We start from the raw sequence: 55944 nt of genomic DNA on the forward strand, positions 1-55944 counted from the left end.
AGGGAGAGTCCGTGCGACCCGGGCCTGGCGCTCTATTCCGGACGGGGTCCGGTGCCTTTCGGGGTGCCGGGCCTTTTCCGTTTTTCCGGGGTGGATCGGGCGGCTTGGGCGTTCCGGTGTTCGGGTGTTAGTGTTCTTCTCGTTGCGAGGGAGATGATTCCTCGTCAGGCGTCAGTGGTGCTACCAGAGCACGTCCTACTTTCAGTAGGGAGAGTCCGTGCGACCCGGGCCTGGCGCTCTATTCCGGACGGGGTCCGGTGCCTTTCGGGGTGCCGGGCCTTTTCCGTTTTTCCGGGGTGGATCAGGACGGCTGGCGGTCGGAGCCGAGTTCGCGGGAGATCCGCAGGCCGGCCTGGGCGACGACCGGGCCGAGTGCGCGGACCCGGGCGGCCGTCATGCGGGAGGTCAGGCCGGAGACGGACAGGGCCGCGGTCACCTCGCCGGTGTGGTCGAAGATCGGTGCGGCCACGCAGCGGACCTCGGGTTCGTTCTCGCGGTCGTCGATGGAGTAGCCGCGGGCGCGGATCCGGGCGAGGTCGGCCCGTAGGCGGGGCTCGTCGGAGATGGTCCAGGCCGTGACGGGGCGCAGCCCGGCGGCGACGACCTCGGTGACGGCCTCGTCGGGGAGCCAGGCGAGGATGGCCTTTCCGGTGGCGGTGCAGTAGGCGGGGGCCCGGCTGCCGACGCGCGAGGCCATCCGGACGTTGGTCTCGTCCTCGACCTTGTCGAGGTAGACGATCCCCGGGGCCTGCCAGACGGTCAGGTGGACGGTCTCCCCGGCCTCGCGCTGGAGCCGGCGCAGGTGTTCGGCGGCGACGCTGCGCAGGTCGAGGGTGGACAGGTAGGCCTGGCCGAGGCGCAGTGAGCCGTGGCCGAGGCGGAACCAGCCGGTCTCGCGGTCGCGGTCGAGGAGGTGTTCGTCGAGCAGCGGGCCGGCGAGCCGGAGCACGGTGCTCTTGTTGAGGTCGAGGGCCTCGGCGAGCTGGGCGAGCGGGACGCCGCGGCCGTCGCCGTGGTCGCGGACGTGGCCGAGGACGGCGAGTGCCCGGCGCAGCGAGGACGACTGGTTGCGCTCGGTCGTGGCCTTCCGGCCGGCACCGGCACCAGTGCCCGCGGGCTGGTCGGTCGCGGCCCCGGGGCCCGTCTCCGTCATGGGTCCGTCCCTCGTCTCGTGCTGCCGGTGGTCCCGCGCCCTGCGGCGGCGGTGGTCAGAACGTACCCGTTCGAGTCGGCTCCGCCGCTTCTTCGACACAACGTTGTGCAGTGCAAAACTTCCCGAACCGCCTCTTGTTGGCGCCGATCGCCCGCGCCTAACGTCCCTGCCATCGAGCAGGCGGGCCGTCCCACCCGAACGGTCCGCCGTGCCGCACCCTCACACCGGCCTGCCCGGGACGCCGTCGCGTGCGTCCGGGCCGTCCACCACCCACACCCACCATCGGCCCCGGTCAGGGCCCGCTTCGACGTACCCGTCCCCAACGGCGCGCGTCTCGGCGGCAACTGTCGGGAGGGGAGGTCCTCACCCATGCGACTCATCGGACGGAGTGCCGCGGCCGTCGTCCTCGCCGCCGGCTGCCTCGCCGCGACGGCCTGTGCTCCGGGCACCGCGGCACCGGCCGCGGACCGGGCCGGCGACGACCGGACGGGCACCCTCCAGGTCTGGCTGTACAACGAGGCCGGCAACGCGGCCAAGGAGGCGGTGATCGCCAAGGCGGTCGGCGAGTTCCAGGCCTCCCACCAGGGCGTCACCGTCCGGGTCGGCTACATCGACACCGACGCCTCGGCCCGCGCGGCCAAGATGAAGGGCGCCTTCAACGACCCCAACAGCGCCCCCGACCTGGTGGAGTTCGGCAACACCGACCTCCCCGGCTACGTCGCCGCGGGCGGCCTCGCCGACATCGGCGCCGACCTGGACGCCTGGCCGGACAAGGGCGACCTGGACCCGGCGATCGCCAGGACCGCCGTCGTGGACGGCAGGACCTACGGGCTGCCCTGGTGGGTCGGTGTCCGCGCCCTCTACTACCGCAGCGACCTGTTCACCGAGGCCGGGCTCGCCCCGCCGGCCTCGTACGCCGACCTCGTCGCGGCCACCCGGAGCATCCACGCGGCGCACCCCGACACCTTCGGCATCGCCGTCGGCGGCAAGTACACCTTCGGCGCGCTGCCGTTCGTCTGGGACGCGGGCGGCGACATCGCGGCCAAGGACGGCACGGCCTACAAGGCGGCCATCGACTCGCCGGCCTCGCAGGCCGGGATCAAGCGCTACACCGACCTCTTCGGTGCCGACGGCTGCCCCGCCCAGCAGTGCGCCGACCTCACCGGCGGCAAGACCGTGGACCTGTTCGCGGCCGGCAAGTCGGCGATGGCGATCCTGCCCAACTCCAGCCGCAGCAAGGTCGACGCGGGCGCGGTGAAGGGGAAGTACGGTGTGGTGCCGCTGCCGGGGGAGAAGGCCGGTTCGATCGCGCCGGCCTTCGCGGGCGGCAACAACCTCGGCGTGATGAAGGCGGCCAAGCACCGGACCCTCGCGGTGGAGTTCGCCCGGCTGCTGGCCGGCCCCGCGTACCAGGAGCAGATGTACGACGCGATGGGCAACCTGCCGACGCTCAGGTCCGTCAGTGCCAGGGTCGCGGCCAAGGACGCCTTCCTGAAGCCGTTCACCGACACCATCGCGGCGGGCACCAGGTTCGTGCCGCTGGACCAGGCCTGGGCGCAGATCGACGCCCAGTCGGTGATCCCGACCATGCTGCAACAGGTCGTCACCGGCAAGGCGGACGTGGCCAAGGCGTCCGGTGACGCGGCGGGCCAGATCACCTCCGCCTTCGCCGCGCACTGACCCCGCCCCGGCCCGTGGAAGAGAGCAGGTCCCGCACGTGTCCGTCCCCACCACGACCGCCCCGGCGGCGCCGCCCTCCCCGGGCGGTCGCCGCGGGGGTCCGGCGCCGGCCGCACCCCCGGGCGGCCGGCGCCGCCGAACCCCGCTGCTGCTGCTCCTGCCGGCCGCGGTCGTCCTGGTCCCGCTGGTCGCCTATCCGATCTACCAGTTGGGCCTGTTGTCCGTGCTGGACTTCGGGCAGGCGCAGGCCTCCGGCGGGGCCCCGACGTCCTTCGTCGGCCTCGGCAACTACACGAGGATCCTCCAGGACGGCCAGTTCTGGTCGGTGCTGCTGCAGACGGTCGGCTTCGCCGCGTTCTGCGTGCTCGCCACCCTGGCCGTCGGCGCCGCGCTGGCCGTGCTGCTGACCAGGGTCGGCCGCTGGCCCCGGCTGGTGCTGACCACCGCCGCGACGGCGGCCTGGGCGGCGCCGGCGATGACGGGGTCGACGGTCTGGAGCTTCCTGTTCGACACCAACCTCGGCCTGGTCAACCACACGCTGGTGCGACTCGGGCTGACCGGCTTCCACGAGTTCAACTGGTTCTACGACAAGTGGACGGCGTTCCTGATCGTCGGCGCCGTCGTGGTGTGGCACTCCTTCCCCTTCGTGATGGTCACCCTCTACGCGGGGATCCGCGCGATCCCGGAGGAGATCCTCGAGGCCGCCGCGCTGGACGGCGCCAACACCTGGACGACCTTCCGGCGGATCACGGCACCGATGCTGCGGCCGATCCTGACGATCGTGGTGATCCAGTCGGTGATCTGGGACTTCAAGGTCTTCACCCAGATCTACGTGATGACCGAGGGCGGGGGCATCGCCGGCCAGAACCTCGTGCTGAACGTGTACGCGTACCAGAAGGCGTTCGCCTCCTCGCAGTACGGGCTGGGCGCGGCGATCGGCGTGATCATGCTGCTGGTCCTGGTGATCCCTACGGTCCTCTACATCCGCACCCTCCGACGGACGGGGAACGACCTGTGAACTCCCGCAGCCGGTGGCGCCTCGCCGCCGACACCAGTGCGCTCGTGCTGGCGGCGGCCACCGCCTTCCCGGTCTTCTGGATGGTGCTCTCCGCCTTCAAGCCCAAGGGCGAGGTGCAGTCGCTGGACCCGAAGCCGTGGACGGCCCACCCCACGCTGGAGAGCTTCCGCCAGGTGCTCAGCGTGGACGGCTTCGGCCGGTACTTCGTGAACAGCCTGGTCGTCGCGCTGTCGGTGGTGGTGCTCTCGGCGGTCGTGGTGTTCCTCGCCGCGGTGGCCGTGACCAGGTTCAGGTTCCGGTTCCGCACCACCGTGATGGTGATGTTCCTGATCGCCCAGATGATCCCGGTCGAGGCGCTGACCATCCCGCTGTTCTTCATGTTCCGCGACGCCGGGCGGTTCGCCCCGGGGGTCGGGCTGAACACCCTGGCCTCGCTGGTCCTGGTGCAGTTGGCGTTCTCGCTGCCGTTCGGCATCTGGATGATGCGCGGATTCGTCGCCGCGGTGCCGGTGTCCATCGAGGAGGCCGCGCAGATCGACGGAGCCAGCCGCACCCGCATCCTGTGGCGGATCCTGCTGCCCCTGGTGGCGCCGGGCCTCGCGGCGACCAGCGTGTTCTCCTTCATCGCGGCGTGGAACGACTTCGTGTTCGCGAAGACCTTCATCATCAGTGCCACCGAGAACCAGACCCTGCCGTCCGCCCTGCTGGTCTTCTTCAAGCCGGACGAGAACGACTGGGGCGGCATCATGGCGGCGTCCACCCTGATGACCGTCCCGGTGCTGGTGTTCTTCGTCGCCGTCCAGCGCAAGCTGGTCTCCGGGCTCGCGGGCGCGGTGAAGGACTGACCGCGGCCGCCCCTCCGGCGGCGCCGGCGGGCCCGGGCCCCCTCCTTCGGACCCAGCCGGCTCAGGCGGCCGCCGCGGACTCGCCGGGCGGGACGCCGATCAGTGTGAACAGGGCGCCGGCGTCGTCCCGGACCAGGGCCGCGCGGCCGAACGGCGTCGGCCCGGGGCCGGTCAGCACGGTGCCGCCCAGGGCCCGGACCAGGGCGGCCGCGCGGTCGGCGTCGGCCGTCGCGAAGTGGGTCAGCCAGGCGGGGGCGCCCGTCCCGGCGGGGCCGATGCCGCCGGCCGGGCGGCCGTCCACGCGGAAGACGGTGGAGCCGGCGGCCGGCCGGTCGTAGCCGTAGCCGAACACACGGTGGTAGAAGTCCCGGGCGGTGTCCGGCGCGGGGGACCGGTGCTCGTTCCAGGCGAACGCGCCGGGCTCGTCGACCAGGCCCGCGCCGTCGATCGCGCCGGCCCGCCAGAGGCCGAAGACCGCTCCGAGCGGGTCGACGGCGAGGGCGGCGTGCCCCTGGTCGGGGACCTCGTACGGCTCGCGGACGAACCGGCCGCCCGCGGCCCGGACCAGGGCGGCCGTGTGCGGGAGGTCGGCGCAGGCGAGGTAGGTCGTCCACGCGGCGTCCGGCGCACCGGACGCCGCGGCGGCTTCCGGCTCCCCCGCCCCCTCCGGTGCCCCGGCCGCCGTGGGTGCCGCGATCGCGGCGACCTGCGCGCCGTACCGGGTGGCGACGGCCTCTGCGGGGCCGGTCGGCACGAACCCCCAGTCGAACAGCGCGCCGTAGAACCGCTGTGCCCGCGGCAGGTCCGGCGTCGTCAGCACGACCCAGCACGGGACGCCCTCGTGGTACCTGCCGGCCTTCGGCATGAGGCCTCCTCCGTGCCGGGCGCCCCACTGGCCAGCGTCCGCGTCCGGCCGGGCGGCGGCAACCGGTGGGTTCCGGCGGCTGCCACGGAGCCGACCGCGCCCCGCGGCCGGAACCCGGGCGCGGTCCGCGCCGCCGGTCCGGGGAAGGGTCCGTGCCTTCGTGCCCGCGGGTCGGGTCCGCGGGAAGTGTCAGGGGTCGGGTCCGCAGGTCGGGTCCGCGGGTCAGGCCACCCCGTGCGGCCGGAACTGGACGCTGATCCGCGGGCCCACCGGCCGGGCCGTCTTCGGGACAGCGTGTTCCCAGGTCCGCTGGCAGGAGCCGCCCATCACCACCAGGTCCCCGTGGCCGAGCGGGCGCCGGACCACCGGACCGCCCCCGCCCCGGGGCCGCAGCAGCAGCGCGCGCGGCTCGCCGACGGAGAGGATCGCCACCATGGTGTCCTCGCGGGCGCCGCGCCCGATCCGGTCGCCGTGCCAGGCCACGCTGTCCCGGCCGTCCCGGTAGTAGCAGAGGCCGAGGGTGCGGAAGGGCTCGCCGAGCTCCTGCGCGTAGTGCCGGCTCAGCGCCGTCCGGGCCCGGCCGAGCACGGGGTGCGGGGGTTCGGCGTCCGCCGGGTAGGAGGCGAGCAGCCGGGGGACGTCGACCGTCCGCTCGTACATCTCGCGCCGTTCGGCCCGCCACGGCACGGTCGCGGCCAGGTGTTCGAACAGCAGGTCGGCGCCGTGCAGCCATCCGGGCAGCACGTCCAGCCAGGCCCCGTCGCCGAGCGCGGTGCGGCGCAGCCCGGTGAGCGCCCCGAGGCGGACCTCGCCGTCGTCGCCGGCGTCGTCGAACAGCGAGGGCTGGAGGTGGACGGTGCTGTGCATGGGGCCAGCGTACGCCCGGATTCGAACGAGTGCGCGAATAGTGGTCTGCGCGACGTGCGCCCGCGCCCGCCGGTTAGGCTTCGGAGGTGCCGGGCCGGTCGCCGTCCACGGGCTCCCGGGAGGCGTCGGCGACCACCGCGACGACGGCCCGCCCCCTCGCAGCCCCGCCCCACGGATGGAGAGACGATGAGCAAGCCCAGGAGGACGGCGGCGCAGCCGTCCGCCGCGTACGGCGCCGACGGCCACGACATGATCCGCGTGCACGGGGCCCGGGTGAACAACCTCAAGGACGTCAGCGTCGAGATCCCCAAGCGCCGGCTGACGGTGTTCACCGGCGTGTCCGGCTCGGGCAAGAGCTCCCTGGCCTTCGACACCATCGCCGCCGAGTCCCAGCGGCTGATCAACGAGACCTACAGCGCCTTCGTCCAGGGCTTCATGCCGACGCTGGCCCGCCCCGAGGTGGACGTCCTGGAGGGCTTGACCACCGCGATCATCGTCGACCAGCAGCGGATGGGGGCGGACCCGCGCTCCACCGTCGGCACCGCCACCGACGCCAACGCCATGCTGCGGATCCTGTTCAGCCGGCTCGGCGAGCCGCACATCGGCTCGCCCCAGGCGTTCTCCTTCAACGTCCCCTCGGTCAGCGGCGCCGGCGCGATCACCGTGGAACGCTCCGGGCAGACCGTCAGGGAGAAGCGCAGCTTCAGCATCACCGGCGGCATGTGCCCGCGCTGCGAGGGCCGCGGCCGGATCTCCGACATCGACCTCACCCAGCTCTTCGACGACACCAAGTCGATCTCCGAGGGCGCCATCACGATCCCCGGCTGGAAGACGGACAGCTGGTGGACGGTCGGCGTCTACGCCAACTCCGGCTTCCTCGACCCGGACAAGCCGATCCGCCGGTACACCAAGAAGGAGATGCACGACTTCCTCCACCGCGAGCCCACCAAGGTCAAGGTCAACGGCGTCAACCTCACCTACGAGGGCCTGATCCCCAAGCTCCAGAAGTCGATGCTCTCCAAGGACCGCGAGGCCCTGCAGCCGCACATCCGCGCCTTCGTCGACCGTGCCGTCACCTTCACCGCCTGCCCCGACTGCGACGGCACCCGGCTCAGCGCGGCCGCCCGCTCCTCCAAGGTCGGCGGGATCAGCATCGCCGACGCCTGCGCGATGCAGATCAGCGACCTCGCCGACTGGGTCCGCGACCTCGCGGAGCCGTCGGTCGCGCCGCTGCTCGGCACCCTGCGGCACACCCTCGACTCCTTCGTGGAGATCGGACTCGGCTACCTCTCGCTCGACCGGCCCTCCGGCACGCTCTCCGGCGGCGAGGCGCAGCGCGTCAAGATGATCCGCCACCTCGGCTCCGCGCTCACGGACGTCACGTACGTCTTCGACGAGCCCACCACCGGCCTGCACCCGCACGACATCCAGCGGATGAACGAACTCCTGCTGCGCCTGCGGGAGAAGGGCAACACGGTGCTCGTCGTCGAGCACAAGCCGGAGACCATCGCGATCGCCGACCACGTCGTCGACCTGGGCCCCGGAGCCGGCACGGCGGGCGGCGACGTCTGCTTCGAGGGCACCGTCGACGGGCTGCGGGCCAGCGGCACCGTCACCGGCCGGCACTTCGACGACCGGGCGGCCGTCAAGCCGACGGTGCGCACGCCGACCGGCGCCCTGGAGATCCGCGGCGCGACGGCGAACAACCTGCGGGACGTCGACGTGGACGTCCCGCTCGGCGTGCTGTGCGTGGTCACCGGCGTGGCCGGCTCCGGCAAGAGCTCGCTGATCCACGGCTCGGTCTCGCGCGGGGAGGGCGTGGTGGCCGTCGACCAGTCGCCGATCAAGGGCTCGCGGCGCAGCAACCCGGCCACCTACACCGGGCTGCTCGACCCGATCCGCAAGGCCTTCGCCAAGGCCAACGGCGTCAAGCCGGCTCTGTTCAGCGCCAATTCCGAGGGCGCCTGCCCCACCTGCAACGGCGCCGGCGTGACCTACACCGACCTGGCGATGATGGCCGGCATCGCCAGCACCTGCGTCGAGTGCGAGGGCAAGCGGTTCCAGGCCTCGGTGCTGGAGTACCGCTTCGGCGGCCGCGACATCAGCGAGGTGCTCGCGATGCCGGTGTCCGAGGCCGAGGCGTTCTTCGGGGAGGGCGAGGCGCGCACCCCGGCCGCCCACCGCATCCTCGGCCACCTCGCCGACGTCGGACTCGGCTACGTCAGCCTCGGGCAGCCGCTCACCACGCTCTCCGGCGGCGAGCGGCAGCGGCTCAAGCTGGCCACCCACATGGCCGAGAAGGGCGGCGTCTACGTCCTCGACGAGCCGACCACCGGGCTGCACCTCGCCGACGTCGAGCAGCTGCTCGGCCTGCTGGACCGGTTGGTGGACTCCGGCAAGTCGGTGATCGTCATCGAGCACCACCAGGCCGTGATGGCGCACGCCGACTGGATCATCGACCTCGGACCCGGCGCCGGTCACGAGGGCGGCCGGGTCGTCTTCGAGGGCACCCCGGCCGACCTGGTCGCCGCCCGTTCCACGCTCACCGGCGAGCACCTCGCCGCCTACGTCGGCGGCTGACGGCCCGACGGCCCGACGGCCCGACGGCCCGACGGCCCGACGGCCCGTCCGGTGGGTCCGGTGGGTCCGTACGCCCGGCAGGACCCGCCGGACCTGCGGGACAGGCCCTAGCCTGCTGCCATGGCGATCCACGGTTTCGGGCCCACCGAGTTCCAGCTCGTGCTGCTGCGGCGGATGGCCGACTTCAACCCCGACCTGGTCGAGGCGGCCGTGCGGCGGCTGGGGGCGAGCAGGCCGGCGATGCGGGAGGCGAACAAGCGCTGGCAGGCGATGCTCCGCTCGCCCCGGTCCCCGCGCGGTGCCGACCGCTGCGCCGCCGTGCTCGGCCCGCCGGAGGCGACGGTACCGCGCCGGATCGGGGACCTCGCCTGCACCGCGCGGCAGTGGCCGCTGCTGCTCTGGCCCGACCTGCGCTTCGAGAGCCTGGTCGGGCCGGCGGACGCGGGCCGGCCGCTGCTGAACGAGTGGCTGGTCCGGGCCCCGGGTGCCCCGGCACCGCGGCCGGCGACGCTCGCCGACCTGACCCCGTGGAGCTGCGTGGTGGCCGACCTGGGCGCGGCGTTCCCGCCCGCCCGGCCGCGGGAGGGCAGTGCGCCGACCCGCTTCCGGCTCGACTTCACGGCGCCGGACGCGGACGGCCGGGCCCGCTCCTGCACCGCCGACTTCACCTGGGGCCTGCTCCAGGAGGTGCGTCCCGCCGGACCGTAGGGTCCCGCCGGACAGACCCTATGCGCTCCCGGCCCCGTGCACCGTGCGGCCGCCGATCACGGTGCGGTCGGGCCGGAGCTCGCGCAGCTCGTCGACCGGGCAGCTCAGCGGATCGACCGGCCAGAGCGTCAGGTCGGCGAGCGCGCCCGGGCGCAGGCTGCCGCGGTCGGCGCTCTCGCCGACCAGACGGGCCGCGTGGACGGTGTGCAGCGCGACGGCCTCGGCCCGGTCGATGGCGTGCTCGGGACCGACCACCCCCGCCGTGGTCCGGCGGGTGGTCATGCCCCACACCGAGATCATCGCGCCGTACGGGCCGACCGGGAAGTCCGAGCCGGCGGCGAGCAGCGCGCCCTCGTCGAGCCACTCGCGCAACGGGAAGATCCCGGCGGTCCGTTCCTCGCCCCAGGCCCGCTGCTGGGCGAGCGCGCCGTCGTGCAGCAGCGGGTGCTGGACGGTCACCGGGACGCCGAGCGCGATCGCCCGGGCCCGCTGGTCGGCCCGGGCCAGTCCGCCGTGCTCGACCACCAGGGTGCCGGGCGGCAGGCCGGGGCGGTGCTTCAGCACCTCCTCGAAGACGTCCAGCAGGGTGCGCAGGCCGCGGTCGCCCCAGGCGTGCACACCGACCCGCCAGCCGCGCCCGACCACCCGGTCGACGGCCGCGACCAGCTCGGCCGGTTCCCAGAGCAGCCGGCCGTGGTAGCAGGGCTGCCCCTGGTAGGGCTCCTCCAGGGCGCCGGCCTCGAAACCGCCGTCGATGCCGAACTTGACGCCCCACAGCCGGAGCAGGTCGTCGTCCCGGCCCTCGGCGCGCCAGGCGTCCATCCGGTCCAGCAGGCCGTCGACCTGCTCCGGGGTGCGGGTGGCGAAGCCGGAGACGAGGGCGCGGACGCGGACGGCGAGCGCGTCGGCCGCGCGGGCGGCGTCCAGCACCGGGAGGTCCTCGACGGGGACGAGGCAGTCCCGGACGGTGCCGATGCCGGTGGCGGCGTAGTCGGCGGAGGCGGCGCGCAGGCCGTCGATCCGTTCGGCGAGCGCGGGCCGCGGCAGGATGCGCTCGACCAGCTCGACGGCCTTGTTGACCAGGCGTCCGGTCAGCCGTCCGTGCGCGTCGCGTTCGATCACCCCGCCGGGCGGGGCGGGGGTGGCGGCGGTGATCCCGGCCAGCCGCAGTGCGGCCGAGTTGAGCACCATGTTGTAGGCGCCGCGGCGGACCAGGACGGGGTGGTCGGCGGCGGCTCCGTCGAGCTCCTCGGTGGTGGGCATCCGCTGCTCGGCCAACTGCACCTCCTGCCAGTTGACGGTGGTGTGGATCCACTGCCCGGCGGGGGTGCGGGCGGCCCGTTCGCGGATCAGGCCGAGGAACCCGGCGAGGTCCCGGGCCTGGTGGACGGGGACGCCGTGGACGCTGTGACCGGCCAGGACGAGGTGGGTGTGGGTGTCGTCGAAGGCGGGCAGCACGGTGGCGCCGGGGGCGTCGAGGACCCGGGTGGCCGGTCCGACCAGGGCGTCCAGGCCGTGCGGCTCGGGGGACAGCGCGGTGATCCGGGTGCCGGTGACGGCGAGTGCGCGCTGCGGCGCTTCGCCGGGGACGAGGGTGTGCACGGTGGCGGCGCGGACCAGGAGGTCGGCGGGTTCGGGGGCGGGCATCACGGCTCCTGGTGGGGTGGGGTGCCGGTGGGCAGGCCGGTGACCTTCTCGACGTGGCGCAGCGCGGGCCCGGCGAGCTGGGCGTGCAGCTCGGTGAAGACGGCCCTGGCGGCCACCGCGTTCCAGTCGTCGGGCAGCAGCGGTTCGGGCAGGCCGGGGTCGAGGTAGGGCAGCCGGCGCCACTGCGTGAGCATCGGCACGTAGGCGCGGAACGCCTCGACCGGGTCGGTCCGGGGCCGGGGCCGCAGCTCGGCGGCGACCGGGCGCCACGCGTCGTCGAAGGCCGCGTACTGCGCCTCGATGGCGGGGAAGTCCCACCAGCCGGCCACCGCGGTGCGCAGGTCGGCGAAGCCGGCGTACTCGGCGGAGAGGAACAGGTGGACGTAGGGGGTCAGACCGAGGCGTTCGAGCAGGCGCCGGGCGTCCGGCAGCAGCCGGGCGGGGGCGAGCCAGACGCCGGGGGCGGCGTTGCCGAAGCCGAGCCAGCTCAGCCGGGAGCGCAGCTGGTGGCGGTGGGCCCGTTCGGACTCCGGGACGGAGAAGACGGCCACCACCCAGCCGTCGGCGAGTTCGGCGGGCTCCAGGCTGTGGAAGATCCGGCGGTCGCCCTCCTCGAACACCGGGGCCATCGCCGGGGCGAGCCGGTAGCCGGTGCCGCCGCGGCGTTCCTGGAGCAGGGTGCCGGCCTTCTTGAGCCGGGAGATCGCCGAGCGGACGGCGGGGCCGTCGACGTCGAGCTCGGCCATCAGCGCGATCAGGTCGGCGATCGATATCCAGCCGTCGAGGCGGCGGACGAACTCGCCGTAGACGGTGTGGATCAGCGAGCTGGGCCGGGACGTGCTCTCCGCCATGGTGGGCCTCCTCCCCGGCAGCTCGTGTGATCATAGCGGCGGCCGACGGCGGTCAGGCCTGCGCGTGGGCGCCGGAGAGCAGCTGCCCGGCGCCCGGGGCGAAGGCCGGCAGGCCGAGGGCGCGGAGCAGCTGGTGGACGGTGCAGATCGCCGCCGAGACGACCGGCTTGCCGAGCTGCTGCTCGGCCTCCTCGACGGCGGCCAGCGAGGGCATCTGCACGCAGGCGGAGAGGACCACCGCGTCGGCCCCGGCGTGGTCGAGCCGTTTGGCGATGCCGGGCAGCCGCGCCGGGTCGTGGGCGGCCACGTCGAGGTTGTCGGGGATCTCCAGGGCCGCGTGGTCGAGCACCTCGACGCCCTCGTGCCCCAGGTAGTCGACCACGGTCCGGGCCAGCGGCTTCAGGTACGGGGTGACCAGGACGACCCTGCGGGCTCCGAGCACGCGCAGCCCGGAGACCAGGGCGCCGGCGCTGGTGACCACCGGGGCGGGGGCGCCGTTGTCGGCGGTGCGTCGGTGCAGCCGCTGCTCGGCCTCGCGGTGGTAGCCGGGCCCGGCGGCCATCACGGCGACCAGGCAGGCGTAGCCGAGCACGTCGACCCGGGCGTCGGAGAGCTCGGTGGCGCAGCGGTCCGACTCGGCGTCCATGGCGCGCAGCTGCTCGGGGGTGACCCTGGTCATCCGCATCCGGCTGGAGTGGAAGGTGAACCGCTCGGGCGCGACCGCCTCGCGGGCCCGCAGCAGGGCGGGGACCTCGGTCTCCATGGTGACGTTGGAGCTGGGGACGATCTGGCCGATCCGGTAGGTGGTCACGGGGGTGCTCCTCTCGGCGTGCGTCGGAGAGTGCGGTGCGCGGTGCGCGGTGCGCGGTGCGCGGTGCGCGGTGCGCGTGCGCGGAATGCGACGGGCGACGGGCGACGGGCGACGGGCGACGGGCGGCAAACGGCCCGGGGCGGGTGTGCGTCGCCCGGGGCCGGTGCGGGCGGGCCGGTCCTCAGCGGGCGTCGACCACCGGGTTGGCGAGGGTGCCGATGCCCTCGATGGTGGCCTCGACCAGGTCCCCGGGCTGGAGGAACTGCGGGGGCACCATCCCGGCGCCGACGCCCGAGGGTGAGCCGGTGGCGATCACGTCCCCGGGTTCCAGCGTGACGCCGGAGGAGATGTCGGCGATCAGCCGGGCGACGCCGAACAGCATGTGGCGGGTGTTGGAGTCCTGCCGCAGCTCGCCGTTGACCCGCAGTGAGAGGTCGAGCCGCTGCGGGTCGGGGATCTCGTCGGCGGTGACCACGACCGGGCCGAACGGCGCGTAGCTGTCCTGCCCCTTGGAGAAGAACCACTGCCCGGAGCGGCGCTGGTCGCGGGCGCTGACGTCGTTCACGATGCTGTAGCCGAAGACGTGCCGCAGGGCGTCCCGCTCGGCCACCCGGAAGGCGGGTTCGCCGATCACCACGGCGAGTTCGCACTCCCAGTCCAGCTGCTTGGTGAGCGCCGCGTTGTGCAGGATGGGCTGGCCGGGGCCGGTGACGGCGGTGGCCGGCTTGCCGAACAGCACCGGGCGGTCGGGCAGTTCGCGGTCGGTGTCCAGGGTGCGGTGCGACTCGTCGACGTGCTCCAGGTAGTTGAGGCCGACGCCGACGATCTTGCCGGGGCGCAGCGGCGCGCGCAGCGAGATGCTGGAGAGCGGCCGGACGGCGGGGTGGCCGGGGCCGACCGGGGCCAGCAGGGTGCGGAGGGTGGCCAGGGCGGGCGCGCCCGCCCGGACCAGGCCGAGGAGGTCGGGCGGCAGCGCGGCGCCGGCTGAGGCGGCGAGGGCGGTCAGGTCGGCGACGTGCTCGCCGAGCCGGGCACCGGGGCGCGGGGTGTCGTCGCCGTCGGCGCAGTAGGTCAACAGGTGCATGGTCGGATCTCCTCGGGGTTCAGCACGGGGTGACGGGCTGGTGCCCGTCGTGGTCCGGGTAGGCCTCCTCGCGGTGGAGACCGAGCGCGTGCATCACCGGGAAGTCGTTGAACGAGAACAGGCAGGCGTCCTCGCCGGGGTCGAGGTTCGCGTGCTCGTGCCAGGCCCAGGACGGGACGACGAAGACGTCGCCCTCGCGCCACTCGAAGCGCCGCCCGGCGATCACCGAGACGCCGTGCCCCTTGGCCGCGGTGTAGACGACGGAGCCGGTGTGCCGGTGGGCGCGGGTGGCCTGCCCGGGGCGCAGCAGCTGCAGGTGGGCGGCCATGGTCGGCATCACCGAGCCGCCGGTGACCGGGTTGGTGTACTCCATGACGACGCCGTCGTAGGGCGATCCCTCGGTGGCGCGGGCGAGTTGGCCCAGCGCGTGGTAGCTGGGCTCCCACGGCCAGCCGAGCAGCGGGGAGTACGGGCGGCTCCACTTCTCGACGCCGTACGGGAGCAGGTTGCCGCCGTAGCTCAGCAGTGAGGAGTTCACCACCGGCCCGGGGCGCTGGTACAGCTCGGGGTGGACCTCGTAGAAGTTCGCGTCGAGCATGTTGACCAGCGGGATGTCCAGGCCGTCCTGCCAGATCACCGGGCCGTCCGCGGACTCGTTCCCGTGCTCGTGCCAGGTGTTGTTGGGGGTGATCGCGAAGTCGCGCGGGCCGACCCTGAGCTTCTGCCCGTCCACCACCGTCCAGGCGCCGGTGCCCTCGTGGACGAAGCGCAGCGCGGCGGCCTGGTGGCGGTGCGCCGTCATCGCCTCGCCGGGGCCCATGATCTGCAGGCCGGTGTACAACAGGCCGACGGCGGCGCTGAGTTCGCGTCGGCCGGGGTTGACGAGCATGACCACCCGGCGGCCCGCGTCGTCGGCCTTGACCAGCGGCAGCGCCTTGCGGACCAGCGGGCGCAGGTCCGCGTAGCGCCAGAGCACCGGCACCGACCTGGGCTGCGGGTACCAGGGCTCGATCTCGTTCGCGACCGTCCACAGGGCGCCGGCCTCGTGCTTGGCCAACTCCTCGTAGTAGGCGACGAGTTCCGGGCTGTCGGTGACCCTGGCCCGGCCGATCCGGTCGTCGTCGTAGCCGTCGCCCGGGTGGCCCGGGTTGCCCGGGCGGCCGGGGCCGTTCGGCTCCTCCGGGCCGTCCGGTCGGTCGCGGTCGGTCGTCCCACCTCGGCTGGTCATGCCTGCTCCTCCTCGGGGAGTACCAGCGGCCGCAGCGGACGGTTGTCCACGTGCAGCCGGAAGACGTCGAAGCGGTTGTAGTGGCCGACGATGTCGTGCATCTGCTTGGGCTGGATGCACCGCGCGAGGTCGATCTCGGCGTAGACGATGCCCTCCTCGTCCACCAACGGCTCGACCACGGCCCGCCCGTCGGGGCCGAAGACGCCGGACAGCGCGCTGCGCGGCCGGGCGAGCAGCTTGCGCACCTCCTGGTCCCCGCCCGCGACGACGTCGACGATCTCGGGCGAGACGGTGGAGCAGGCGACCACGGTGAACAGCTTGCCCTCGAAGCAGTGGGCGGCGGCGCGCAGCGCGATCGCCTCCGCCATGTCGTAGTCCTCGGGGGCCACCGGCAGGGCGATGTAGCTCGCGGCGTGCACGAGTTCGCCCTGGGCCAGCAGGGTGAAGCGGGCCAGGGTGTTGGTGTTCTCCCCGCAGGCGAGGGCGCCGAGCGGGCCGACGGCCGTCCGGTGGACGCGTAGGGAGCTGCCGTCGCCGGGCGTCCAGGTCAGCTTCTCGGCCCACGTCGGCACCAGCTTGCGGTGCACGCCGAGGAGTTCGCCGTCCGCGCCGATGATCAGCAGGGTGTTGTACAGCACGCCCAGGCTGTGCCGCCCGCGCTCGTTCACGCCGATCACCAGCACCACCCCGGCCTGCCGGGCGGCGGCGCGCAGGGTGTCCACGTACGGGCCGGGCACGTCCACGGAGGCCCGGTAGAGCCGCTCGTACCAGGGCGAGCCCTGCACGGGGTTCATCGTCCAGTTCCAGTACGGGTAGCCGGGGACGAAGACCTCGGGGAAGACCACCAGGGAGGCGCCGTGGCCGGCCGCCTCGTGGATCAGTGCGACGGCCTTGTCCACGGTGGCGGCCGGGTCCAGGTAGACGGGGGCGGCCTGGACGGCCGCGGCGGTGAAGCGGGGCAGGTCCGGCACGGCGTCTCCTCGGGTCCCCCGGGTGGTCGGTCGGTGGGGTGGTGGGGTGGGTGCGGTCGCCGGGTCGGTGTGGCTCGCCGGGTCGGTCCGGCTCCTCGGCTCGGTCCGGCTCACCGGGGTGTCGGTCCGTCGGCGTCGCCGGTCGCTCACCTCGCGGGCCCTTCGGCAGGTGCTCCGGCGGGTGCTTCGGCGGTCCCTGTGGCGGGCCGGTCGGCTGCCGGTACGCCCGGTGGCCAGCGGCGGTGCACCGGCGCCTCCGCCGGACGCCGCAGGTGCAGCCGGGGCGCGACCCGGTCGGCGCCCGGGCCCGGCGGTCGGCGGCTGCCCGCCGACCACGGGCCGGGCCAGGGCGCGCCCGGCCCGGAGTAGCCCTGCTCGGCGGCCGCGTGCAGGGTCCAGAGCGGGTCGTACAGCTGGGCCCGGCCGACCGCGACGAGGTCCGCCCGTCCGGCCAGCAGGACGGAGTTGGCGTCGTCCGGCCCGGAGATCGCGCCGACCGCGATGGTCGGCAGGCCGGTGGCCGCGCGGACCAGCTCGGCGAACGGGGTCTGGTAGCCGCGCCCGTACGGCGGCCGCTGGTGGGCGACCACCTCGCCGGTGGAGACGTCCACCGCGTCCGCGCCGGCGTCGCCGAGTGCGCGGCAGATCGCGACCGCCTCGGCCTCGGTGGTGCCGCCCGGCGCCCAGTCGCTCGCCGAGATCCGCACCAGCAGCGGCCGCCCGGCCGGCCAGGCCGCCCGGACGGCGGCCAGCACCTCCAGGGGCAGCCGCAGCCGGTGGGCGAGCGGCCCGCCGTAGCGGTCGGTGCGGCGGTTGGTCAGCGGCGACAGGAAGCCGGACACCAGGTGGCCGTGGCCGAACTGCAGCTCCAGCACGTCGAATCCGGCCCGTGCCGCGCGCTCCGCCGAGGCCGCGAACTCCGCGGTGACGGCGGCGAGCCGGTCGGCGCCGGCCGCGCTCGGGGTGGGGGAGGCGGCGTCCCACGGCAGCGGGGAGGCGGCGATCAGCGGCCAGCCGTCGGCGAGCGGACGGCCGATGCCGTCCGGGCCCGGCACGGCGGTGGCGGCCCGCCGGCCGGCGTGGGTCAGCTGGATGCCGAGCGGTGTGTCGCTCACCGCCCGCACGGCGTGGACGAGTTCGCGCCAGGCCGTCTCCTGCCGGTCGTTCCAGAGGCCGGGGCAGTGGTCGGTGGCGCGGCCCTCGGGGCTGACGGCGGTCATCCCGGCGAGGACGAGTCCGGCGCCGCCGAGGGCCTGCGCGGTCAGCTGGGCCCGGTCGAAGGCACTGGGCAGGGTGTCGGCGGAGGTGAAGGTCGCGAGCGGGGGCACCACGACCCGGTTGCGCAGCTCCAGCGCGCCCAGTTTCAGCGGCCGGAACATCGGCGGGGTGCCGGGCCCGCCATCGCTCCCGTCACCCCCGCCCTCGCCGCCGCTCCCGAACGCGGCGTCCACCGCGTCGACGAACCCGGGGTCACGGGAGCGCAGGTTCCCGTACGTGACCCGGCGGCTGCGGGTGAGCAGGTTGAAGGCGAACCGGTCCGGGTCCTGCCCGGTGCGCCGCTCCACCGTCTCGAACCACTCCAGGCTCGCCTGCGCGGCCCGCTGGGTGGACTCCACCACCGGCCGGCGCTCCGCCTCGTAGGCGGCCAGCGCGGCCTCCACGGTGGGCTGTTCGTGCAGGCTCGCGGCGAGCGCGAGGGCGTCCTCCAGGGCCAGCTTGGTGCCCGACCCGATCGAGAAATGCGCGGAGTGCGCGGCGTCGCCGAGCAGGACGACGTTCCGGTGCCGCCAGCGCGCGTTGCGCACGGTGGTGAAGCGGATCCAGCGCGAGGCGTTCGGGATCAGCCGGTGGCCGTCCAGGTGCCCGGCGAACAGCTCCGCGCAGCGCCGCACGCTCGCCAGGTCGCTCTCGCCACGGGCCGGCTCCCGTGCGGCGAGGGCGTCGAAGCCGGCCCGGTGCCAGGTGTCCTCGGCGGCCTCCACGATGAAGGTCGAGCGCCGCTCGCCGTACGGGTAGGCGTGCACCTGCAGGGGGCCGAAGTCGAACTGCTCGACGATGAAGGTGAAGGCCTCGAAGACCCGGTCGGTGGCGAGCCAGATGTAGCGGCAGTGCCGTTGGTCCAGCTCGGGGCGGAAGGCCTCGGCGTGGGCCGCCCTGGTGGCCGAGTTGATACCGTCGGCGGCGACCACCAGGTCGTACCCGGCGGCGAGTTCGCCGACCGGCGGCGCGGGCGTGCGGTAGCGCACGTCCACCGCGAGGCGTTCGCAGCGCCGCTGCAGGATCGCGCGCAGCCGGTTGCGGTCGAGCGCCGCGAAGCCGTGCCCGCCGCAGGTGCGGACCTGGCCCGCGTAGCGCACGTCGATGTCGCTCCAGCGGGCGAACTCGGCGCCGATCGCGGCGAACACCTCCGGGTCGGCCTGCGCGATGCCGTCCAGCGTCTCGTCGGAGAAGACCACGCCGAAGCCGGACTCGTCCTCCCGGCCGTCCCGCTCGAACACCGTGATCTCGCGGTCGGGCGCCAGGTGCTTGGCCAGCGCGGCGAAGTACAGACCGCCCGGGCCGGCGCCGATCACCGCGATGCGACGGGCCCCGGCGCCCCCGGCGGGGCCGTCCGGTCCGCTGCGCCGGACCGCCGAGGTGCGGGCGCCCGGTGCGCCGGGCCCGTTCACGCCACCACCTCCGGCTGCTGAGCCCCGGACTCGGCCAGTGCCCGTCGGACCGGCTCCGGCCAGGGCGCCGCGCCCTTGGCATGCGGCGCGGCGTGCACCACCGACATCCGGCCGGACGCGGCCAGCCCCTGCGGGCCGTGCACCTCGAAGGCGTAGTGCAGCGAGGAGCCGCCGACCCGGACCACCCGCAGCTCGGTGCGGACCAGGTCGCCGAACCAGAGCCGTTCGCGGTAGTCGGCCTCGAAGTGCACCCGGGGGATCCGGCCGAACAGCTCGGCCAGGCCCAGCCGGCGCAGCAGTGCCGCCTCGGCCGCCTCGGCCCAGCGCTGCACGGCGGAGAAGTGATAGTGCCCGGCGGCGTCGGTGTCGGACCACTCCACCCGGCGCTCGACGGCCACGCTGGCCGGGGCCGTCGCCGCCCGCCGGCGCAGCTCGGCGCGGTGCAGCTTGCCGGTCGCGGTGCGCGGCAGCTCGGTGACGAACTCGACCGCGCGCGGGTACTTGTACGGGGCGATGGTGCGTTTGACGTGCTCCTGGAGCGCGCGCACCGTCTCCGGCCCGGCGGCGGCGCCCTCGCCGAGCACCACGTAGGCCTTGACCACCGTGCCGCGCAGATCGTCGGGCGCCCCGACCACCGCGCAGTCGGCGACGTCGGGGTGGCCGGCGAGGGCCTGTTCCACCTCGGGCCCGGCGATGTTGTAGCCCGCGGAGACGATCATGTCGTCGTTGCGCGCCTGGTACCAGTAGTAGCCGTCCGGGTCGCGAACGTAGGTGTCACCGGTGAGGTTCCAGCCGTCCCGGACGTAGCCGCGCTGGCGTTCGTCGTCCAGGTAGCGGCAGCCGGTCGGCCCCTTGACGGCGAGCAGCCCGGGCACGCCGTCCGGCACCGGTCGGCCCTGGTCGTCGAGGACGGCGGCCCGGTAGCCCGGCACGGGGCGGCCGGTGGCGCCGGGGCGGATGTCGCCGTCGGCGGCCGAGATGAACACGTGCAGCAGCTCGGTGGCGCCGATGCCGTCGATCAGCCGCTGCCCGGTGGCCGCCAGGAAGGCCTGCCAGAGGGGGGCGGGCAGGTGCTCGCCCGCCGAGACGCAGCGCCGGACGCCGGAGAGCCGGTCGGCGAGGCCGGCGGCCAGGATCGCCCGGTAGGCGGTGGGCGCGGTGAACAGCACGCTCACCCCGTGCCGGCGGACCTGTTCGGCGAGCTGCTCGGGCGTGGCCTGCTCCAGCAGCAGGGTGGCGGCGCCGGCCCGCAGCGGGAACACCACCAGGCCGCCGAGGCCGAAGGTGAAGGCGAGCGGCGGGGTGCCGCCGAACAGGTCGTCGGGGGTGGGCCGGAGCAGGTGGCGGGAGAAGGTGTCGGCGTTGGCGAGCACGTCGCGGTGGAAGTGCAGGGTGGCCTTGGGGCGGCCGGTGGTCCCGGAGGTGAAGGCGATCAGGGCGACGTCGTCGGCGGCGGTCGGGACGGCCTCGAACCCGCCGTCGGTGGCGGCGCAGCGGGCGGTGAGGTCTTCCGGGCCGGGACCGCCGAAGGCGAGCACCCGCAGGCCGGGGGTCTCGGCGCGGGCGAGGTCGTCGAGGAAACGGTGGTCGCACAGGGCGAGGACGGGGCGGGCGACCCGGTGGAGCTCGGTGAGCTCGGCGGACCGCAGCAGCGGCATGGTGCTGACCACCACTCCGCCGGCCTTCAGGACGCCCAGCCAACAGGCCACCAGCCAGGGGGTGTTGGGGCCGCGCAGCAGGACCCGGTTGCCGGTGGCCAGGCCGAGTTCCTCGGTCAGCAACCGGGCCACCCGGTCGGCGTGGTCGCGCAGTTCGCCGTAGGTCCACTGGCCGGTGGGGGTGAGCAGGCAGCGGCGGTCGGGGCCGAACCGGGTGATCGTCTCGTCGAGCAGCGCCCGGGCGCAGTTCAACCGGTCGGGGTAGGTCAACTCCGGTAGTTCGAAAAGGAGTTCAGGCCACTGGTCAAGCGGTGGGAGATGGTCGCGACAGAACGTGTCCACATGCGCTGAGGGGGAGAGCTCCATGGGCGGGCACCTCATCGTGCGAGCGGGAGTGAGGCCAGTATGGCGCTTCGGTGACGCCAGTCAAGAGAGCGATACATGCATTCGGGGGAGCGGGCACCGCCCGGGCGCGGGGCGGCCGGCCCGGGCGGGGTGGTCCGGGCGGGCCGGTGCGCCGCCCGGGGGAGGCGCGGGCGGCGGTCGGCGGGGTGCCGGGGGTCCGCGGCGGGGCGCGGCAGGGCGCGCGGGAACGGCGGCGGACGGGCTCGCACCCGGCGGCCGTGCGAGTCGGGGCGGGGGAGGGGTGCGGGAGGGGTGCGGGAGGGAGCGGCGGGGTGGGGCCGGAGGTCCGCGGCCGTCGCCGGGGCGGTCACACCCGGCGCGCGTCCGTCAGGCGCCCGTCAGGCGGGTCCGAGGGCCGCCCGGGCGCGGTCGGCGAGCAGGCCGGCGAACAGGGTCAGGGCGGGTGCGGCGGTGCTCCCGGGGCCCGGGTCGCGGACGTCGAGCAGGGCCGAGCCCACCCGCACCAGGACGTCCGTGCCCTGGGTGTCGTCCGTCCGGGCGGCGCTCTGGTCGCCGATCGGGGGCAGCGGGAGGACGGAGGCGCCGTCGCCGCTGATCCGGGCGAGCGCCAGGTCGAAGGCCCGCCCGGCGGTCTCCGGCGAGGCGAAGGTGACCACGGTGAACTGTGCGCTGTGCGTTCCGGAGGACGCGAAGGTCACGGTGGCGTAGGCGAGTTGCCGGTCGCAGGCGTCCGGGACGAGGCACGGCGCGTCCGCGCCCGGGCCGGCTCCCGAGGTGGGGCCGCTGCGCACCTGCCAGCCGCCGGGCATGGCGCTCAGGTCGGGCAGGACGGCGCGGACCTGGGCGGGGTCGCGCAGCGTACGCCCGGCGTGGGCCAGGTCCGGCCCGTTGGGCTGCAGCAGCGGGCGCGAGCCGAGGTTGATTCCGACGGCCACCAGCGCGGCGACCACCACCAGCGACAGGGTCACCAGCACGGGGACGGCGCCGAGCCGGGCGGCCCGCGCCTTGGACCCGGCGACCGCCGGGTCCACCCGCAGGTGCACGGTCGGCTCCTCGGGGGGCTTGCCCAGCTCGGTGGTGGCCAGGTACCGGGCGAACGCCGGGTCCGCGGCGAGCAGGTCGCCGACGGCGGCGGTGAGCCCGGAGCGCGCCCGGGCGTCCCCGGGGTTCGCCTCGATCGCGGCGACGGCCCGGGCGCCCTCCGCCGAGGCCCGCAGGCGCGTCCGCACCAGATCCGCCACCGCCCGGCCCGGGCCGCCGGCCACTCCCTCGGCGGCCCGCACCAGCACCCCGACCACGGCCGGCAGGAGATCCTGGCCGTCCCCCATGGCAACCCCCTAGCCGCAACGAGTCGTCGCCGCCCGGCGGCGCGCCTCGCCGCCCGCCGCCGGGGCCTCCCGTCAACGATCCCGGACGCGGGGCCGGTTCGTCCCCCGGAAGACGGAACGGAGACGCAACCGCAACCGCCCGCGGACCGTGCCGGGAGCGGAGTGGCCGGTGTGGCCGGAGGGGTTGCCGCCCCGGGCCGGCCCGCCCTCCGCGGCTCAGGCCGGTGGGGCCGCCGCGGCGGGTGGCGGTGCGGCGGGTGGCGGTGCGGGGGGTGTCACGGGCATCGACATGTAGACGGCGCGCCGGCCGTAGCAGGCCGGCACCGCCACCTCCCGGTGGGCGCGGTAGCCGAGCAGCCGCAGCAGGATGTCGGCGCCCCGGACGGCGACCATCGAGATCTCCTCGAAGCCCTGCGCGCGGGCCTGCTCCCGGAAGTGGCGCACGAAGCGCAGGGCGACGTCCCGGCCGCGCAGCTCCTCGTCGATCACCAGGTCGTGCACGTGCAGGTTGGCGGACGCGTACCGCTGCTCCTCGGGCCTGGTGAGGTCCGGGCAGCGCAGCGGCGGGTAGGGCAGGCTCAGCAGGTAGCCGCGGACGGCGCCGTGCAGCTCCAGCACGAAGCAGGTGCCGGGCGAGCTGCGCCCGCGCGACTCCAGGGCCTCCCGGCCCTCGGAGAGCCCGTCGGCCGCGTAGGCGGCGTGTTCGAGGGCCACCACGGTGTCCCAGTCCGCCTCGGCGAGCAGCCGGAAGCGCAGGTCCTCGCTCACCTGGCCGGCACCTCCGAGGGGGTGAGGCGTTCGGCGCGGGCGGCGTCCACCAGGGCGGACCAGGCCTCGATCAGCCGGGCGAAGTCCTCGGCGTCGGCCTGCGCCTCGTCGAGCAGCCGGGCCCGCCGGGGCGCCAGGTGGTCGGCGAACTCGGCGTACTTGCCGCCCAGGCGCCGGTAGGAGCGGTCGACGACGTCCAGCCGGCGGACGTTCTCGGCGCGGTCCCAGGCGGCGCTGCGCCGCACCGAGTCGAGCACCGGGGCGGTGCGCACCGCGTGCCGCTCGTCGAGCAGTTCGCCGCCGACCGCCATCATCTCGCCGTACACGGGGTGCAGGTAGAGCATCGAGAGCAGGAACTTGACGAAGCGCAGCTGGTAGGCGGTGAAGCCGGGGCCGGTGCGCCGCTCCGGGGTGTAGAGGTTGACGATGTGCCGGTTGTGGACGACGCCCGGCAGGCCGGAGTCGAGGACGACGTGCAGCAGGAAGTAGTCGCTGCCGATGGTCTCGGTGGCCGGCGGGAGCGGCAGCCGCTCGTAGACCCGGTGGTCCAGGCCGAGGTTGCACATGTCCACCCGCCAGATGTCGGGGGCGCCGAGGACGGACTCGTCGGTGCGGAACGGCTCGGTGCCGCCGCCGGTGAACGAGGCCTCGACCAGCTCGCGCTTCTCCTCCTCCGTCCACACCGGCGGCGCCCACAGGCCGACGACCTCGTGGTAGACGGCCGGGTCGAGGTCGCGGATCTCGCCGACGTCGACGGAGAGTTCGCCGATGAAGGAGGCGCCGACGAGGGAGACGGGCTTGTCCGCGTCGGCGGGGTCGAGCTCGCTGACGGTGACGTCGGCGGCGGCGTCGCCGGCCCGGCGGCCGAGCGAGAGCAGTTCGTGGTGGATCGGGAACACCTTGCGCCCGTCGAGGAGTTGGTACTCGCTGTCGGAGTCTCGACGGTGCACGGAGGTGCAGCCGAGGGCGGCGGCGACCAGGAACACCCGGTTGGTGCAGGCGCCGTAGGAGACGCCGTCGGGGAGCATCAGGTCGAGCAGCCGGTCGGGGTCGGTGGCGCCGGAGCGCCTGCTCACCCGCCGGAGGAAGTCCCGTTGCCGGTCCTCTCCGAGGTGGTGCACGACGACCCCGGGGGTGGCGGCCAGCGCGCCGACGGCGCCCGCGTTCTCCGCGAAGCCCGCGGGGCCGGCGGTGTCGAGGACCAGCAGGTGGACCTCGGCGTCGAAGTGCTCGACGGCGTGCGCCGCCTCCTCGGCGAGTGCCGCGATGGTGGCGGCGCAGGCCCGGTTGGTGGGCAGGGCGAGGCAGACTCGTCTCATGGCGGGCTTCTCCGTTGGTCGTCAGGGTCGTTGCCGCGGCGGCGGGGTGGGTGCGCCGGTGGTCGTCGCAGGCGCTGCCGGACGGCTTCCGTCCTGCCACCCGACTCGCCCTGGCGGCAGGCGAGTTCGCGAGGCCCCCGCGCGTCGGGCGTCGGGGTGCCACCCCGGTCCGCCCGGTCTGCGGACTACCGTGGACTAGACCACTTTTGATGTCAACGATTGACAGGGCGGGTCGGGTGGAGGTGCAATGCGCCCCCTCCCGGGCGCTCCCCGCCGCCCGGGCCGGGCCCGTGCGGGCAGGGCGCGGCGCGGGTCCGGCGGCGCCTCTGTGCGGGCGCCAGGTTCGCACGGGAGCGCGAATACCCGTCACCGGGTCGAACGGCCGCGCGGGCCGGGGCGGTTCACGGCCGCGGATTCGGCCATCGGGGTCAATCCGGAGCGGGGACCTGCCGATACCGGCAACGACGTCCCTACGCCGTCCGGAGGAGACCGCATGCCCGACCTGTGGCTGCCCGGTGCCGAGATCCACGACCTCGGCGACCACGCGCCGACCGACCAGCAGTACCCCCCGAAGGCCATCGCCCACATCACCTGGGACCGCAACGCCACCGCCGCGGCCCCGCAGGACTGGTGCACCTTCGAAGACCTCGTCGGCTACTTCACCGGCGTCGGCGCCGGAAACGCCCCGCACCTGGTCTGGGACCCCTTCAGCGGGCGGACGGCCCAGCTGTTCCCGGCCGACTCCCGCTCGAAGAGCCTGCTCAGCCCGCCGGAGAGCCCGACCCGCACCAACCGCGCCGGCCGGGTCGTCATCCAGATCGAGGCCGTGTTCTTCCCGTACTGCCGCTACCGGGGCGCCGTCTACCCGCGGCTGGTCGACACCCCGTGCGCCGGCTGGGACCGGCTGCACGCCTGGATCGGCTCGTGGGGCGTGCCCGACACCTGGCCGATGGGCCGGCCGACCGACTTCACCGACCACCGCGACGAGCAGGTGTGGGAGACCCGCGGGGGGTGGTACGCCCACGCGCACGTGCCGTTCAACGACCACAGCGACCCCGGTTCCTGGCCCGACCTCACGGCGGGCTCGGGATCCCCGGGCTCCCCGCCCTCGCAGCAGCACCCGGCTCCTCCGGACGAGCCGGCCCCGCCCCGCTACCAGGTCAGCATCAACGGGCTGCCCTACGGCTACGGCGCCGAGGGCTACCAGGTCACCGCCGTCGGCCGGGCGCTCGTCGCCCAGGGCTCCGGCTCCCACTACCGCTCCGGGCCCGGCCCGAACTGGACGGACGCGGACACCGAGAACTACGCGGACTACCAGCGGAGCCTCGGCTACAGCGGGCAGGCCGCGGACGGCGTCCCGGGGGAGGGCTCGCTGCGGCGGCTGCTCGGCTACCTGCCCGGGCCCCGGTCGGTGTCGCTGGCGCACGTCGTCGCGGCCGCCCGGACCGATCCCGGCGCCGAGCAGGGGCACCGCAGTTACGGGGCCGAGGCGGCGATCGTCGAGCAGGCCCTGGCGGACGAGGGGCTGCTCGAACAGCGCTGGGTGGACGGCTCGTTCGGGAGTCGGACGGTCGCCGCCTACGCCGGGTGGCAGCGGCGCTGCGGGTACGCGGACGCGGACGCGGACGGGATCCCGGGGCGGGACTCGCTGCGCCGCCTGGGCTCGGCGCGGGGATTCGGCGTGACGGACTGACGGGGCGGGCGGGGTGGCCGGGGTGGCCGGGGTGGCCGGGGTGGTCCGGGGTCGCGGCTTTCCGCGACCCCGGTTTCCCGGCTTCCCGGCTTCCCGGTTCCCCGGCTTCCGGGTACGGCCGGGGGAGGTCGCCGGGTACCTCGGAGGGAGGGGTGCGGGTGCTCTCGGGCCGGGTCGGGTACTCGCTCGGGAGTAGTCGGGGTTACTTCCGGTGGCAGATGCCCGATGAGGGGCGGAGCGGAGAGTCTGGGCCCGTCCTCGCCGCACGGCGGTGATGCCGCCGCGGCCCGGTCGCGGCCCCGACCCGAAGGAGGCACCCGTGCGCCCGTCCACCGCACCGGCCGCGGAGCCGAGTCCCGCCCGCCCCGCCCGACGACGGCCGCCCGGCGGCACGCTGCCGCCCAGGGCGCGCAAGAGCCTGGTCGTCGTGCACGTCGTCGCTTCGGTGAGCTGGCTGGCCCTGATGCTCTGCCTGCTCACCCTGGCGGTGACGGCACTGGCCACGGAGGACGCCGACCGGTTGCGGTCGGCGTACCGGGCGATGGGGATGCTCGGCGACGCGCTGATCCTCCCGCTGAGCCTGGCCACCCTGGTCAGCGGGGTGGTGCTGGGGCTCGGCACCTCCTGGGGGCTGTTCCGCTACTACTGGGTGAGCGCGAAGTTCTGGCTGACCCTCGCGGCGGCGGCCGCCTCGCTGATCGCCCTCAGCGCCCGGCTGCACGACGCCGTGCGCGTGGTGGACGCACACCCCACCGGCCCGATCTCGGCGGCGGACCTCGGGTTCGTCCGTCTCAACACGGTGATCGTCCCGTCCGTCGCGCTGGCGCTCTACCTCTTCGCGGTGGTGCTCTCCGTGTTCAAACCCTGGGGCCGTCGCCGGCCGGGCAGCCGGCGCTGGCGCATACCCGGCGCCCGCGGGTGACGCCGGTCCGCCGGGGAATGCCGGCGCTCGGCGGCGGTGTTCTCCACGGACGTGACCAGCGCACCAGGGACCAGGGCACCCGCGACGGGCGGACCAGCGACGGGCGGACCAGCGGCTGACGCGGGCGCGACGCCCGCGATCCGGCTCTCCGTGCTCGACCGGTCCCGGACGAGACAGGGCGAGGAGCCGGCGCAGGCGCTGCGGGACACGGTGGCCTTCGCCCAGGAGGCGGAGCAGCTGGGTTACCACCGGTTCTGGGTCTCCGAGCACCACGGCGTGCCCGGAGTGGCCGGGTCCGCGCCGACGGTGCTCGCCGCGGCGGTGGCGGCGGCCACCACCCGGATCCGGGTCGGCACGGGCGGAGTGATGCTGCCCAACCACCGGCCGATGGTGGTGGCCGAACAGTTCGGCGTGCTGGCCTCGCTCTTCCCGGGCCGGATCGACATGGGCCTCGGCCGGTCGGTCGGGTTCACCGACGGAGTGCGCCGGGCCCTGGGCCGGGAGAAGGACGCGGCGGACGACTTCGGGGCCCAACTGGTCGAGTTGCTCGGCTACTTCGACGGCTCGCAGCAGGTTCACCGCGGCGTCCATGCCCGGCCGGCCGAGGGCCTGCGGGTGCCGGCCTTCGTCCTGGCCACCGGCGCCGGCGCCGACCTGGCCGCCGACGCCGGGCTGCCGCTGGTCGTCGCCGCCACGCGAGGGGAGGAGCGGATGCTCGCGGCGATCGACCGGTACCGCGCCGGGTTCCGTCCCTCGGCGCAGGCGGCGCAGCCCTACGTGGTGATCGCGGGCACGGTCGCCGTCGCGGGGACGGCGGAGAGCGCGCGGGAGCTGCTGGTCCCGGAGGCCTGGGCCGGTGCGTACTCCCGCACCCACGGCGAGTTCCCGCCGCTGGCCCCGGCCGCCGAGATCGCGGCCCTGTCGATGGGAGCGCGCGAGCGCGCCGCCTACGAGCAGTCGCTGAAGGGGCACATCGCGGGCACCCCGGAGCAGGCCGCCGCCGAACTCGCCGCCCTGATGGCGCGCAGCGGCGCGGACGAGTTCCTGGTGACCACCAGCACCTACGACCGCGCCGCGCTGCTCGACTCCTACCGGCTGCTCGCCCGGGCGGTCGGCCAGCCGGTGGGGCAGCCGGTCGGGCAGGGTGTCGGCCAGCCGGTCGGCCAGTCGGCCGGGCAGGGTGTCGCTACCCGGGCCGCCGGTCGGGAGGCGGCGGGGCCGGAGGACGTCGACCGGACGGTCGCTCAGGCGGCCGGTCGGGCCTGACTGCTCCGGGCCGCTCCGGGAAGCACCGCCGCCCCCCTCCGCCGCTCCTCCGCCCGCATGTCCAGCTCGCTTCAGGCCGCCCCGCCCGGTTTCTGAGCAGGGCCGATGACCTGCTAGTGTTCTTCCCGTCGAGAGGAAAAGATCTCTCGAGCAGGCGTCAGCGGTGCTACCAGAGCACGTCCTACTTTCAGTAGGGAGAGTCCGTGCAACCCGGGCCTGGCGCTCCACCCGAAGGGGCTCGTTCCGTCCAGCGGAACGGGCCCCTTCGTGATGTCCGGGGGCCGGCGGGGCCCGCCCGTGGTGAGTCCGTCCGTCCGGAGCCCGCCTACCCGGGGCCCGCATGCCCGGGGCCGGTCCGGCGGACCCCGATCGCCCGGCTGCGGGTCCCGAACGTCTGAGCCCGGTTCCCGGTGGCCCGGGTCCGGCGGGCCGGTCTCCCGCGGGGTCGGTTCGCCGTCCGTTCGCCCTTCACCCGGCGTCCGATCGCCACCCGTTCGCGGCCCGTTCGCGGTGCCGGCCTCGGCCGGGCCCCTTTATCGCATTTCGGTGGCCGAAACCCTGTTGCTCAGCCGGTTATCAGCCAAGGTCCCGTTCCTGGTGACCGGTGGGCGACGGCGGGTGGCAACGTCAGGGCCAGCCGGTTCTACTGTCACGGGCTGGTGACGCACCGTCATACCTTGGCTGGAAGTAACTGCCAATGATGTGAATATGCCATTGGAATGTTCGTCATATGCAATCCGGCAGTAGCCTTCCGTGTCGAACCCGCCACTGCTGGTGGCGAATCCGGCCGAGTCGCGCTGCGCCCGGCCGCCCAGACCCCCGCGAAGGAGCCGGTGTGCCGGGTATCGACGAATGCCTCGCCGGAGCGATGGCGATCACCGGAGCCCGCTCCGCGAGTCTGGTCGACTGGAGCAGCGGACTTGCGCTCGGCGGTCTCGGCGAATGCCCGGCCGGCGACCACGAGACCGCCGCCGCCGAGGCAACCGACTTGGTGCGGGCGACGGTTGAGAGTCAGACCTTCACCGGGGCGGAGGAGCGGCGGTCGCCGCTCCAGGACATCATCGTCACTGCCGGCCGCAGTTACCACCTGATCTGCTTCATCGACACCGTCTTCGACAGCCGTCTCGTCCTCCACCTCTGGCTGGACCGGGCGGAGGGCAACCTCGCGGCCGCCCGCTACCGCCTCCAGGGCCTCGCCGAGGAGCTGGTGCTCGGGTGAGCCCGACACCCACGAGGGCCGGCGGTTTCCGGCCGGCACACCGGGCACACCTCCCCCGGCAGCGGCACGTCCCCGGGCACCAGCAGCCCGCCGCGCACGGGCACCCCGCCGGGCGCCGACAGACTCCCGGGCGGTGGTCCGCATGAACGCCGCACCCACCACCGATCCCGCCACCGGTTCCACCGCCGCACCCGCAGCACCCGAACCCGTGCCCGCCGCGGGGCCCGGCACGACCTCCACCACGCCCGCCGCGACGCCGATCGCGGAGCCCGTCACCCTCCCGCCGTCCGCCCCGCCGCAGACCCCGGGCGAGGCCCTCGGCCTGCTCGCCACCCGCCGCGCCACCGGCGCACTGCACGGCCCGCTCGGCAGTCTGCACCTCGTGGACGGCCGGGTGACCCACGCCGACTCACCCCGGGCCCCGGGGCTGGCCGACCTCCTCACCGGCTGCGGCCGGATCGCGCCCGCGGACTGGGCGGAGCTGCTCCGCGCCCACGGTCCGCACGCCCGGGTCGGCGAGGCGATGGTCGACCGTGGCCTGATCGGCCGCGGGGAGCTCGAACTCGGCCACCTCGGCACGCTCTTCGACGCCGCCTTCTTCGTCCTCGCCGACCAGGCCGGCGGCACCTGGCGGTTCGAGCACGAGGCCCGGCACTGGCTAGGCCCGGTGGCGGAGGTCGACGCCGACCGGCTGCGCCGCGAGGTGGACCGCCGGAGCGGGCTGCTGGACCAGATCTGGCCGTGGGGGCGGCTGGACACCGCCCCCGTCCGGCCCGCCGTAGCGGGCTTCCACGCCCACCGGCGTCCGCCCGGTCGCCGCCAGCGCGAGCTTCTCGACCACGCCGACGGCCGAAGAACCCCGGCGGACCTGGCCCGACTGCTCGGCAGGTCAGGCTTCGGCGTGACGGCGGACGTCCGCCGACTGGCCGCCGCGGGACTGCTCGACGCCGGCCTGCTCGACGTCCCGCGGCACGCGGCGCCGAGGGCCGCGCCGCCCGGGGCGCCCGGGGTGCCGCTCGCCGCCCCACTCGGGGCACGGGCCGGTGTCACACCCGCCGCCCCGGCCGTGTTCCCGCCCGCACCCTCCCAGGCCGGACCGCTCGCACCACCGCTCGCTTCGCCACCGCTCGCTTCGCCACCCCTGGCTTCGCCACCGCTCGCTTCACCGGCCCTGGCTTCGCCACCCGCTCCACCGCTCGCCGCACCGCTCGCTCCACCGCCCGTCGGGGCGCCGACCGTGCCGCCCCTCCCGGCATCCGAGGCGCCATCACCGCCGCGCCGGTCCGGAGGCCTGCACCGCAGGGTTCCCGGCGCCACCCTCACCGGCGTCGGCATCCTCCCCGGTGCCACGCCCCCCGGGTCCGTGGCGGCCGACCGTCCCGCCCACCCGCCGACAACGGCAGCGGCCCACCCGCTGACCGTCCCCGACCCGGACATCGCGCTGCTGACCCGGGTCCGAACCCTTCTGGAGGCCCGACTTTGAACGACGCTCCGCCCGCGACCCCGCCGTCCCGGCCATGAGGCGGGCGCTCAAGCAGCGTGTCGGAAGGAGACAACTGATCGCCTTGGAGACCGAGCTGCTCGCCGAACTCCGCGCCGTCAAGCATCGTGTCCCGCACCTCGCGGGAGGCCTGGTCGCCAGCGTGGACGGCCTGCTGGTCGCGCACGACACCCACGGAACGGAACCCACCGGCCTGGCCGCGATGACCGCGGCCTCGCTGTCACTGGCCCAGCGGCTCGCCGACAGCACCGGCCAGGGCGACTTCCGCGAGTCGCTGGTGCGCGGGGAGCACGGCTACGTCGCCACCTACGCGGCCGGTGGCAGCTGCGTCCTGACCCTCCTGGCGCACCCGGACGTCAACGTCGGCCGGTTGCACCTGGAGGCGCGCCGTTCCGCCCAGCGGATCGCCGGACTGCTCAACGAGGCCCTCCTGCCGAAGGACCCCCGCGAGCCCGGCTGAACGGCGGATCCGGTCCGGCCGGGGCCGTCCGGACCCTGGCCCGCCCTGAGACCCACCCCGAGAACCGTCAGAGAACCGAACCACCGAGAACCACCCGACGACCGAGAACCACCCAACCACCGAACGGGAGTACCCAGATGACCGACGCAGCAGGCGCCCTCAAGCAGGCCATGACCGCCATCGAAGGCGCCATCGGCGCCGCCCTCGTCGACTACAACAGCGGCATGGCGCTCGCGACCCTCGACGGCCCCGGCGGGCTGGACCTCAACGTGGCCGCCGCCGGGAACACCGACGTGGTGCGCGCCAAGATGCGCACGATGGACATGCTCGGACTGGGCGGAGACGGGATCGAGGACATCCTGATCACGCTCAGTACCCAGTACCACCTGATCCGCCCGCTCACCGGACGTACCGGCAAGGGCCTCTTCCTCTACCTCGCCCTGGACAAGGGGCGCGCCAACCTCGCGATGGCCCGCCACCAGCTCACCAAGGTCGAGGCCGATCTGGAGGTCTGACGACCGCCCATCGGATCGTCCGGACGCCCATCGGATCGTCCGGACGGCGAACGGGCCGTCGGGACGGCGACCGGATCGCCCGGACGGGAACAGGACCACCGGGTCCCGGCCGGGACCGGTCCGGTCCCGGCGACGCCCGGCGGCGGCTCAGGCCCCGCCGGGCGCGGTCCAGCTGACCTCGCCGCCCGGCAGCCCCGCGCACACCGAGCCGTCGGCGGTCACCACGCTCCACGGCGCGAGCCGCGCGTGCGGCGGGACGGACAGCGCGCCGCCCTCCGCGAAGCCCAGTTCCAGCCCGCCGGCCAGCGTGATCGCGGCGCTCTCGACGGTCCGCCCGACGAGCGCCAGCAGGGGTGGGGTCGGGCGGAAGGTCAGCGCCGGGAAGAAGTGCTCGACCTCCGCGGGGGCGGCGAAGGACGGCGCCGCGAAGCGGAACTCGTGCGCCACCCGGACGGACACCCGCCCGTCGAAGGCGAGGTCCAGTCGGACGCCGCCGCTGACCGACTCCACCCGGCGGCCGGCCAGCACCTCCGTGATCGCGTTCTGCATGCCCCCAGTGTGGCCCACCGGCCCAGCGCCTGTCCGCCCGTGCCCACAGCTCCGCCGTCGACGTGCCCCCGGACCGGAATCCGGGGGCCCCGGGCCCCGGACTCGGGGGATCCGAACCGGAACCCGTGAGCCCCCGGGGCGGCCCGACTACCCGGTCGGCTGCCCGCGCACCAGCTCGACGGGCCCGCCCGCCCGTTCCCTGGCGGCGAGCGAGGCGGCCGTACGGGCCCAGGAGTGCTCGTTCAGCAGGGACCGCGCCTCAGCCGGGTCGCAGAGCCGCCACTCCACCAGCTCCTCCTCCTGCAATGCGATCGAGTCGAGCATCCGCTCCGTCACCACGCCGCCGTCGAACACGTACACCAGTACGGCGGTGTCCCGCCCGCTCGCCGGGCCGGCCAGGGCGTCGGCGGCCGCCCCCGGTTGCCAGTCGACCGCCAGCAGCCGGCCCGGCTCGACCTCCCAGCCCAGCTCCTCGCGGATCTCGCGCCGCGCCGCGGCCCGCGGCATCTCCCGGGCGGCCTCGACCCCGCCGCCGGGCAGCGTCCAGTACTCCTCCCGGCCCCGCGGTCCGTCCCACGGCCGCAGGCGGACCAGCAGCACCCGGCCGGAGCCGTCGGTGAACAGCGCCCGCGCCTTGGCCCGGATCCGCGGACGGGTGGCGATGTAGGTGTCCCGGTCCATCGGCGGCTGGGCCGACAGGGACGGCTGGGACGATGGGGACGGCCCCGGCGGCGCCGCCAGTGCGGGCGCCGCGGCGAGCCCGGTGTAGGCGGGCGGCGGTTCGTCCGCCGGCAGGTGGTCGAGGGTGTGCCCGACCGGCCTGCTGTCCTCCAGCTCCAGCGGACCGGCCGATCGGCGCACCCGCAGGCAGGCCGTCACCCGCCGGGACAGCCGCGGCGGTAGTGCGTGGACCACCTGCTCCGGGGCCAGCCAGGCCCAGCCGCCGACCTCCGCCGCATCCGGCGTGAAGGCCGCGGCCTGTTCGGGGGTGAGGGGATCCGCCCAGTACAGGTAGGCCGCGATCGGGGGCCGGGAGTCGTCGAGCGTCCAGTCCACGCAGGCCAGGGGCCCGAGCCGGGGGGTGAAGCCCAGTTCCTCCACCACCTCGCGCACCGCGGTCTCCCGCGGCGAACGGTCCTGCGGCTCCCACCCGCCGCCCGGGATCGCCACCGGGTGCCTCCGGTCGTAGGGCAGGCGCACCACCAGCACCCGCCCCTGGTCGTCCGGGAACAGTACTCCCGCCGCTGCCAGCAACTCCCGCGCGCTCCCCGGTGACGCCTCCACCAGCGCTCCCTCCGCCTCGCCCGATCCGTACCGCCGTGTCCTTGCGACGACTCCCACCGGTACCCGCGCGGTTCCCGCCCCACACCCCTGCTGATCATCCGTCAGTGCCCGGCGCGGCCGGCCCGATCCTCCCGGCCGGCCCGATCTGCCCGATCCTCCCGATCCACGAGAGCCACCCGGTCCACGCGACCGCCGGTCCGTTCGGGGCCGTCGGACCGGTGGGGCCGCCGGAGCCCCCGGGCGTCACCCCAGGGAGGCCAGCGCCTGGGCGGTCGCCCGGGCCATCTGCTCGTCGTGCCGTCCGCTCGCCCCCCGCAGCCGGGCGGCGCCCTCGACGGCGGCGAGGGCGAGCAGACCCGGCAGGAGGTCGGCGCTGCGGGCGGCGACCCAGCGGGTGCCCCGGGTGGCCATCCACCAGAGGTCCGCGGCACGGCCGGGCGGAGCTTCGGCGGGAGCGGTGGCGGGCGGGGGCCCGAGCGGGTGTCCGACGGAGGCCAGCCGGGCGTGGAAGCGGTGGGCGATGAGGTGGTGGCCCTCGGCGCTGGGGTGCAGCCGGTCGGCGCTCAGCAGGTGGCGCCGAGCGCACCAGGGCAGGTCGGCGAGGTGCAGGTGGACCGCCCGGTGACGCGTGGACAGGGCGTGCACCACGGTGTTGACGGCCCGCATCCGCCGCGCCAGTGGTCGGGCGAGCGGCGCGGGCAGCCGGAGCAGGGTGCCCGGGTCGGGCAGGCAGGCGGTGAGCAGGACGGCGCCGTGGGCGGAGAGCTCGCCCAGCGTGGAGTCCAGCTCCAGGGCGGTGCGGCGGATGTCGAAGCCCGCCCGCAGCGTGTCGTTGCCGCCGACCACCACGGCCGCGACCGCCGGGCGCAGCGCGAGCGCGGCGGGTAGTTGGCGGGTCGTCAGATCGGTGGTGAGCGCCCCGCTGGCCGCCAGGTTGGTGAACTCGACGTCCTGGCCCTCGGGCGCCAGGGACCGCGCCAGGACGGCGGCCCAGCCGCGCAAGCCCCCGGCGACCGGATCCCCGACGCCCTCCGTCAACGAGTCCCCGAGCGCGACGAACCGGACCACCGGCCGACCGGCAGCCGATCGCCCCCCGTCCACGGCCGGCCCGTCCGCCACGGGCCTGTCCACCGCCCGGCCGCCCGGAGCCCGGTCAGGCCCGGTGCCGAGCACGTCCATCCCGCCCCTCCTCCGCCACGCCGCGGCCCGGTACCCCGTGGGCCGCCAGGAAGGCCTCCACCGCCGCCGGCCAGCCGTACCGTTCGGCCTGCGCCCGGGCCGCGGACCGCCGCGCCTCCTCCGGACGGGCCAGCACCTCGCGCACCGCCGAGGCGAAGCCGGCGCCGGTGTCCGCGGCCGCCACCCCGGCCCGGCCGACCAGCGCGGGCAGCGCGGAGGAACGGCTGACCACCACCGGAGTGCCGCAGGCCAGGGCCTCCGTCGCCGCCAGCCCGAAGGTCTCCACCGGGCCGGGTGCGAGCACCACGTCCGCGCAGCCCAGCAGCCGGGCCAGCGCCTCCCGTCGGTCGAGGTGCCCGAGGAAGCGCACCGGCAACCGCAGCCGGTCGGCCTGGCCGACCAGGCGCTCGCGCAACGGTCCGGCACCGGCCACGGCCAGGACGGCGGGCACCCGGCGGGCCCGGAGCGCGGCGAGGGCCTCGATCGCCCGCTCGGGCCGCTTCTCGGCGGAGAGCCGGGAGCAGAGCACCAGCAGCGGCTGGTCCGGTTCGGCGTAGCGGGCCCGCTCGGCCGCGCGGGCGGCCGGTGGCAGGGGCTGCAGTGCCGTCAGGTCCACGCCGAGCGGGGCGCGGACCAGGTTGGGCACGCCGATCCGGCGGAACTCGGCGGCCGCCCACCCGGTGGTGCACAGCACCGCGTCGTAGGCGCGTGCGGTGGCCGCGTTGAGCCGGTCCGCGGCGATGTCGGCGAGCGGCCGGGGCAGCCCCCAGGTGCGCAGGACGCCGGCGGCGCTCTCGTGCGAGACCATCACCGAGCGGACGCCGTGCCGGCGTGCCCAGTCGCCGGTCCAGCGCAGCGTGGTGCGGTCGGAGACCTCCAGCCGGTCGGGCTTCAGCCGGGTGAGTTCGGCGGCGACGGCGCGTCGGTCGGTGAGCACCCGGTAGCCGCCGCTGGCCGGCAGGACCGGTCCGGGCAGGGTGACGACGAGGCCCTGCTCGGTCTGCTGTTCGTGGCGCCGTTCGCCGGGCACGACGAGCACCGGCCGGTGTCCGGCGGCCAGGTAGCCGGCGCCGAGGTGGCGCAGCGCGGTGCGCAGCCCGCCGGAGACCGGGGTGACGAAGTTGGCGAGCCGCACGATGGTCAGCGCCTCGCGGCCGCCCGGGCCGCCCTCGCCGGTCGGGTCGAACGGGGTGGTCATGCCGGCAGCTCCTCCGCGAGCACGGCCGGCGCGGTCGCCGCCGGGGAGTCCACGACCGGGGGCAGCGGCACGCCGTGGTGCTCGGCGAGCACCTCCGCGTAGTGCCGTAGCAGCAGGTCGCCGACGGCCTCCCAGGTCCGCGCGGTGACCTCGGCCCGCCCGGCCCGCCCGTAGGCGGCCCGTCTGGAGGGGTCGGCGGCCAGTTCGGCGACGGCCCGGGCGACGGCGGCGCCGTCCCGCGGCGGCACCAGCAGGCCGGTCCGGTGGTGTGCGACCAGGTCCAGCGGGCCGCCGGCGGCGGGGCCGACCACGGGTACCCCGCTGGCCATCGCCTCCTGGATGGTCTGGCAGAAGGTCTCCAGCGGGCCGGTGTGCACGAACACGTCCAGGGTCGCGAAGCAGCGGGCGAGTTCCTCACCCGTGCGGCGGCCGAGGAAGACCGCGCCCGGCATCGAGGCCCGCAGCCCGGGCGCGGACGGTCCGTCCCCGATCACCACCACCCGCACGCCCGGCAGTGCGGAGGCGGCGGTCAGCAGGTCGACCCGCTTCTCGGGGGCCAGCCGCCCGACGTACCCGACGAGCACCTCGCCGCCCGGGGCGAGCGCCCGGTGCAGCGCCTCGTCCCGGTGGCGGGGGTGGAAGCGCGCCGAGTCGACTCCGCGCGGCCACAGCTGCACCCGGGGCACGCCGTGCGCGGTGAGGTCCTGCGCGGCGGGGGTGGAGGGCGCCAGGGTCCGGGCGGCCGCCCGGTGGACGGCACGGATCCGCCGCCAGGCGGCGGCCTCCCCGAGGCCCCGCCCGGCCCGGTAGGCGTGCGCGTACCCGGCGAGGTCGGTCTGGTAGACGGCGACGGCGGGCACGCCGAGCCGGGTCGCGACCTGCATCCCGCGGGCGCCGAGCACGAACGGGCTGGCCAGGTGCACGATGTCGGGCCGGTGTCCGGCGACGGCTGCCGCCAGGTGCCGGCTCGGCAGCGCGATCCGCACCTGCGGGTACCCGGGCAGGGGCACCGACGGGATGCGGACCACCGGCAGCTCCACCTCCCCGGCGCCGCCGAAGGTGTGCGGCGGGCACTCGGCACCGCGCGCGGGGGCGGGGGTGACGACGAGGGACTGGTGGCCCCGGCGGGCCAGGTGCTCGGCCGTCCGCAGCACGCTGTGGGCGACTCCGTTGACCTCGGGCGGAAAGGATTCGGTGACGATGACGACGCGCATGCCATCGTTCTGTCCGCGTCCGGCGTGCACCCGGCCAAAGGGATCTGTCGAACAAGCGAACGCGGGTCGGCGATTTGCACCGCCGACCCGCGTTCCCGTGCCGCACCGCGTCAGAGGGACCCGGCGGACTCCTTGAGCTCCGCGTACGGGGCGAGCTTGCGGATCGACTCGATGCTCCTGAGGCAGTCGTCCTTGCTCTCCTGCGGGTCGCCGGTGACCACGATGGTCCCGTTGCTCGCCTTGAGCCGGAACCGGTGCATCCCGCTCTCGTCCGTGTACAGCTCGAACTTGCCAGCCATGCCAGTCGACACCTCTCGCTCAGGTAACCCCCACACACCGCAACCTAGGACCCGTCCCGTCGGCCCGCCCGCCGGCCGGACCCGTTCGGGTCAGGAGGCGCTCACCGGCCCCGGGGAGCGGGAACGGCCCGGGGCGGGTGAGCGGACCACCTGCCGGCCGACGGGTCGTCAGCGGGTGGTGGGGGCGCCGTGGCCGCCGGTCCCGACGGCGGGCGGGCGGCCGGAGGGTGGATCCGGCGCCGGACGTCCGGGCGTCCCCGGGACGCCGTCCCCGTCCCAAGGGACGCCCGGGGTCACCGGCCGGTGGGTGCGGCCTCCGGGTCGGCGGACCGCGTCAGGACGGCGGCCCGGGTGGCCGGGTCGCTGACGGTCTCGGTGCAGGCGCTGCCGTTCTGCTGGGTGCCGCACACGCGCAGGGTGGTGTCGGCGGGGCTCGCGTCGACCATGGCCGAGTAGTTGTCGTAGCCCCAGTGGATGAGGGCGGTCTCGTGCAGGCCGGTGCCGGTGGTGATGGTGGCGCTGTCGCCCGGGCCGCCGTCGGTGATCCCGGCCCAGGCGGCGCGGCAGCGGTGGCTGTAGTGGACGTAGAGGATCACCTTGCCCACGTTGCCGGTCATCACGGTGCGCTCGTCGGCGTCGCACCCCATGGCGTGCGGGTCCTTGTCCTCGCACCCCGCGCCCTGGCACAGCGGTGCCGGTCCGGTGTCCGTGGCGGTCGCCGGTGGCGGCGGGGCCGCCCGGTCCTGCCGGTCGCCCCGGTCGCCGGGGGAGAGGACGGCGAGGAGGGCGAGCACGGCGGCGACCGCGAGGCCCAGCAGGGCGGCGGGCCGCCACCGGCGGGCGACCACCGGCGGGGCGACCACGGCCGCCACGGCCGGCACGGCTTCGGCTACCGGCTCCGCGGCGGATCGCCCGTCGGACTGCCCGTCGGCCGCCGCGCCGGACTCCCCGGGATCGGCGGACCCCGGCTGCCGGGCGGCCTCGGCCCGGCGCAGCAGCGCGTGCAGCCGGTCGCCGTCGCACTCCACCGCGGCGATCAGCGCGTCCAGGGCCTGCTCGCCGATGAGTCGCTTCCCGTTCGTCCACCGCTCCCAGGAGGCCTTGCTGAGACCGGTCCTGCGCCCGAGGTCGGCGAAGGACAGCCGGTGCGTGTCCTTGACCGCGCGGAGCTCTTCGGCCAGCGCCCGGGATTCGTCCGAGAGGTCGTCAGGGAACGGCTGCCAGCCCTTGCTCATGGCGTGATTACCTCGTGGGACGTGTCGGCGCGGGGAGCGGGAAAACTGATCGCCTTTCAGACTACTTCGTAAAGCGGAGGTATTCGGACCGTCTTCGATCCCTCCCGGTGGAGCTCGGTCGAGACCGCTCGACCCCGGTCGAACCCGGTCGTGTCCGGTCGATCCGGGGGTGGAGCGTCACCCTCCGTATGCCGGTGGTGTCTCAACTTGATCCGGGCCGGCGTCTCAAGTCGCAGCTCGGGGCGGTGAGACGTCCCGGAGACGGCTGGGGCGCCGGACGGCGGCTCGAATCTGCCCTGCCGATGTCGCAAAGTTGAACCTGCCGGTAACACCGGAGCCGGGGAGACCACTCTGATGAGCAGGGGCCGCCGACGGAAGGACGGGGACGACGGCCTCACGACACCACACCGATCACCTCGGATCACGTCAGAACGAAGCGGGGGACACAGCATGGGCAGCCGACAGGCAGCCGAGAACACGACTCCGGCCCCGGCCGGGGAGCTCACCAGGGAACTCCAGCTGCTGAAGGCCAGGTCAGGCCTGACGTACGCGGGGATCAGCGAACGCACGCACTACGCGAAGTCCTCGTGGGAGCGGTGGGTGAACGGCAAGCAATTCCCGCCGCGGGACGCCGTGGAGAGCATCGCCGGCGTCTGCGCGGGCGACACGGGGCGTCTGCTCGACCTCTGGAACAGGGCGGAGGCCTGCCGCACGGCTCACGGGGAGCCGGCCGGCGGAGCGGCCGGCGGTGCGGCCGAGGGCCGGGCGGCGGCCGGGCCCGCGGCGGTCGGAGCCGGCGGCAGTGTGCGGGCAGCGCGCACTGACGGCCGGCTGGGGTACCTGCTGCGGACGCCCGTCCCGCTCGGCCTGACGGTCGCGGCGGGGGTGGCACTGGCCGTCACCGGCAGGCGGGTGTTCCGCCGCGGGGCCTGACCGCCGCGCGGCCCGCGCCGCACACACCCGAGGCGCCGCACGCGCGAAGCCCGTGGGCCCCGACCCCCTGCGAGGGGTCGGGGCCCACGGGCCGCTCGCGTCGCACGCCCCGCTCGGGGCAGGGGACGGGGCGTCAGGCGACGCCGTCCTGCCACCACCAGGAGCCCGACCCGTAGGAGCCGTGCTCGACACGGCTGTCCACGTGCTGCCACGAGACGGTGTACGTCTCGAGGCCGGAGAAGCCGCAGGTCTCGGCGATCCGGTAGACGGCGAGCGTGGAGAGGCCCGACACGGCGATGTCCGCGGCGACGCCGTAGGTGTGCATCGAGTTGGCCGCGCCGCCGACCTGGGCGTTGTACGAGGTGCTGCGGAATCCGGAGTTGACGGTGATCGACCGGTCGCCGGCCTTCTTCCGCAGCGCCTCCAGCTTGTACATGGTGCGTCGGACGTTCTCCCGCACCTCGCCGGACCCGACGTTTCCGCCGCCGAAGCCCGCGCCGTCGTGGCTGGTGAACTCCGACCAGTTGAAGTGGGCGGTCGAGCCGTCCGACTTCTCGAGCGCGTTCAGCGCCCCGAAGGTCTGCGGGCCGGCCACGCCGTCGGCGCTCAGCCCGTACGCGGCCTGGAAGCGGCGCACGGCGGCGGCCGTGCCGGGCCCGAAGGAGCCGTCCACGGCCACGTAGGTCTGGGATGCGGAGTCCGCCGCCCAGCCCGCCACGCGGATCTGGAGCTCGGTCACGGCGGCTCCGGACGAGCCCTGGCCGAGGTTGCCGGACCACCCGTAGGCGGCCGCGGGGCGGGCGAGGGCCACGTCGGTGAGCGCCGCGATTCCGGCTGCGGCCACCGCGCCGGTGCCGTAGCGCAGCAGCGAGCGGCGGTCGAGGGGAGTGCTGTTCACATCGGTCTCCTCGGGGAGTGTTGCGTGGGCGGTGCCGGTCCGGTTGCGGCCGGGAGCTCCCCGGGCGGGCCCGGGGAGCTGCGGGACGTGCGGGAGGTGCGGGAGGGTGTGGGCGTCGTGCCCGTCCGGTCAGTACCAGTTGTGGGACTGCCAGAAGCTCCACGCCGAGCACGGGTCGCCGTAGCGGCTCTTGATGTAGTCCAGGCCCCAGGCCAGCTGGGTGGCCGGGTTGGTCTGCCAGTCGGAGCCGGCGGAGGCCATCTTGGTGCCCGGCAGCGCCTGCGGGATGCCGTACGCACCGGAGGACGGGTTGGTCGCGTAGACCTTCCAGCCGCTCTCGTGGACGTAGATCTGGTCCAGGCAGCCGAACTGGCCGTTGACGCTCCAGCCGTGGCTGCCGAACTTCCACTGGGCGGTGATCTGCACCGTCCGGGCGACGTGCAGCGCGTTCATGGTGGCCGGTCCGGCGACGCCGTCGGCGTCCAGGCTGTGGCCGCCCTGCCAGCTGGTGACGGCGCCGGCCGTCCCCTGGCCGTAGGCGCCGTCGGCGCTCGTGCCGACGGCCCGCTGGACCTCGGCGACCTTGTTGTGCAGGGCGAGTTCGGTGCGGGCGCCGTAGACGCCGTCCTCGTCGAGCCCGTTGTCGTGCTGGAAGCTGCGCACCGCGGCCTTGGTGTTCGGGCCGTAGGTGCCGTCGACGCCGCTGGCGGGCAGGTAGCCGATGCCGGCCAGGTTGCGCTGGACCCAGGTGGTCGAGTCCTGCGCCTGTGCCTGGGCGGGCAGCAGGGCCAGGGTGACGAAGGCCAGGGTGGCTGCGGCGGCTCCGCGCGCGGCCGAGATTCGTATCACGGTCATCCCCTCCGGGTGCCTGTCGGGTGATCAGGCGGTGCCGCCAACTCTCCGTGCCGCCGGGGCGTCCCACCAGGCTTCACGGCGTCCCTGGGACGTCCCACCTGCGGGTGGAGACACCCCGGCCGGTTCGGTGGAGACAGCTGCTGACCAGGCCGGTTCGGGCGCCGACGCGGCCCGCCCCGCACGGCGTCGGAGTCCGTGCGGGGCGGGGGAACGGCGAGGGGAGCGGGGTGTCAGGCGAGCAGCCGGCTCCAGGTGCGGGCGTCCACCACGCCGTCCGCGGGCAGGCCCGCCGACTTCTGGAAGGTCACCACGCCGGCCTGGGTGCCCGGCCCGAAGGAGCCGTCGACCGTCAGCGCGACGCCGTGCGCGACGAGCTGGCTCTGCACGGCGGTCACCGCGCTGCCGGAGGCGCCGCGGGTGAGCGGGGAGACGGCCTGGCTCCACGTCTGGTTGCCGGCGACGCCGTCGGCGGCGGCGTGCGTGGTGTTCTGGAAGGCGGTGACGGCGGCCTGCGTGGCGGGGCCGTAGGAGCCGTCCACGGTCAGGGTCGCGCCGTGCTGCACCAGCAGGTACTGGAGGGTCTTGACCTTCTCCCCGGAGGCGCCGTTGGAGAGCATCGGCCACACCGGTCCGGTCGGGTCCCCGCCGATCCGCGCGGCCACGTCGCGGCGGATCTGCGGGATGAGCGCGTAGAGGCGGTCGCCGGGGCACTCGGTGTTGTTGAAGTCCCGGTGGCCGTAGACCTGGTAGGCGCGCAGCCCGTACTGCTGGCAGATGTAGGTGATCAGGCCGACGAGCGCGGTGTACTGCTCGCTGCGCGGGTCGACGGTGCTGTAGGTGCCCTCGTTCTCGATGCCGATGGCCACCGTGTTCTGCGACGTGCAGTGCGCCGACTCCACGTGCTGGGTGCCGCTGCGCAGCGTGGAGAGGCTGTTGTGGCGGCCCTCGACGACGTAGCCGCCGCGGCTGACGGTGAAGTGCTGGCCGGTGTCGATCCAGCCCTCGCTGTCCATCTGGTAGGTCTGCATGGAGCGGGCCAGGGAGAACGCGGCGGCCTGCGAGTAGTCCGTGGTGTTGGCGGTCGCGGTGTGGTGCACGATCACCTTGTCGGGCGCGCCGGCCAGCACGTTGATCGGGCTGCTGGACGGGCGGGCGCCCCACGTGCCGGTGTCGGCGATCGTCGGGCCGGTGGCGGTCTGCCGGGCGGTGGCGGCCTGGGCCGCGGTGGCGGGCAGGGCGGTGCCGAGCAGGGCGCCGGTGCCGAGCGCGAGCGCACCGGCCAGGACGGAACGGCGGCCGGGGAGGGACGGGGCGGAGTCCTGGGTCATCGGGTGGTACCTGTTTCCTGGCTGTCGGGAGGTGGGCGGGAAGGCCGCCGCCCCCGGCCGGTCGGTGGCGCGGGGGCGGCGTCGGGTCCGGTGCGGGGGCCGGTCGGCCGGGAGCCGCCCGGCCGACCGGCGTGCGTGGGCGGCGGCATCGGCCGCGCCGCTGCCCCGGGTGGGGCGGGGCGGAGCGGGCTCAGCCGTCGCGTCGTGCTCCGGTCAGGAGGAAGTGGGCAGCGCGGCGCGGCACTTGGCGTCCTGGTCCTCGTCGCCGTAGCCGAGCAGGAGGTCCCCGGTGCGCGGGCCCACGATGCCGTCGGCGTACTTGGCGCCGCTGATCAGCCGGCCCTGGAACCAGACCACCGCGTTCTTGGTCTTCGGGCCCCAGTAGCCGTCCTCGTCGATGTGCGGGTACCAGCTGTTCTGGGCGAAGTGGTTGATGTCGTGCTGGACGCACCACACCGCCGTCCAGTTGTTGGCCTGGTGGTCACCGACGTAGCCGACCTGCGTGTTGGCGCTCGCGGTGCCGGCCAGCATCGTCACGGTGACGGCGGAGGCCGCCGCCACCACGGCGGCGCGCTTGGCCAGGGTACGGATCACCACGGTTCTCCTCGGGGTTCGTGCGGTCCGCCCCCTCGGCGGACCCTTCGCTCGCCACGCTAGGAGCGGCAGGGCCCCGGCCACCACGGTTCGCCGTCCCGGGACGGTCCCCGGAGCGTCCCGGGACGGCGGCGTGGGACGCGCGGCGGTCCGGGACGTGCCACCGGCCCGGTGCGGGGGTCCGCGCCGGGCCGGAAGTGCGGGTGGGGCGTCAGCAGTTGTTGAGGATGCCGGTCAGCGCGGTCTTCTCGGCGCTGTCCACGGTGAGGTTGTAGTACTGCTTGACCTGCACCCAGGCCCGGGCGTACGTGCACTGGTACGAGGCCTGGGGCAGCCACTCGGCGGGGTCGCGGTCGCCCTTGGAACGGTTGCTGCTCGCGGAGACCAGGAGCAGCTGCGGCCGGCTGACGTCGTTGGCGAACGCCTGGCGCTGGGCGGTGGTCCAGGCCCACGCCCCGGAGGCCCAGGCCTCCGCCAGCGGCACCAGGTGGTCGACGTCGAAGGACGACGGGTTGGTGGTGGTGACGTTGTCATAGACGGAGGACCAACTGCCGCCGGTGGCCTTGCAGGAGGTGTCGGTGGTGACGTTGCTGCCGTCGCGCTTGACGATCCACTCGCGGGTGTCGCAGGTGCCGCTGATGGTGATCCAGGCCGGGAACAGCGTCCGGTCGTAGCTGTCGCCGTGGGTCTCGGCGGTGGCGGGCATCCCGGCGAGGTAACTGCGGGCGGTGGCGGCGGATATCGGGGTGGGCAGCGCGGCCTGGGCGGGGGCGACCGCGGTGAGCACGGTGGCGGCGGTGAGCGCGGCGACGGCGGGGGCCGTGGTCAGGAACCGGCGGATGGATATGGAGGGGGCCATGGCGAACGCTCCGTCATCAGATAGTAAAAACTGGTGAGTTGCGTGCGCTAGTGTGCCGACCCTTTGGCTACGCGGGTAGACCCGGGACGGGAAATTCCTGGTGACCTCCGGTGCGGACCGGGACAATCGGGGCTTACGGCAGGGGAGACGGCCGCGCGGCCGAGCGCGCGCCGACCGCGGCGCGAGCGGCGGAAGCCGCGGGATCGGCGCGAGCGGTGGGCTCGGCGGGATCGACGCGACCGGTGCGAGCGGCGGGATCGGCGCGAGCGGTGGGGGCGGCGGGATCGGCGCGAGGCCTCGGCGGACGCCGCCGCGACCCGGGACCGGTTCCCTCGTGACCGAGCGGACGGCGGGAGCGCCCCGGGCCGGCCGACCGCCTCGGCCGCGCTGCGCCCGGGTGTCCGAAGGCGTTCACTCGGGGGAGGGGCGTCATCACCCGGATGCCCCAGTCCGGTTGCGGTTCCGTGCGGAATGTGCGGATTCGTGTGCAAACCTTGGCGCGGCGCCTCCCCGTGGGGGCGTCCGCCCGCGCCGTCGAACGGTCCACCGGTCGGTCGGGGGCCCGGGGCGAGGACCAGACACCAACCAAGAGGACATCAGATGTCGCTTCGTGGGAACATCCGCAAGCTCGCCGTGGTCACGGCGGTCGTCGGCGCCGTCGTCGCGGTGCCGACCGCGGCCGTGGCGGGCGGTCACCACGCGTCCGGCTCGTCGAGCTCGGCCAGCCTGGAGTCGGGTTCGGCTGGTGTCGGCCTGTTCGGCCCGCACGCCAACTGGCTCAACGCCCACCAGCACGAGGACGAGTTCGAGATCGGCGGCTGACCGCTCGTGATCGGCTGAGCCCGGGGACCGCCGCGCGGTCCCCGGGCTCACGCCTGTCCGGCGGGGGCGCCGCTCCGGCTACCCCCGCCGGGCCGCCGTCCTCCCGCGGGGTCCTCCGGTCACCCCCGCCGGGCCGCCGCGGCGTTCCGGCTCACACCTGTTCGACCGGGACGCGCTCGCCCGGCCCCGTCGTCCGGGAGAGCCGGCTGGGCCACCACATGTGCCGGTCGATGTCCATGGTGAGCGCGGTGACCAGCACCGACCGCACCACCAGGGTGTCGATCAGGACGCCCAGCGCCACCGCGAACCCGATCTCGGCGAAGCCCACCACCGGCAGCGTGCCGAGCACGGCGAAGGTGCTGGCCAGGATCAGGCCGGCCGAGGTGATCACCCCACCGGTGGCGGACAGGCCGGTCAGCGCCCCCTGCCGGGTGCCGTGGTGGACGGCCTCCTCCCGGACGCGCGTCATCAGGAAGATGTTGTAGTCGATCCCCAGGGCGACGAGGAAGACGAACACGAACAGCGGGAACGCGTTGTCCTGGCCCTCGAAGTGGAAGACGTGCTCGAAGAAGAAGGCGCTGATCCCGAGCGTCGCGGCGAAGGACAGCACCACGGTGGCGATCAGCACCAGCGGCCCGGTGAGCGCCCGGAGCAGGATGGTCAGGATGACCAGCACCACCCCGAGCACCAGCGGGATGATCGCCCGGTTGTCGGCGGCGGCGGCGCGCCCGGCGTCCAGGATGACCGCCGTGCTGCCGCCGACCTTGGCGTCCGCGCCCGGGACGGCGTGGACGGAGGCCCGCACCCGGTCGACGGTGTCCTTGGCGGCCTGGCTGTCCGGCGGGTCGGTGAGCGTGGCCTGGAACAGCGCCTGCCCCTCGTGGGCGACCGGCGGTGAGGTGGCCGCCACGCCGGCGGTCGCCCCGGCGGCGGCCCGGACGGCCGGGGCCCCGGCCTCGGTCGAGATGATCGTCAGCGGCGCACCCGTCCCGCCGGGGAAGTGCTGTTCCAGCACCTGCTGGCCGACCACCGAGTCCGGTGTGCCGGTGAAGCTCCCGGCGGTGCTGAGCCCGGTGGCGTTGAGCGAGACCAGCCCGATGCAGCAGGCCGCGAGGGCCAGCGCGGTGCCGATCCAGACGGAGCGCGGCCGGCGGCCGATCCACGCCCCGATGTGCGCCCAGCGGCCGGTCCTGGTCGGTTCCGGGGTGTCGTAGTCGGGCTTGACCGGCCAGAACACCCACCGTCCGGCGATCACCAGCAGGGCCGGCAGCAGGGTCAGCATGGCGAACAGGGCGACGAGCACGCCGATCGCGCAGACCGGTCCGAGGCCGCTGGTGGAGTTCATCTCGGCGATCAGCAGGCAGAGCATCGAGGCGACCACCGTCGCCGAGGAGGCGAGGATGGCGGGCCCGGCCCGGTGCAGGGCGAAGGCCATCGCCTCGTGCCGGTCCTCGTGCCGGCGCAGCTCCTCGCGGTAGCGGGCGGTGAGCAGCAGCGCGTAGTCCGTCCCGGCGCCGAGGACCAGCACGATCAGGATTCCGGCGCTCTGCGCGTTGACGGTCAGTCCGGTGTGTTCGGCGAGCAGGTAGATGATCGCCTGGGAGACGATCAGCGCGCCGGCGGCGGAGACCAGCGGCAGCGCCCACAGCACCGGGCTGCGGTAGGTGAGCAGCAGCAGGACGATCACCACGCTGACGGTGGCGGCCAGCAGGGTGCCGTCGATGCCCGCGAAGGCCTCGGCCTGGTCGGCGCCGACCCCGGCGGGGCCGGTCACGTGGGTGGTCATGCCGTTGCTGCCGTCGGCGGCCGTGCTGCGCATGCTGTCGACGGCGGGCTTGAGGTCGTTCCAGCCGTTGGTGCCGATGTCGACCGGCACGATGGTCTGCATGGCCTGGCCGTCGGCCGATACCACCGGGCCGACCACCGTCCCGACCACGTGCGGGGCGGAGGCGAAGGCCGTGGCGTCGCGGGCGGCCTCGGCCCGGTCGGCCGGGGTGATGCCGCCCGGCCGCTGGTACACCACCACCGCCTGCGCGGTGTCCACCGGCTGGAAGGCCCGCTGTTCGGTGAGCACCCGGGTGGACTCGGCGTCGCCGGGCAGCCAGCTGGAGGCCTGGTTGTCCTCGGCGCCCATCAGCTTCCCGGCGAGCGGGCCGGTGGCGATCAGCAGCACCAGCCACAGGCCGAGCACCACCCACTTGCCCCGGCGCCCGCACGGCAGGGCGGCGAGCCGCCCGGCCGGGCTCATCGGCGCTCCCCGGTGCCCGGTCGGCCCGGTCGGCCCGGTACGGCCGGGGCCTGCGCCCGCGCGCACCGTTGGACGTCTGGCTGGCAACGCTCACTCATGGGAAGTCCCCCACAGGGCCGGAGGCGGTACGCGCTCCAGCCTCGCACCGGTGGCGGCGCCCGGCAGCCCGGGTGGGTCAGACGTGGACGGCGGCCCGGTCGCGCAGCTCCTTGAGCAGGGCGATGTCGGCCGCGTGCCCGGTGCCGTCCCCGCCGTGCTTGCGGTCCGGGGTCTCCACGACCAGCGGGACGCCCGCCGTCTCCGGGTGCTCGAACAGCTCGCGGAACGGCTCCGCGCCGATCATCCCGGCGCCGATGTTGGCGTGCCGGTCCTTGCGGGCGCCGACGACGTCCTCGGAGTCGTTCGCGTGGATGAGCCGCAGCCGGCCCGGGCCGGCCGCGGCGGCCAGCGCGTCGAGCGCGGCCGTGACGCCGCCGGGCTCCGCGAGGTCGTGGCCGGCGGCGAAGGCGTGGCAGGTGTCCAGGCAGACGCCGACCCTGGGGTGGCCGTCCAGCGCCTCGACGTACTCGGCGAGCTGCTCCAGCCGGGAGCAGAGCGAGTTGCCCTGGCCGGCGGTCGGCTCCAGCAGCAGCCAGGGGGCGTCCCCGCCGAGGGCGTCCAGTTCGTCCAGCAGCGGCCGCACGTCGGCCCGGACCTGGGCCATCGCCTCGGCCCGGCGGGAGCCGCCGCCGGGCGCGGTGCCGACGGCCGAGCCGGTGTGCAGGACGACGCCGAGCGCGCCGATCGCGTGCCCGCGGCGCAGGGAGTGGCGCAGCGAGTCGGCGGAGCGTTCGCGGGTGGCGGGGTTGTCCGAGCCGAAGTTGATCAGGTAGGGCGCGTGCACCCAGGCGGGGACGCCCTGCTCGGCGCAGGTGGCCCGGAACTCCTCGTCCTGGGCCGGGTTGCCGGGGGGAGTGGCCCAGCCGCGCGGGTTGGCCACGAACACCTGCACCGTCTCGGCGCCGACCCGCCGCGCGTAGGCCAGGCCCGTCCCGGCGAGCCCGCGGGCGGCCACCGGGACGTGGGCGCCGATCGGGTTGCGGACGGTGCTGAGCGGCGCGGCGGGTGCGGTGGTCATGGCCCCGAGGATGTCACGCGGCCGCCACCCCCGCCGCGCGCCCCGGCCGGCCGTCCGTGCCCCCGCCGCGCACCCCGGCCACGCGGTCGGCCGACGCCCCGTCAGTCCCGCAGCCCAGCCCTGGTGGCGGGCCCACCCGGCCGCCCTTAGCGTCGACTCGGCCGCACCCACCGGCCGTCACCACCCGCACACGGCGCGTCAACGCGTGCGCCGCGTCGGTCCCAGTCCCGCACACCGCGTACCACAGCGCCGCCCGGCCGGCCCCGGCCGCATCCCCGAGCGCGCCGGAGAGACAGGTCACCACTCATGCCCACGCGACGGGTCCACCACCTCGCCGCGGCCGCCGCGGCCGCCACCACCGCCCTGACCACCGCCCTCGCCACCCTGGCCGCCGTGCCCGCGGCGCACGCCGCCGAGCAGGGCACGCTGCACCTCGTCCCCGCGGGCGCATCGGTGCAGCAGGCCGTCGACGCCGCGAAGTCCGGCGACACGATCCAGCTCCTCCCCGGCACCTTCCGCGGCAGCGTCCGCATCACCACGCCCGGCCTCACCCTGCGGGGCTCCGGCCCGGCCAGCGTGATCACCCCCGGGGACGGCACGGAGAACGCCTGCGCCACCGCCGGGCACGGCATCTGCGTGGTCGGCACCGAGGCGGCCCCGCTGGCGGACGTCACGGTCGAGGCCCTCGCCGTCACCGGCTTCACCAGGAACGGCATCGACGCCAGCGGCACCACCGGCCTGGCCGTGCGCGCCACCTACGTCCACGACAACGCCCAGCAGGGCATCAGCCAGGAGATGTCCACCCGGGCCGCCATCGTCGGCAACCGCTCGGTCGACAACGGCCAGTCCGGCGTGTTCCTGGCCAACTACGCCTACCGCGAGGGCGGCGCGCCCGACACCGGCGGGACCGTCGTGGAGGGCAACGTGCTGACCGGCAACCGGGTCGGCGTCACCGTCCGCCGCCTGCGCGGGCTCGCCGTCCAGGGCAACGAGATCACCGGCAACTGCGGCGGCGTGTTCGTGGTCGGCGACGAGGGCGTCCCGCGGGCCGGGGACCTCGACGTCCGGAAGAACCGGGTCGTCGCCAACAACCGGTTCTGCCCGGCCAACCCGCGCCTGGGCGCCATCCAGGGCGCCGGCATCGTGCTCACCGGCACCGAGGACACCCGGGTCACCGACAACGAGGTGCACGACAACGTCGGCAGCTCGGACTTCTCCGGCGGCATCGTGCTGTTCAAGAGCGTCGTCGGCGTCTCCAACGCCCGGGCGACCGTCTCCGACAACCGCCTGAGCGGCAACAGCCCGGCCGACATCGCCGACCGCGACACTGCCGGCGCCAACACCTTCTCCCGCAACACCTGCGACCGCTCCGAGCCTTCCGGCCGCTGCTGAGCCCGTGCCCCGCCGGCCCCGCACCCGGACCGCGCCCGACCCCGGCCACCCCACCCGTCGACAAGGAAGACCGCCCATGACCACCGCACCCGCCACCAGTCCCCAGGCCGCGATGCGCCTGCGCGAGCTCGTCTTCGGCGCCGCCTGCGCCGCGGCCGTCCGCGCGGCCGCCCGGCTCGGCGTGGCCGACGCCCTCGGGGACACCCCGACCGCCGTGACCGACCTCGCCGCCGCCCTGGACACCGAGCCCCGCCAGCTGCGCCGGCTGATGCGCGCGCTCACCTGCTACGGCATCTTCGCCGAGACCGCCGACGACCGCTTCGAGCACACCGAGATGTCCCGGCTGCTGCGCGAGGACGCCCCCAACTCGCTGCGCTACATCTCCCTCTGGTGCACCGAGCCGTGGACCTGGGAGGCCTGGCCCAAGCTGGACGAGGCGGTGCGCTCCGGCCGCAACGTCTTCCCCGAGCTGTTCGGCAAGGAGTTCTTCGACTACCTGCACAGCGACGGGGGCGACTCCGCCAAGGTCTTCGACAAGGCGATGACGACCTCCAGCCGGCAGTCCGCCCAGGACTTCGCCGAGTACCTGGACCTCACCGGCGTGGACTCGGTGGTCGACATCGGCGGCGGCCAGGGCCACGTCCTGGCCAGCCTGCTGGAGAAGCACCCGGCCCTGCACGGCACCCTGCTGGACCTGCCCAAGGTGGTCGCCGGCGCGGACGCCCGGCTGCAGGACGGCGGCGCGTTCTCCGCCCGCGCCCGGCTGGTGCCCGGCGACTGCCGGATCGACATCCCGGTCCGCGCCGACCTCTACATCATCAAGAACATCCTGGAGTGGGACGACGAGAGCACCCGGCGCACCCTCGCCAACGTGGTCGCCGCCGCCCGTCCGGGGGCCCGGGTCGTGGTGGTGGAGAACCTGGTCGACGACAGCCCGTCGATGCGCTTCACCACGGCGATGGACCTGCTGCTGATGCTCAACGTCGGCGGCGCCAAGCACTCCGAGGCGAGCATGGTGCGGCTGATGGAGGAGGCCGGACTGGACGTCGCGGTCGTCCGCCCCGTCAACCCCTACCTGCACGCCTTCGAGGCCACCGTGCGCGGCTGAGCGGCACCCGCGCGCGACGGAACGGACGACCGCCGGCCCCCGAGGGGACCGGCGGTCGTCCGCGTCCGGGGTCCGTCAGGCCTTGCGCGAGGACTCCAGGTGCGCGAAGACCACCACGTTGTCGAGGTAGTCCTTCCGCTTCTTGTCGTAGGTGCCGCCGCAGGTGATCAGCCGCAGCTGGGCGTCGGGCGTCTTCCCGTAGACCTTCTGGTCGGGGAAGGCGTTCTTGGCGTAGGTCTCCACCTCGTCCACCGCGAACACCGCGACCGTGCCGTCCGCGCGGGTCACCTCGACCTTGTTGCCCGGCAGCAGCAGGCTCAGCAGCAGGAACACCGCCGGGCCCTTGGTGGTGTCCACGTGCCCGGCGACCACCGAGCTGCCGCGCTCGCCGGGGGTGACGCCGTCCCGGTACCAGCCGACCAGGTTCTTGTCGTCCGGCGGCGGCGCGTTGAGCTGGCCGGCCGCGTTGAGGGTCAGCTCGGTGAACGGTGCGTCCACCCCGATCTGCGGGATCCGCAGCCGGGTGGGCTTGGCGGGCTTCAGCGCCGGTGCCGCGGGCGCGGCCGCCGGGCTCGGCTTCGCGGCGGCCGGCGACGTCGCGGCGGCGGGCGTCGTCGGCCCCGGGGTGGCCGGTGCGGACGCCGCCGGGGGAGCGGCCGGGGCGGCCGCCGGGTCGTCGGCCGGCTCGGTGTCCACCGAGTTGTAGATCAGCAGCAGACCGACCGCCGCCGCGCCCATCCCCCCGCGCAGCAGTCGGGGCATTCCGGAGACGGGACCGCCCATCGCTCCTTCTCCTCCTCGTCTCTCCTCGTCCGGGGGCGCTCACGGACCCCCGCAACGGCGCGCCGCCCCCGTGCGCCCCACCCGTGAGGGGGAGGCGCCCAGAGGCGGCAGCGTCGGCGTCAGGCGGTGGCGCCGGCGGAGGTGCGGCGGCCGCGGCGCAGCGCGACCGCCCCGGCGCCCAGGCCGCCGAGCAGCAGCACCGCGCCGGAGGCGAGCCCGCCGCCGGACAGGGCCAGCCCGCCGCCGCCGGTGTGCACGCCGCCGTGCGGGGTCTTGGAGTCCTCGCCCTTGCCCTCGTAGCCCTTGCCCTCCGAGCCCTTCCCCTCGGAGCCCTTGCCCTCGTAGCCCTTGCCTTCGGAGCCCTTGCTGTCCATGGGCTTGCCGTCGGAGGCCTTGTGCTCCTCTGTGGGCGCGCTCCCGGCCTTCTTGTCGTCGTAGCTCTTCGAACTGTCGGTCCCGGTGTTCTTGTCCGACTTCTCCTGCCAGGTGAGGTTCTTGCCCTGGTCGGAGGAGCCGTCGGCGAAGGCCATGGGGGCGCCGACGGTGAGGACGGCGGCGACGGCCGCTCCGGTGAGCAGCGTGCGTGCAGAACGCATGAGGATGATCCTTCCGATCCGCGGACCCGTCGCGACCGCCGGCACGTCGCCGGACAAGTGGACTCGCGAGGGGTGCGCCTGAACTACCGTCATCCACCGTGCGGCCGCCTGCCACCGGAGCGTGGCAGTGCCGGTACGCTCCGTGCGCCCTTCGGGTGGAGTCTCGGGTGTGTTCACCCGAGTGCCCCGGCGGTCCGGGTGAATCGGCCCCGCGGCCGGTGCGGACCCGTCGTCCGGCGCCGCCCCGCGGCCGGTGCGGACGTGCCGGACGCGCGCGTGGGCCCGCCCCCGGCGGAGAGCCGGGGGCGGGCCCAGGACGTGCGGAGCGGTGAGCGGGCTCAGCGTTCCCAGCGGTAGAACTCGCGCGCCATCGCGTCCTTCGGCTCGCGCCAGGTGGCGGGGTCGTAGGCCTGGACGAAGGCGGTCAGGCGGTCGCTGACGGACCGGAACTCCGGGTGGCCGACGACCTTGGAGACGGCCGGGCCCGGCGGGCGGTCGGCCTCGATGAGGTGCAGGTAGACGTCACCGAACTGGAAGAGGCTGCGGCCGGTGACCCCGATCAGGTGCGGCAGTTCGCCCTGGTCGGACGCGGCGAACACCTCGGCGATGTCCGGGGCGGCCTCCGGCTTCATCCGGGCGACGATCAGCGCGCGGTGCGTCCCGGTCACTTCTCCTCCGCCCGCTTCTCGACCTTCTCGCGGATCAGCTGCATCTGGATCCGGGAGTTCTTGTTGATGTGGTTGACCATGCCGTCGTCGTCGACCGGGGCGGTGGGCTTCATCGCGAAGTCCTGGATCCAGCGCATCCGGGTCCCGGCCGGGACCTCGGCGTACTCCCAGCGGATGTCCATGAACTCGAACGGGCCGGGCTCGACCCGGCGGGCGCTCACCGCGAGCCCGGCCTTGTCGGTGGTGCGCTCGGAGACCCAGCTCCACACCTGGCCGTTCTCGTCCGGGTGCATGGTGAGCCGGAACCGGACGCTGTCGCCCTCGCGCTGCAGCACCTCGACCGAGGCGTACTCGCTGAAGAGGTCCGGCCAGTTCTCCAGGTCGTTGGTGATCTCCCAGACCAGGTCCAGGGGGGCGGCGATGACGATCTCGTTGTCCGTGTGTCCGGGCATCTCAGGCACCCGCCTTCGCGGCCAGGGAGGTGTTGACCAGCTCCAGGAACTCGGCGGGGCTCTTGGCCGACTCGGCGCCCGAGGTGACCTTGAGGTTGTGCCGGTTCTCCAGCTCGCCGACGACGCCGAGCAGTCCGAGCGAGTCGACGCCGAAGTCGTCGAACTGGGCGCCCGGGCGCTCCAGGTCCAGCGGGTCGACGGAGACGCCGGCCCGGGTCTGGATCAGGGCGGCCAGTTCGGGATAGCTGAGGGTGTTGCTCACGGGGGTGTCCCTTCAGACTGGGGTGGTGCGGTGGGGGTTCAGGCCGCGTCCCCGCGCCGGAGCACCAGCGCGGAGTTGGAGCCCATCAGCCCGCGGCTGAGCACCAGTGCGGTGCGCAGTTCGGCCGGACGGGCGCGGCCGGTCACCAGGGCGAGCTCGTGGCAGACCTCGGTGACGTTGGGGGTGGGCGGCAGCACGCCGTCCTCCATGGCCAGGACGGCGGCGGCCACGTCGAGCATCGGGGCGCCGCAGTAGGCCCTGCCGATCCCGGACTTGGGTGCGGTGACCGGCACGTTCTCGGCGGACGGGCCGAGCGCGTCGGCCAGGGCGAGCGCCTCGGCCCGGTCGGCGGCCGGGACGCCGAGCGCGTCCGCGAAGACCACGTCGATCTCCTCGGGCGCGATCCTGGCCTCGTCCAGGGCGATCCGGATCGCGGCGGCCAGCCCCTCGCGGGAGGCCTCCCAGCGGGAGGCCCCGGAGAAGGTGGCGCCGTGCCCGGCCAGGTGGGCCCGGACGGTGGCGCCGCGCCGCCGGGCGGCCTGCTCGTCCTCCAGCAGCAGCATCGCGCCTCCCTCGGCGGGGGCGAAGCCGCAGGCCTGTGCGGTGAACGGCAGGTAGGCCCGTTCGGGCCGGTCGGCGAGGCTCAGCTCGGGGTAGCCGAGCTGGCAGACCATCGAGTACGGCGCCAGCGGGGCCTCGGCCGCGCCGACCACCACCGCGTCGGTGCCGCGCTCGATCGAGCGGGCGGCGTGCGCGAGCGCGTCCAGGCCGCCGGCCTCGTCGGCGGCGACCACCCCGCAGGGGCCCTTGTAGCCGCCGCGGATCGAGATCTGGCCGGTGCTGGCCGCGTAGAACCACGCGATGGACTGGTACGGGCCGACGAACTGCGGCCCCTGGCCCCAGAGCTGCTGGAGCTCGCGCTGGCCGAACTCGCCGCCGCCGGAGCCGGCCGCGGTGACCACGCCGACCGCGAAGGGCTGTTCGGGGTCGGGTCGGAACCCGGCGTCCGCCACCGCGAGGTCGGCGGCCGCCATCGCGTAGTGCGTGAACCGGTCGGTCTGCACCAGGTAGCGGCTGTCGATCGCGGCCCGCGGTTCGAAGTCCTGCACCTGGCCCGCGATGCGCAGCGGCAGCCCGGTGCAGCCCTCGCGGGATATCCGGTCGAGGACGCTCACGCCCTGCCTGGTGGCCTTCCAGAAGGCGTCGGCCCCCACGCCGTTCGGCGCCACCACGCCGAGGCCGGTGACCACCGCCCGGCGGCCCTGCTGACGTGACGTCATGGAACTCACCCCGTTCTGTTGAGCACGACGGCGGACTGGAATCCGCCGAATCCGCTGCCGACCGAGAGGATGTGGCTCAGCGGCAGCTCACGCGCGGTGCGCGGCACGTAGTCGAGGTCGCACTCCGGGTCCGGCGTCTCGTAGTTGGCCGTCGGCGGGACCACGCCGTGGGCCAGCGCCAGCGTGCAGGCGACCACCTCGATGGCGCCGATCGCGCCGAGCGAGTGCCCGACCATCGACTTGATCGAGCTCATCGGGGTGCCGAAGGCGTGCGCCCCGAGCGAGCGCTTCACGGCGGCGGTCTCGTGCCGGTCGTTCTGCTTGGTGCCCGAGCCGTGCGCGTTGACGTAGTCGACGTCGGTGCGGTCGACCCGGGCGTGGGCGAGCGCGTCGTCGATCGCCCGGGACATCTCCAGCCCCTCCTGGGTGAGGCCGGTCATGTGGTAGGCGTTGCCGAAGGTGGCGAAGCCGCCGACCTCGCCGTAGATCCGGGCGCCGCGGCGGCGGGCGTGCTCCAGCTCCTCCAGCACCAGGACGGCGCCGCCCTCGCCGAGGACGAAGCCGTCCCGGTGGGCGTCGAAGGGGCGGGAGGCGTGCGCCGGGTCGTCGTTGCGCTCGCTGGTGGCCTTGATGGCGTCGAAGCAGGCGACGGTGATCGGTGAGATCGGGGAGTCGGAGGCGCCGGCGATGCAGATGTCGGCGCGCCCCTCCTCGACGGCCTGGAAGCCGTAGCCGATCGCGTCGAGGCCGGAGGTGCAGCCCGTCGAGACGGTCTGCACCGGCCCGTGCGCGCCGGTCC

At 74.9% G+C, this 55944-nt stretch carries 51 protein-coding genes and 2 pseudogenes (1 of these 53 running past the window's edge); 16 read left to right on the plus strand and 37 right to left on the minus strand.

What is annotated here, in order from left to right; genetic code table 11:
- Nucleotides 1-301 precede the first annotated feature (301 nt).
- A complete protein-coding gene (locus ACIRS1_RS14540) occupies nucleotides 302-1153 on the minus strand; it encodes an IclR family transcriptional regulator (RefSeq protein ID WP_360211436.1) in 852 nt (283 codons plus the stop codon).
- A gap of 369 nt (nucleotides 1154-1522) precedes the next feature.
- On the opposite strand from ACIRS1_RS14540, the gene ACIRS1_RS14545 reads away from it, so the two are divergent.
- From ACIRS1_RS14545 to ACIRS1_RS14555, 3 genes are read left to right on the plus strand one after another with little or no spacing between them, the layout of a single operon-like run.
- Nucleotides 1523-2833: an extracellular solute-binding protein gene (locus tag ACIRS1_RS14545; RefSeq protein WP_402839384.1), complete on the plus strand. Its 1311-nt coding sequence runs from the start codon at nucleotides 1523-1525 to the stop codon at nucleotides 2831-2833.
- A 37-nt stretch (nucleotides 2834-2870) separates the two neighbouring features.
- Nucleotides 2871-3851 (plus strand): carbohydrate ABC transporter permease, encoded by a 981-nt coding sequence (locus ACIRS1_RS14550; protein ID WP_402839386.1) that lies wholly within the window; start codon nucleotides 2871-2873, stop codon nucleotides 3849-3851.
- The gene (locus ACIRS1_RS14555) at nucleotides 3848-4696 is read left to right on the plus strand and encodes a carbohydrate ABC transporter permease (RefSeq protein WP_360211430.1); all 849 of its coding nucleotides are present in this window, start codon (nucleotides 3848-3850) and stop codon (nucleotides 4694-4696) included. The genes ACIRS1_RS14550 and ACIRS1_RS14555 overlap by 4 nt, the downstream gene beginning before the upstream one ends.
- Nucleotides 4697-4757: 61 nt before the next feature.
- Here the strand turns inward: ACIRS1_RS14555 and ACIRS1_RS14560 are convergent, their stop codons facing one another.
- Together ACIRS1_RS14560 and ACIRS1_RS14565 are read right to left on the minus strand one after the other, a co-directional pair.
- Nucleotides 4758-5561 (minus strand): VOC family protein, encoded by an 804-nt coding sequence (locus ACIRS1_RS14560; RefSeq protein ID WP_402839388.1) that lies wholly within the window; start codon nucleotides 5559-5561, stop codon nucleotides 4758-4760.
- Nucleotides 5562-5783: 222 nt separating this feature from the next.
- Nucleotides 5784-6428, minus strand: a complete 645-nt coding sequence (locus ACIRS1_RS14565; protein WP_402839389.1) for an alpha-ketoglutarate-dependent dioxygenase AlkB — start codon at nucleotides 6426-6428, stop codon at nucleotides 5784-5786.
- 186 nt (nucleotides 6429-6614) lie between these two features.
- Here ACIRS1_RS14565 and ACIRS1_RS14570 point away from each other — a divergent pair, with 186 nt between their 5' ends.
- Together ACIRS1_RS14570 and ACIRS1_RS14575 are read left to right on the plus strand one after the other, a co-directional pair.
- On the plus strand, nucleotides 6615-9008 hold the full coding sequence (locus ACIRS1_RS14570; RefSeq protein WP_402839391.1) for an ATP-binding cassette domain-containing protein: 2394 nt from the start codon (nucleotides 6615-6617) through the stop codon (nucleotides 9006-9008).
- Nucleotides 9009-9128: 120 nt separating this feature from the next.
- Complete coding sequence (locus ACIRS1_RS14575) at nucleotides 9129-9716, plus strand: hypothetical protein (protein ID WP_402839392.1); 588 nt, start codon at nucleotides 9129-9131, stop codon at nucleotides 9714-9716.
- A gap of 18 nt (nucleotides 9717-9734) precedes the next feature.
- Here the strand turns inward: ACIRS1_RS14575 and ACIRS1_RS14580 are convergent, their stop codons facing one another.
- The 12 genes and pseudogenes from ACIRS1_RS14580 to ACIRS1_RS14635 all read right to left on the minus strand — a co-directional run bounded on the left by ACIRS1_RS14580 (nucleotide 9735) and on the right by ACIRS1_RS14635 (nucleotide 24416).
- Nucleotides 9735-11363: an amidohydrolase gene (locus ACIRS1_RS14580; RefSeq protein ID WP_402839394.1), complete on the minus strand. Its 1629-nt coding sequence runs from the start codon at nucleotides 11361-11363 to the stop codon at nucleotides 9735-9737.
- The gene (locus ACIRS1_RS14585; RefSeq protein WP_402839396.1) at nucleotides 11363-12214 is read right to left on the minus strand and encodes a PaaX family transcriptional regulator C-terminal domain-containing protein; all 852 of its coding nucleotides are present in this window, start codon (nucleotides 12212-12214) and stop codon (nucleotides 11363-11365) included. Before ACIRS1_RS14585 ends, ACIRS1_RS14580 begins: the two co-directional genes overlap by 1 nt.
- A 52-nt stretch (nucleotides 12215-12266) precedes the next feature.
- Nucleotides 12267-13025 (minus strand): Asp/Glu racemase, encoded by a 759-nt coding sequence (locus ACIRS1_RS14590; protein WP_402839398.1) that lies wholly within the window; start codon nucleotides 13023-13025, stop codon nucleotides 12267-12269.
- A 181-nt stretch (nucleotides 13026-13206) separates the two neighbouring features.
- The gene (locus tag ACIRS1_RS14595) at nucleotides 13207-14109 is read right to left on the minus strand and encodes a fumarylacetoacetate hydrolase family protein (RefSeq protein ID WP_402839399.1); all 903 of its coding nucleotides are present in this window, start codon (nucleotides 14107-14109) and stop codon (nucleotides 13207-13209) included.
- Between the two features lie 19 nt (nucleotides 14110-14128).
- Complete coding sequence (locus tag ACIRS1_RS14600) at nucleotides 14129-15337, minus strand: cupin domain-containing protein (RefSeq protein ID WP_402839401.1); 1209 nt, start codon at nucleotides 15335-15337, stop codon at nucleotides 14129-14131.
- The gene (locus ACIRS1_RS14605; RefSeq protein WP_360211410.1) at nucleotides 15334-16308 is read right to left on the minus strand and encodes a carbon-nitrogen hydrolase family protein; all 975 of its coding nucleotides are present in this window, start codon (nucleotides 16306-16308) and stop codon (nucleotides 15334-15336) included. Before ACIRS1_RS14605 ends, ACIRS1_RS14600 begins: the two co-directional genes overlap by 4 nt.
- Before the next feature lie 146 nt (nucleotides 16309-16454).
- A complete protein-coding gene (locus ACIRS1_RS14610) occupies nucleotides 16455-18977 on the minus strand; it encodes an FAD-dependent monooxygenase (RefSeq protein WP_402839403.1) in 2523 nt (840 codons plus the stop codon).
- Nucleotides 18974-19375 (minus strand): acyl-CoA thioesterase, encoded by a 402-nt coding sequence (locus tag ACIRS1_RS14615; RefSeq protein WP_402839682.1) that lies wholly within the window; start codon nucleotides 19373-19375, stop codon nucleotides 18974-18976. Before ACIRS1_RS14615 ends, ACIRS1_RS14610 begins: the two co-directional genes overlap by 4 nt.
- Nucleotides 19376-21001: pseudogene (locus ACIRS1_RS14620) on the minus strand (AMP-binding protein); the annotation flags it as partial.
- A 377-nt stretch (nucleotides 21002-21378) separates the two neighbouring features.
- Nucleotides 21379-22329, minus strand: coding sequence for a hypothetical protein (locus ACIRS1_RS14625; protein WP_402839405.1), 951 nt, complete (start codon nucleotides 22327-22329; stop codon nucleotides 21379-21381).
- Nucleotides 22330-22545: 216 nt separating this feature from the next.
- A complete protein-coding gene (locus tag ACIRS1_RS14630; protein WP_402839407.1) occupies nucleotides 22546-23097 on the minus strand; it encodes a GNAT family N-acetyltransferase in 552 nt (183 codons plus the stop codon).
- A complete protein-coding gene (locus ACIRS1_RS14635) occupies nucleotides 23094-24416 on the minus strand; it encodes a DUF6271 family protein (RefSeq protein WP_402839408.1) in 1323 nt (440 codons plus the stop codon). Before ACIRS1_RS14635 ends, ACIRS1_RS14630 begins: the two co-directional genes overlap by 4 nt.
- A gap of 493 nt (nucleotides 24417-24909) precedes the next feature.
- On the opposite strand from ACIRS1_RS14635, the gene ACIRS1_RS14640 reads away from it, so the two are divergent.
- The 7 genes from ACIRS1_RS14640 to ACIRS1_RS14670 all read left to right on the plus strand — a co-directional run bounded on the left by ACIRS1_RS14640 (nucleotide 24910) and on the right by ACIRS1_RS14670 (nucleotide 31992).
- Nucleotides 24910-26109, plus strand: coding sequence for a peptidoglycan-binding protein (locus ACIRS1_RS14640; protein WP_402839410.1), 1200 nt, complete (start codon nucleotides 24910-24912; stop codon nucleotides 26107-26109).
- Nucleotides 26110-26428: 319 nt separating this feature from the next.
- Nucleotides 26429-27031, plus strand: coding sequence for a DUF2269 domain-containing protein (locus tag ACIRS1_RS14645; protein WP_402839412.1), 603 nt, complete (start codon nucleotides 26429-26431; stop codon nucleotides 27029-27031).
- 150 nt (nucleotides 27032-27181) lie between these two features.
- Entirely contained in the window at nucleotides 27182-28297 is a 1116-nt protein-coding gene (locus tag ACIRS1_RS14650; protein WP_402839414.1) for an MsnO8 family LLM class oxidoreductase, read from the plus strand.
- Between the two features lie 835 nt (nucleotides 28298-29132).
- Nucleotides 29133-29516, plus strand: a complete 384-nt coding sequence (locus ACIRS1_RS14655) for a hypothetical protein (protein ID WP_360211398.1) — start codon at nucleotides 29133-29135, stop codon at nucleotides 29514-29516.
- Between the two features lie 142 nt (nucleotides 29517-29658).
- Nucleotides 29659-30999 carry a hypothetical protein gene (locus tag ACIRS1_RS14660; protein WP_402839416.1) on the plus strand — a complete coding sequence of 447 codons (1341 nt, stop codon included), beginning with the start codon at nucleotides 29659-29661 and terminating at the stop codon, nucleotides 30997-30999.
- Between the two features lie 82 nt (nucleotides 31000-31081).
- Nucleotides 31082-31477, plus strand: coding sequence for a roadblock/LC7 domain-containing protein (locus ACIRS1_RS14665; RefSeq protein ID WP_360211394.1), 396 nt, complete (start codon nucleotides 31082-31084; stop codon nucleotides 31475-31477).
- 137 nt (nucleotides 31478-31614) lie between these two features.
- Nucleotides 31615-31992 (plus strand): hypothetical protein, encoded by a 378-nt coding sequence (locus tag ACIRS1_RS14670; protein WP_360211392.1) that lies wholly within the window; start codon nucleotides 31615-31617, stop codon nucleotides 31990-31992.
- A 147-nt stretch (nucleotides 31993-32139) separates the two neighbouring features.
- Here ACIRS1_RS14670 and ACIRS1_RS14675 read toward each other — a convergent pair whose 3' ends face one another.
- From ACIRS1_RS14675 to ACIRS1_RS14705, 7 genes are all read right to left on the minus strand, one after another.
- Entirely contained in the window at nucleotides 32140-32541 is a 402-nt protein-coding gene (locus ACIRS1_RS14675) for a DUF6188 family protein (protein WP_360211390.1), read from the minus strand.
- Between the two features lie 147 nt (nucleotides 32542-32688).
- On the minus strand, nucleotides 32689-33825 hold the full coding sequence (locus ACIRS1_RS14680; protein WP_402839419.1) for an NUDIX hydrolase: 1137 nt from the start codon (nucleotides 33823-33825) through the stop codon (nucleotides 32689-32691).
- Between the two features lie 243 nt (nucleotides 33826-34068).
- Nucleotides 34069-35004: an SGNH/GDSL hydrolase family protein gene (locus tag ACIRS1_RS14685; RefSeq protein WP_402839421.1), complete on the minus strand. Its 936-nt coding sequence runs from the start codon at nucleotides 35002-35004 to the stop codon at nucleotides 34069-34071.
- Nucleotides 34979-36202 carry a glycosyltransferase gene (locus ACIRS1_RS14690; RefSeq protein WP_402839423.1) on the minus strand — a complete coding sequence of 408 codons (1224 nt, stop codon included), beginning with the start codon at nucleotides 36200-36202 and terminating at the stop codon, nucleotides 34979-34981. The genes ACIRS1_RS14685 and ACIRS1_RS14690 overlap by 26 nt, the downstream gene beginning before the upstream one ends.
- A complete protein-coding gene (locus ACIRS1_RS14695; protein ID WP_402839425.1) occupies nucleotides 36199-37416 on the minus strand; it encodes a glycosyltransferase family 4 protein in 1218 nt (405 codons plus the stop codon). The genes ACIRS1_RS14690 and ACIRS1_RS14695 overlap by 4 nt, the downstream gene beginning before the upstream one ends.
- Nucleotides 37417-37526: 110 nt before the next feature.
- Entirely contained in the window at nucleotides 37527-37715 is a 189-nt protein-coding gene (locus ACIRS1_RS14700) for a DUF1508 domain-containing protein (RefSeq protein WP_360211380.1), read from the minus strand.
- Between the two features lie 293 nt (nucleotides 37716-38008).
- A complete protein-coding gene (locus ACIRS1_RS14705) occupies nucleotides 38009-38950 on the minus strand; it encodes a helix-turn-helix domain-containing protein (protein WP_402839427.1) in 942 nt (313 codons plus the stop codon).
- A gap of 450 nt (nucleotides 38951-39400) precedes the next feature.
- Here ACIRS1_RS14705 and ACIRS1_RS14710 point away from each other — a divergent pair, with 450 nt between their 5' ends.
- A complete protein-coding gene (locus ACIRS1_RS14710) occupies nucleotides 39401-39883 on the plus strand; it encodes a helix-turn-helix domain-containing protein (protein WP_402839429.1) in 483 nt (160 codons plus the stop codon).
- A 133-nt stretch (nucleotides 39884-40016) separates the two neighbouring features.
- Here the strand turns inward: ACIRS1_RS14710 and ACIRS1_RS14715 are convergent, their stop codons facing one another.
- The 6 genes and pseudogenes from ACIRS1_RS14715 to ACIRS1_RS14740 form a co-directional block, all read right to left on the minus strand.
- Nucleotides 40017-40781 (minus strand): D-Ala-D-Ala carboxypeptidase family metallohydrolase, encoded by a 765-nt coding sequence (locus tag ACIRS1_RS14715; RefSeq protein WP_387903968.1) that lies wholly within the window; start codon nucleotides 40779-40781, stop codon nucleotides 40017-40019.
- A gap of 129 nt (nucleotides 40782-40910) precedes the next feature.
- Entirely contained in the window at nucleotides 40911-41375 is a 465-nt protein-coding gene (locus ACIRS1_RS14720) for a peptidoglycan-binding protein (RefSeq protein ID WP_402839684.1), read from the minus strand.
- An 18-nt stretch (nucleotides 41376-41393) separates the two neighbouring features.
- A pseudogene (locus tag ACIRS1_RS14725) lies at nucleotides 41394-41636 on the minus strand (peptidoglycan-binding protein); the annotation flags it as partial.
- Nucleotides 41637-41866: 230 nt separating this feature from the next.
- On the minus strand, nucleotides 41867-42964 hold the full coding sequence (locus tag ACIRS1_RS14730; protein ID WP_402839431.1) for an N-acetylmuramoyl-L-alanine amidase: 1098 nt from the start codon (nucleotides 42962-42964) through the stop codon (nucleotides 41867-41869).
- A gap of 213 nt (nucleotides 42965-43177) precedes the next feature.
- On the minus strand, nucleotides 43178-43561 hold the full coding sequence (locus ACIRS1_RS14735) for a peptidoglycan-binding domain-containing protein (RefSeq protein WP_360211368.1): 384 nt from the start codon (nucleotides 43559-43561) through the stop codon (nucleotides 43178-43180).
- A gap of 208 nt (nucleotides 43562-43769) precedes the next feature.
- Nucleotides 43770-44417, minus strand: a complete 648-nt coding sequence (locus tag ACIRS1_RS14740) for an HNH endonuclease family protein (protein ID WP_402839433.1) — start codon at nucleotides 44415-44417, stop codon at nucleotides 43770-43772.
- A gap of 600 nt (nucleotides 44418-45017) precedes the next feature.
- Between ACIRS1_RS14740 and ACIRS1_RS14745 the strand changes: the two genes are divergently transcribed.
- Nucleotides 45018-45239, plus strand: a complete 222-nt coding sequence (locus tag ACIRS1_RS14745) for a hypothetical protein (protein ID WP_360211364.1) — start codon at nucleotides 45018-45020, stop codon at nucleotides 45237-45239.
- 151 nt (nucleotides 45240-45390) lie between these two features.
- Here the strand turns inward: ACIRS1_RS14745 and ACIRS1_RS14750 are convergent, their stop codons facing one another.
- A complete protein-coding gene (locus ACIRS1_RS14750) occupies nucleotides 45391-47487 on the minus strand; it encodes an MMPL family transporter (protein WP_402839435.1) in 2097 nt (698 codons plus the stop codon).
- Between the two features lie 175 nt (nucleotides 47488-47662).
- Nucleotides 47663-48604: a deoxyribonuclease IV gene (locus tag ACIRS1_RS14755; RefSeq protein WP_402839437.1), complete on the minus strand. Its 942-nt coding sequence runs from the start codon at nucleotides 48602-48604 to the stop codon at nucleotides 47663-47665.
- 306 nt (nucleotides 48605-48910) lie between these two features.
- On the opposite strand from ACIRS1_RS14755, the gene ACIRS1_RS14760 reads away from it, so the two are divergent.
- Nucleotides 48911-49996: a nitrous oxide reductase family maturation protein NosD gene (locus ACIRS1_RS14760; protein WP_387903979.1), complete on the plus strand. Its 1086-nt coding sequence runs from the start codon at nucleotides 48911-48913 to the stop codon at nucleotides 49994-49996.
- A gap of 76 nt (nucleotides 49997-50072) precedes the next feature.
- A complete protein-coding gene (locus ACIRS1_RS14765; protein ID WP_387903982.1) occupies nucleotides 50073-51104 on the plus strand; it encodes a methyltransferase in 1032 nt (343 codons plus the stop codon).
- Nucleotides 51105-51179: 75 nt separating this feature from the next.
- On the opposite strand, the gene ACIRS1_RS14770 is transcribed toward ACIRS1_RS14765, so the two are convergent.
- The 7 genes from ACIRS1_RS14770 to ACIRS1_RS14800 all read right to left on the minus strand — a co-directional run.
- A complete protein-coding gene (locus ACIRS1_RS14770; RefSeq protein ID WP_402839440.1) occupies nucleotides 51180-51887 on the minus strand; it encodes a class F sortase in 708 nt (235 codons plus the stop codon).
- Between the two features lie 119 nt (nucleotides 51888-52006).
- Nucleotides 52007-52483 carry a hypothetical protein gene (locus ACIRS1_RS14775; protein ID WP_402839443.1) on the minus strand — a complete coding sequence of 159 codons (477 nt, stop codon included), beginning with the start codon at nucleotides 52481-52483 and terminating at the stop codon, nucleotides 52007-52009.
- 338 nt (nucleotides 52484-52821) lie between these two features.
- Complete coding sequence (locus tag ACIRS1_RS14780; RefSeq protein WP_360211350.1) at nucleotides 52822-53151, minus strand: TcmI family type II polyketide cyclase; 330 nt, start codon at nucleotides 53149-53151, stop codon at nucleotides 52822-52824.
- A complete protein-coding gene (locus ACIRS1_RS14785; protein WP_360211348.1) occupies nucleotides 53148-53603 on the minus strand; it encodes an SRPBCC family protein in 456 nt (151 codons plus the stop codon). The genes ACIRS1_RS14780 and ACIRS1_RS14785 overlap by 4 nt, the downstream gene beginning before the upstream one ends.
- A gap of 1 nt (nucleotide 53604) precedes the next feature.
- Nucleotides 53605-53865 (minus strand): acyl carrier protein, encoded by a 261-nt coding sequence (locus ACIRS1_RS14790; protein ID WP_360211346.1) that lies wholly within the window; start codon nucleotides 53863-53865, stop codon nucleotides 53605-53607.
- Between the two features lie 38 nt (nucleotides 53866-53903).
- Complete coding sequence (locus ACIRS1_RS14795) at nucleotides 53904-55145, minus strand: beta-ketoacyl synthase N-terminal-like domain-containing protein (protein WP_402839445.1); 1242 nt, start codon at nucleotides 55143-55145, stop codon at nucleotides 53904-53906.
- A gap of 5 nt (nucleotides 55146-55150) precedes the next feature.
- Nucleotides 55151-55944, minus strand: the 3' portion of a protein-coding gene (locus ACIRS1_RS14800) for a beta-ketoacyl-[acyl-carrier-protein] synthase family protein (RefSeq protein ID WP_360211342.1). It continues 463 nt past the right edge of the window; only the last 794 of its 1257 coding nucleotides appear in the window; the start codon falls outside the window, past its right edge — the gene reads right to left on this strand; the stop codon is at nucleotides 55151-55153.

Origin of the sequence: Kitasatospora sp. NPDC101176, assembly GCF_044768035.1 — a bacterium.
Classification (GTDB): Bacteria; Actinomycetota; Actinomycetes; order Streptomycetales; family Streptomycetaceae; genus Kitasatospora.

What these genes read in the sequence shown, in the direction of transcription:
- ACIRS1_RS14740 (WP_402839433.1), bottom strand. Translation starts at nt 44,417, where the DNA reads ATGGCCCCCTCCATATCCATCCGCCGGTTCCTGACCACGGCCCCCGCC.
- ACIRS1_RS14785 (WP_360211348.1), bottom strand. Translation starts at nt 53,603, where the DNA reads ATGCCCGGACACACGGACAACGAGATCGTCATCGCCGCCCCCCTGGAC.
- ACIRS1_RS14625 (WP_402839405.1), bottom strand. Translation starts at nt 22,329, where the DNA reads ATGGGGGACGGCCAGGATCTCCTGCCGGCCGTGGTCGGGGTGCTGGTG.
- ACIRS1_RS14540 (WP_360211436.1), bottom strand. Translation starts at nt 1,153, where the DNA reads ATGACGGAGACGGGCCCCGGGGCCGCGACCGACCAGCCCGCGGGCACT.
- ACIRS1_RS14640 (WP_402839410.1), top strand. Translation starts at nt 24,910, where the DNA reads ATGCCCGACCTGTGGCTGCCCGGTGCCGAGATCCACGACCTCGGCGAC.
- ACIRS1_RS14600 (WP_402839401.1), bottom strand. Translation starts at nt 15,337, where the DNA reads ATGACCAGCCGAGGTGGGACGACCGACCGCGACCGACCGGACGGCCCG.
- ACIRS1_RS14755 (WP_402839437.1), bottom strand. Translation starts at nt 48,604, where the DNA reads ATGACCACCGCACCCGCCGCGCCGCTCAGCACCGTCCGCAACCCGATC.
- ACIRS1_RS14760 (WP_387903979.1), top strand. Translation starts at nt 48,911, where the DNA reads ATGCCCACGCGACGGGTCCACCACCTCGCCGCGGCCGCCGCGGCCGCC.
- ACIRS1_RS14795 (WP_402839445.1), bottom strand. Translation starts at nt 55,145, where the DNA reads ATGACGTCACGTCAGCAGGGCCGCCGGGCGGTGGTCACCGGCCTCGGC.
- ACIRS1_RS14710 (WP_402839429.1), top strand. Translation starts at nt 39,401, where the DNA reads ATGGGCAGCCGACAGGCAGCCGAGAACACGACTCCGGCCCCGGCCGGG.
- ACIRS1_RS14750 (WP_402839435.1), bottom strand. Translation starts at nt 47,487, where the DNA reads ATGAGCCCGGCCGGGCGGCTCGCCGCCCTGCCGTGCGGGCGCCGGGGC.
- ACIRS1_RS14765 (WP_387903982.1), top strand. Translation starts at nt 50,073, where the DNA reads ATGACCACCGCACCCGCCACCAGTCCCCAGGCCGCGATGCGCCTGCGC.
- ACIRS1_RS14580 (WP_402839394.1), bottom strand. Translation starts at nt 11,363, where the DNA reads ATGCCCGCCCCCGAACCCGCCGACCTCCTGGTCCGCGCCGCCACCGTG.
- ACIRS1_RS14770 (WP_402839440.1), bottom strand. Translation starts at nt 51,887, where the DNA reads ATGGGCGGTCCCGTCTCCGGAATGCCCCGACTGCTGCGCGGGGGGATG.
- ACIRS1_RS14560 (WP_402839388.1), bottom strand. Translation starts at nt 5,561, where the DNA reads ATGCCGAAGGCCGGCAGGTACCACGAGGGCGTCCCGTGCTGGGTCGTG.
- ACIRS1_RS14570 (WP_402839391.1), top strand. Translation starts at nt 6,615, where the DNA reads ATGAGCAAGCCCAGGAGGACGGCGGCGCAGCCGTCCGCCGCGTACGGC.
- ACIRS1_RS14635 (WP_402839408.1), bottom strand. Translation starts at nt 24,416, where the DNA reads ATGAGACGAGTCTGCCTCGCCCTGCCCACCAACCGGGCCTGCGCCGCC.
- ACIRS1_RS14585 (WP_402839396.1), bottom strand. Translation starts at nt 12,214, where the DNA reads ATGGCGGAGAGCACGTCCCGGCCCAGCTCGCTGATCCACACCGTCTAC.
- ACIRS1_RS14565 (WP_402839389.1), bottom strand. Translation starts at nt 6,428, where the DNA reads ATGCACAGCACCGTCCACCTCCAGCCCTCGCTGTTCGACGACGCCGGC.
- ACIRS1_RS14745 (WP_360211364.1), top strand. Translation starts at nt 45,018, where the DNA reads ATGTCGCTTCGTGGGAACATCCGCAAGCTCGCCGTGGTCACGGCGGTC.
- ACIRS1_RS14690 (WP_402839423.1), bottom strand. Translation starts at nt 36,202, where the DNA reads ATGACCACCCCGTTCGACCCGACCGGCGAGGGCGGCCCGGGCGGCCGC.
- ACIRS1_RS14775 (WP_402839443.1), bottom strand. Translation starts at nt 52,483, where the DNA reads ATGCGTTCTGCACGCACGCTGCTCACCGGAGCGGCCGTCGCCGCCGTC.
- ACIRS1_RS14575 (WP_402839392.1), top strand. Translation starts at nt 9,129, where the DNA reads ATGGCGATCCACGGTTTCGGGCCCACCGAGTTCCAGCTCGTGCTGCTG.
- ACIRS1_RS14660 (WP_402839416.1), top strand. Translation starts at nt 29,659, where the DNA reads ATGAACGCCGCACCCACCACCGATCCCGCCACCGGTTCCACCGCCGCA.
- ACIRS1_RS14685 (WP_402839421.1), bottom strand. Translation starts at nt 35,004, where the DNA reads ATGGACGTGCTCGGCACCGGGCCTGACCGGGCTCCGGGCGGCCGGGCG.
- ACIRS1_RS14545 (WP_402839384.1), top strand. Translation starts at nt 1,523, where the DNA reads ATGCGACTCATCGGACGGAGTGCCGCGGCCGTCGTCCTCGCCGCCGGC.
- ACIRS1_RS14705 (WP_402839427.1), bottom strand. Translation starts at nt 38,950, where the DNA reads ATGAGCAAGGGCTGGCAGCCGTTCCCTGACGACCTCTCGGACGAATCC.
- ACIRS1_RS14675 (WP_360211390.1), bottom strand. Translation starts at nt 32,541, where the DNA reads ATGCAGAACGCGATCACGGAGGTGCTGGCCGGCCGCCGGGTGGAGTCG.
- ACIRS1_RS14730 (WP_402839431.1), bottom strand. Translation starts at nt 42,964, where the DNA reads ATGACCCAGGACTCCGCCCCGTCCCTCCCCGGCCGCCGTTCCGTCCTG.
- ACIRS1_RS14595 (WP_402839399.1), bottom strand. Translation starts at nt 14,109, where the DNA reads ATGCACCTGTTGACCTACTGCGCCGACGGCGACGACACCCCGCGCCCC.
- ACIRS1_RS14700 (WP_360211380.1), bottom strand. Translation starts at nt 37,715, where the DNA reads ATGGCTGGCAAGTTCGAGCTGTACACGGACGAGAGCGGGATGCACCGG.
- ACIRS1_RS14695 (WP_402839425.1), bottom strand. Translation starts at nt 37,416, where the DNA reads ATGCGCGTCGTCATCGTCACCGAATCCTTTCCGCCCGAGGTCAACGGA.
- ACIRS1_RS14670 (WP_360211392.1), top strand. Translation starts at nt 31,615, where the DNA reads ATGACCGACGCAGCAGGCGCCCTCAAGCAGGCCATGACCGCCATCGAA.